44 protein-coding genes and 1 tRNA gene are annotated in these 52,512 nt (G+C 61.7%); 28 read left to right on the plus strand and 17 right to left on the minus strand.

The features are described 5' to 3' along the window. From AC4DF4_RS01460 to AC4DF4_RS01480, 5 genes are all read right to left on the minus strand, one after another. Positions 1 to 483: M48 family metallopeptidase (locus AC4DF4_RS01460; protein ID WP_490046333.1), on the minus strand; the 483-nt coding region annotated here is incomplete at its 3' end. Next, complete coding sequence (locus AC4DF4_RS01465; RefSeq protein WP_490046334.1) at positions 483 to 3,620, minus strand: type I restriction endonuclease subunit R; 3,138 nt, start codon at positions 3,618 to 3,620, stop codon at positions 483 to 485. The genes AC4DF4_RS01465 and AC4DF4_RS01460, both read right to left, overlap by 1 nt. 101 nt (positions 3,621 to 3,721) lie before the next feature. Further along, positions 3,722 to 5,107, minus strand: a complete 1,386-nt coding sequence (locus AC4DF4_RS01470) for an ATP-binding protein (RefSeq protein ID WP_490046335.1) — start codon at positions 5,105 to 5,107, stop codon at positions 3,722 to 3,724. Further along, positions 5,104 to 6,357 carry a restriction endonuclease subunit S gene (locus tag AC4DF4_RS01475; protein WP_490046336.1) on the minus strand — a complete coding sequence of 418 codons (1,254 nt, stop codon included), beginning with the start codon at positions 6,355 to 6,357 and terminating at the stop codon, positions 5,104 to 5,106. Before AC4DF4_RS01475 ends, AC4DF4_RS01470 begins: the two co-directional genes overlap by 4 nt. 226 nt (positions 6,358 to 6,583) lie before the next feature. Then, positions 6,584 to 9,049 carry an N-6 DNA methylase gene (locus tag AC4DF4_RS01480; protein WP_490046337.1) on the minus strand — a complete coding sequence of 822 codons (2,466 nt, stop codon included), beginning with the start codon at positions 9,047 to 9,049 and terminating at the stop codon, positions 6,584 to 6,586. Positions 9,050 to 9,499: 450 nt separating this feature from the next. Here AC4DF4_RS01480 and AC4DF4_RS01485 point away from each other — a divergent pair, with 450 nt between their 5' ends. The 4 genes from AC4DF4_RS01485 (at position 9,500) to mgtE (ending at position 12,240) form a co-directional block, all read left to right on the plus strand. Continuing rightward, complete coding sequence (locus tag AC4DF4_RS01485; RefSeq protein WP_490046338.1) at positions 9,500 to 9,871, plus strand: hypothetical protein; 372 nt, start codon at positions 9,500 to 9,502, stop codon at positions 9,869 to 9,871. An 84-nt stretch (positions 9,872 to 9,955) separates the two neighbouring features. Next, entirely contained in the window at positions 9,956 to 10,207 is a 252-nt protein-coding gene (locus AC4DF4_RS01490) for a type II toxin-antitoxin system Phd/YefM family antitoxin (RefSeq protein WP_490046339.1), read from the plus strand. Beyond that, entirely contained in the window at positions 10,204 to 10,656 is a 453-nt protein-coding gene (locus AC4DF4_RS01495) for a PIN domain-containing protein (RefSeq protein ID WP_490046340.1), read from the plus strand. The genes AC4DF4_RS01490 and AC4DF4_RS01495 overlap by 4 nt, the downstream gene beginning before the upstream one ends. Before the next feature lie 213 nt (positions 10,657 to 10,869). Beyond that, complete coding sequence (mgtE, locus tag AC4DF4_RS01500) at positions 10,870 to 12,240, plus strand: magnesium transporter (protein WP_490046341.1); 1,371 nt, start codon at positions 10,870 to 10,872, stop codon at positions 12,238 to 12,240. An 18-nt stretch (positions 12,241 to 12,258) separates the two neighbouring features. On the opposite strand, the gene AC4DF4_RS01505 is transcribed toward mgtE, so the two are convergent. Beyond that, positions 12,259 to 14,760 carry a protein kinase domain-containing protein gene (locus AC4DF4_RS01505; RefSeq protein ID WP_490046342.1) on the minus strand — a complete coding sequence of 834 codons (2,502 nt, stop codon included), beginning with the start codon at positions 14,758 to 14,760 and terminating at the stop codon, positions 12,259 to 12,261. Between the two features lie 319 nt (positions 14,761 to 15,079). Between AC4DF4_RS01505 and rpsP the strand changes: the two genes are divergently transcribed. Together rpsP and AC4DF4_RS01515 are read left to right on the plus strand one after the other, a co-directional pair. Continuing rightward, positions 15,080 to 15,337 carry a 30S ribosomal protein S16 gene (gene rpsP / locus AC4DF4_RS01510; RefSeq protein ID WP_490046343.1) on the plus strand — a complete coding sequence of 86 codons (258 nt, stop codon included), beginning with the start codon at positions 15,080 to 15,082 and terminating at the stop codon, positions 15,335 to 15,337. Positions 15,338 to 15,438: 101 nt separating this feature from the next. Next, positions 15,439 to 16,371 carry an SAM-dependent methyltransferase gene (locus AC4DF4_RS01515; RefSeq protein ID WP_490046344.1) on the plus strand — a complete coding sequence of 311 codons (933 nt, stop codon included), beginning with the start codon at positions 15,439 to 15,441 and terminating at the stop codon, positions 16,369 to 16,371. Between the two features lie 28 nt (positions 16,372 to 16,399). Here the strand turns inward: AC4DF4_RS01515 and AC4DF4_RS01520 are convergent, their stop codons facing one another. Together AC4DF4_RS01520 and AC4DF4_RS01525 are read right to left on the minus strand one after the other, a co-directional pair. Beyond that, entirely contained in the window at positions 16,400 to 17,563 is a 1,164-nt protein-coding gene (locus tag AC4DF4_RS01520; protein WP_490046345.1) for a hypothetical protein, read from the minus strand. 318 nt (positions 17,564 to 17,881) lie between these two features. After that, entirely contained in the window at positions 17,882 to 20,569 is a 2,688-nt protein-coding gene (locus AC4DF4_RS01525; RefSeq protein ID WP_490046346.1) for a GH116 family glycosyl-hydrolase, read from the minus strand. Positions 20,570 to 20,697: 128 nt separating this feature from the next. Here AC4DF4_RS01525 and AC4DF4_RS01530 point away from each other — a divergent pair, with 128 nt between their 5' ends. From AC4DF4_RS01530 to AC4DF4_RS01545, 4 genes are all read left to right on the plus strand, one after another. Continuing rightward, complete coding sequence (locus tag AC4DF4_RS01530) at positions 20,698 to 21,954, plus strand: DUF6786 family protein (protein WP_490046347.1); 1,257 nt, start codon at positions 20,698 to 20,700, stop codon at positions 21,952 to 21,954. A 168-nt stretch (positions 21,955 to 22,122) separates the two neighbouring features. After that, positions 22,123 to 22,758, plus strand: a complete 636-nt coding sequence (locus tag AC4DF4_RS01535) for a hypothetical protein (RefSeq protein ID WP_490046348.1) — start codon at positions 22,123 to 22,125, stop codon at positions 22,756 to 22,758. Positions 22,759 to 22,778: 20 nt separating this feature from the next. Then, positions 22,779 to 23,099: a hypothetical protein gene (locus tag AC4DF4_RS01540; protein ID WP_490046349.1), complete on the plus strand. Its 321-nt coding sequence runs from the start codon at positions 22,779 to 22,781 to the stop codon at positions 23,097 to 23,099. A gap of 70 nt (positions 23,100 to 23,169) precedes the next feature. After that, entirely contained in the window at positions 23,170 to 24,054 is an 885-nt protein-coding gene (locus AC4DF4_RS01545; RefSeq protein ID WP_490046350.1) for a DUF6268 family outer membrane beta-barrel protein, read from the plus strand. Positions 24,055 to 24,059: 5 nt separating this feature from the next. Here AC4DF4_RS01545 and AC4DF4_RS01550 read toward each other — a convergent pair whose 3' ends face one another. Further along, positions 24,060 to 24,614 carry an SET domain-containing protein gene (locus AC4DF4_RS01550; RefSeq protein WP_490046351.1) on the minus strand — a complete coding sequence of 185 codons (555 nt, stop codon included), beginning with the start codon at positions 24,612 to 24,614 and terminating at the stop codon, positions 24,060 to 24,062. A gap of 10 nt (positions 24,615 to 24,624) precedes the next feature. Further along, positions 24,625 to 25,296, minus strand: a complete 672-nt coding sequence (locus tag AC4DF4_RS01555; RefSeq protein ID WP_490046352.1) for a hypothetical protein — start codon at positions 25,294 to 25,296, stop codon at positions 24,625 to 24,627. Positions 25,297 to 25,396: 100 nt separating this feature from the next. Here AC4DF4_RS01555 and AC4DF4_RS01560 point away from each other — a divergent pair, with 100 nt between their 5' ends. After that, positions 25,397 to 26,299: a ParB/RepB/Spo0J family partition protein gene (locus AC4DF4_RS01560; protein WP_490046353.1), complete on the plus strand. Its 903-nt coding sequence runs from the start codon at positions 25,397 to 25,399 to the stop codon at positions 26,297 to 26,299. Positions 26,300 to 26,506: 207 nt separating this feature from the next. Here the strand turns inward: AC4DF4_RS01560 and AC4DF4_RS01565 are convergent, their stop codons facing one another. The 4 genes from AC4DF4_RS01565 to AC4DF4_RS01580 form a co-directional block, all read right to left on the minus strand. After that, positions 26,507 to 26,764, minus strand: a complete 258-nt coding sequence (locus tag AC4DF4_RS01565) for a hypothetical protein (RefSeq protein ID WP_490046354.1) — start codon at positions 26,762 to 26,764, stop codon at positions 26,507 to 26,509. Continuing rightward, positions 26,761 to 26,982 (minus strand): type II toxin-antitoxin system HicA family toxin, encoded by a 222-nt coding sequence (locus AC4DF4_RS01570; protein WP_490046355.1) that lies wholly within the window; start codon positions 26,980 to 26,982, stop codon positions 26,761 to 26,763. Before AC4DF4_RS01570 ends, AC4DF4_RS01565 begins: the two co-directional genes overlap by 4 nt. Beyond that, the gene (locus AC4DF4_RS01575; protein WP_490046356.1) at positions 26,960 to 27,178 is read right to left on the minus strand and encodes a type II toxin-antitoxin system HicB family antitoxin; all 219 of its coding nucleotides are present in this window, start codon (positions 27,176 to 27,178) and stop codon (positions 26,960 to 26,962) included. The genes AC4DF4_RS01570 and AC4DF4_RS01575 overlap by 23 nt, the downstream gene beginning before the upstream one ends. A gap of 559 nt (positions 27,179 to 27,737) precedes the next feature. Then, on the minus strand, positions 27,738 to 27,992 hold the full coding sequence (locus tag AC4DF4_RS01580) for a PEP-CTERM sorting domain-containing protein (RefSeq protein ID WP_490046357.1): 255 nt from the start codon (positions 27,990 to 27,992) through the stop codon (positions 27,738 to 27,740). Positions 27,993 to 28,138: 146 nt separating this feature from the next. Here AC4DF4_RS01580 and AC4DF4_RS01585 point away from each other — a divergent pair, with 146 nt between their 5' ends. The 17 genes from AC4DF4_RS01585 to trpA all read left to right on the plus strand — a co-directional run bounded on the left by AC4DF4_RS01585 (position 28,139) and on the right by trpA (position 46,995). Then, positions 28,139 to 29,695, plus strand: coding sequence for an ABC transporter permease (locus AC4DF4_RS01585; protein WP_490046358.1), 1,557 nt, complete (start codon positions 28,139 to 28,141; stop codon positions 29,693 to 29,695). A gap of 3 nt (positions 29,696 to 29,698) precedes the next feature. Beyond that, a complete protein-coding gene (locus AC4DF4_RS01590; protein ID WP_490046359.1) occupies positions 29,699 to 30,526 on the plus strand; it encodes an RDD family protein in 828 nt (275 codons plus the stop codon). A 109-nt stretch (positions 30,527 to 30,635) separates the two neighbouring features. Continuing rightward, positions 30,636 to 30,708, plus strand: a tRNA-Lys gene (locus AC4DF4_RS01595). A gap of 195 nt (positions 30,709 to 30,903) precedes the next feature. Then, positions 30,904 to 31,944 carry an agmatine deiminase family protein gene (locus AC4DF4_RS01600; RefSeq protein WP_490046360.1) on the plus strand — a complete coding sequence of 347 codons (1,041 nt, stop codon included), beginning with the start codon at positions 30,904 to 30,906 and terminating at the stop codon, positions 31,942 to 31,944. 129 nt (positions 31,945 to 32,073) lie between these two features. Further along, on the plus strand, positions 32,074 to 32,886 hold the full coding sequence (locus AC4DF4_RS01605) for a thymidylate synthase (RefSeq protein ID WP_490046361.1): 813 nt from the start codon (positions 32,074 to 32,076) through the stop codon (positions 32,884 to 32,886). A gap of 2 nt (positions 32,887 to 32,888) precedes the next feature. Then, positions 32,889 to 33,356: a dihydrofolate reductase gene (locus tag AC4DF4_RS01610; protein WP_490046362.1), complete on the plus strand. Its 468-nt coding sequence runs from the start codon at positions 32,889 to 32,891 to the stop codon at positions 33,354 to 33,356. Between the two features lie 151 nt (positions 33,357 to 33,507). Then, positions 33,508 to 34,794 carry a transcription termination factor NusA gene (nusA, locus tag AC4DF4_RS01615; protein ID WP_490046363.1) on the plus strand — a complete coding sequence of 429 codons (1,287 nt, stop codon included), beginning with the start codon at positions 33,508 to 33,510 and terminating at the stop codon, positions 34,792 to 34,794. Positions 34,795 to 34,850: 56 nt separating this feature from the next. Then, positions 34,851 to 36,983, plus strand: a complete 2,133-nt coding sequence (gene infB, locus AC4DF4_RS01620; protein ID WP_490046364.1) for a translation initiation factor IF-2 — start codon at positions 34,851 to 34,853, stop codon at positions 36,981 to 36,983. 96 nt (positions 36,984 to 37,079) lie between these two features. Next, entirely contained in the window at positions 37,080 to 37,445 is a 366-nt protein-coding gene (rbfA, locus tag AC4DF4_RS01625; RefSeq protein WP_490046365.1) for a 30S ribosome-binding factor RbfA, read from the plus strand. 48 nt (positions 37,446 to 37,493) lie between these two features. Next, positions 37,494 to 38,366 (plus strand): hypothetical protein, encoded by an 873-nt coding sequence (locus AC4DF4_RS01630; protein ID WP_490046366.1) that lies wholly within the window; start codon positions 37,494 to 37,496, stop codon positions 38,364 to 38,366. 69 nt (positions 38,367 to 38,435) lie between these two features. Then, positions 38,436 to 39,761 (plus strand): CCA tRNA nucleotidyltransferase, encoded by a 1,326-nt coding sequence (locus tag AC4DF4_RS01635; RefSeq protein ID WP_490046367.1) that lies wholly within the window; start codon positions 38,436 to 38,438, stop codon positions 39,759 to 39,761. 64 nt (positions 39,762 to 39,825) lie between these two features. Then, positions 39,826 to 40,932 carry an Lrp/AsnC family transcriptional regulator gene (locus AC4DF4_RS01640; RefSeq protein ID WP_490046368.1) on the plus strand — a complete coding sequence of 369 codons (1,107 nt, stop codon included), beginning with the start codon at positions 39,826 to 39,828 and terminating at the stop codon, positions 40,930 to 40,932. Positions 40,933 to 40,992: 60 nt separating this feature from the next. Next, positions 40,993 to 41,898: a DapH/DapD/GlmU-related protein gene (locus tag AC4DF4_RS01645; RefSeq protein ID WP_490046369.1), complete on the plus strand. Its 906-nt coding sequence runs from the start codon at positions 40,993 to 40,995 to the stop codon at positions 41,896 to 41,898. A gap of 61 nt (positions 41,899 to 41,959) precedes the next feature. Then, positions 41,960 to 42,643 (plus strand): response regulator transcription factor, encoded by a 684-nt coding sequence (locus tag AC4DF4_RS01650; RefSeq protein ID WP_490046370.1) that lies wholly within the window; start codon positions 41,960 to 41,962, stop codon positions 42,641 to 42,643. After that, complete coding sequence (locus AC4DF4_RS01655) at positions 42,640 to 43,854, plus strand: sensor histidine kinase (RefSeq protein ID WP_490046371.1); 1,215 nt, start codon at positions 42,640 to 42,642, stop codon at positions 43,852 to 43,854. Before AC4DF4_RS01650 ends, AC4DF4_RS01655 begins: the two co-directional genes overlap by 4 nt. A 124-nt stretch (positions 43,855 to 43,978) precedes the next feature. Further along, positions 43,979 to 46,132 (plus strand): AMP-binding protein, encoded by a 2,154-nt coding sequence (locus AC4DF4_RS01660; protein WP_490046372.1) that lies wholly within the window; start codon positions 43,979 to 43,981, stop codon positions 46,130 to 46,132. A 38-nt stretch (positions 46,133 to 46,170) separates the two neighbouring features. Next, positions 46,171 to 46,995, plus strand: coding sequence for a tryptophan synthase subunit alpha (gene trpA, locus AC4DF4_RS01665; RefSeq protein ID WP_490046373.1), 825 nt, complete (start codon positions 46,171 to 46,173; stop codon positions 46,993 to 46,995). Between the two features lie 81 nt (positions 46,996 to 47,076). Here trpA and AC4DF4_RS01670 read toward each other — a convergent pair whose 3' ends face one another. The 3 genes from AC4DF4_RS01670 to AC4DF4_RS01680 all read right to left on the minus strand — a co-directional run bounded on the left by AC4DF4_RS01670 (position 47,077) and on the right by AC4DF4_RS01680 (position 52,141). Beyond that, a complete protein-coding gene (locus AC4DF4_RS01670; RefSeq protein ID WP_490046374.1) occupies positions 47,077 to 47,427 on the minus strand; it encodes a hypothetical protein in 351 nt (116 codons plus the stop codon). A gap of 306 nt (positions 47,428 to 47,733) precedes the next feature. After that, a complete protein-coding gene (locus tag AC4DF4_RS01675) occupies positions 47,734 to 48,447 on the minus strand; it encodes a hypothetical protein (RefSeq protein ID WP_490046375.1) in 714 nt (237 codons plus the stop codon). A 28-nt stretch (positions 48,448 to 48,475) separates the two neighbouring features. Then, positions 48,476 to 52,141 (minus strand): pilus assembly PilX family protein, encoded by a 3,666-nt coding sequence (locus AC4DF4_RS01680; RefSeq protein ID WP_490046376.1) that lies wholly within the window; start codon positions 52,139 to 52,141, stop codon positions 48,476 to 48,478. Between the last annotated feature and the right edge of the window lie 371 nt (positions 52,142 to 52,512).

Raw genomic sequence — 52,512 nt, forward strand, 5'->3', positions numbered from 1 at the left:
CATGCGCTGAACGAAGATTCTGTTCACCTTAACGCCGAGTCGGGTTTCCCAGCGTTCGACGAGCGGAGCAATGGCTTCGCGGATTTGATGGCGATACCATTCTTCCACAAGCGCCTGGCATTTTTCTTGGCTGGTTCCGGGGCGCACTTGGAGGAGCAAGCGTTTATGGCGGATTTGGATGACGGGCGGAGCGTCCGCCTCGGTGACGTGGAGGAGGTAGCGCTTGCCCCAGATATAGTGGCTTTCGCGTTCGAGGAATTCACGTGGGGCTTCACGTTCTTGTTCCCGCATCTTTTTCTGCTCCTGGCGAATCCAACCGAGCTTGGTGATGGCGAATACACGGATGCTGTCCAGGCTCATGTGCGACGGAGCGGCGATGGTCACGCGGCCGGACGGTGGATGCACGCTGAGATGGACGTTCTTGATGTCCTTGCGAACCACGTCCACGGGCATTTCACCGAGCTGGATTTGCTGGGAGGACATCAGTATTCGGTTTGAGCAATGATCACCGGGAAGATGCGTTCGACTTCGTCTTCGTCAAAGCCGAGCACGGGCAGCAGCGCCTGCTTGATAAGGTTCTCCTTGGCCACGTTGCCGCGCCAGTTGTCGGGGCGCGAGTGCCGGACGGTGTCGTCGAGCGCAATTGCCATCTGGAGCCTTGTGTTCACATCCACGTTTCGCAAAACACTGGATTCTTCAGGTTCCGGCAGATTGCTGTAGAGCGCCCGCTTGGCAGGGGTGTCCAGCTCCGTGGGCGTGTCAGCTCCGGTGCCTTTCTGCACCGGCTTGATGACCTCCTCGGCGATTCGTTTGAGGAATTTCTCGTAGTTGATCCGCTTCGCCTTCAGGTCGTCGAGGATCTCCTTCAGGAGCGCGGACATCTTGTCGTAGAATGCCGGGTCGTTGAGATGCTCCTTGATGATCTTGCTGCGGACGTTGTTGGCGATGGTCTCGGCGACCGCATCCTTGTTCTTCCTCATGGCGCCCGGCAGTTGGGCGATGGCCTCGGCGAGCCCGCTTCGCTCGATCACTTCTATCAGCCCCATGTCGTCGAAGGCGGAAATCTTCTTGGGATCGCGGGCCTCGATGTAGGTGTCGATGAGGTGGCGCATGTCGGCCTCGTAGGCCTTGAGGTCGATAGTTTCGCCACTGGCGAGGCGAATGAGTTCGCGGAGATCCACGGCACTGTTGACGTCTACTTTGATTTTGGCGATCTGTGGCTCCTTGTAGCCCGCCTGCGGCATGTCGTCGGCAATGTTGGCATAGGCGCGCAGCAGGGCCGCCACTGCCTTGTAGAGGGCAAAGCGTTGGTGCTCACGTGCTTTGAGTTCCTCGGGGATTTCCACGTTGCCGCAGAAGTAGTGAATGAATGCCAGTTCGCGGTTGGGTTGGACGGCGGGCGGCTCCACCGGAGCGCAGAGAAGCTCCACGGTTTCCAGCGCTTGATCGAGACGCTCGCGGCCTTTCTTGAGGCGGTCCTGCATGAGGATGTCTGGCGACGCGCCGCCAGCGCTGTCGTCGAGTTCGGCGGAATAAACTTGGAGCGCGCCAGTGCCCTTCTCGTTGACGAGCTTCTTGAAGAGGTCCTTGTAGTCCACGATGTAGCCAAAGGACTTGTCGTCGCCGTCAAGACGGTTGGTGCGGCAGATGGCTTGGAACAGGCCATGATCCTGCATCGACTTGTCGATGTAGAGGTAGGTGCAGCTCGGCGCGTCGAAGCCGGTGAGGAGCTTGTCCACCACGATGAGCAGCTTCATGTTGGCTGGCTGCTTGATGAACAGGCGCTTGGCCTCGTCCTCGTAGGTTTCGGTCTGTGACTTGCCGGGCTTGGGCTTCACGTCCTTAAGGAGAGCGGTGTAGAGATTGTAGAGAAACTGCTTGTCCGTCTCCGTGTTCGCGCCGGTTTCCTCCTTGGTGACATCCTGGGCCTGCGGGTTGTAGGAGGTGACGACGGCACAGCGCCCTTTGAACGGGGTTTTCTGGAAGAGTTCATAGTAGCGGGCCGCCTCGTAGATGCTGGACGCCACGAGCATGGCATTTCCACGCTGGCTGATCAGGCGGGGTTTTACTCCGAAGTCGAAGAGGATGTCCTCGACCACACGCTCCATCCTTGAGCGCGAGCTGAGAACTTTCTGCATGGTCCCCCACTGTTCCCGCAGCGCCGCCTTCTGCCATCCGTTGAGTCCCTTGGTCTTGGACTCGAACCACTGGTCGATCTTGTCCTGCGAGCCGAGCTGTTGCTCGATATCGCGGGCCTCATAAACGAGATCCAGCACGACCTCGTCCGCCACAGCCTCTCCGAACTTGTAGGTGTGGATGTAGGAGCCGAAGACTTCCCGTGTGGTCTCATTGTCCACCTTGAGGAGCGGCGTGCCGGTGAAGCCGACGAACACGGCACCCGGCATCAGGGCCTTCATGGTCTTGTGCAGCTTGCCGCTCTGGGTGCGGTGGCACTCGTCCACGAAGACGAACAGTTCGCCGACGGCGGGGCTGGCCTGCTGCTTTAGTTCCTCGATAAAGGAGTCGAAATCATCCACGCCCTTGCGGCCGAACTTGTGGATCAGCGAGCAGAGCAGGCGCGGCTTGGCTTGGCCGAGTTGCGTCATGAGATCGCGGCCGCTGCTGGTGCGGTGGATTTCCTCGCCGGAGTCCTCGAAGACCCGCTTGATCTGTTTGTCCAGCTCGTCGCGGTCGGTGAGGATGAGCACGCGGGCGTTGGGCATGTTTTCGAGAATCCACTTGGCGAGTAGCACCATGACGATGCTCTTGCCGCTGCCCTGGGTGTGCCAGATGATGCCGCCGAGATATTTGAGGAGTCGTTCCTGAGAGGCCTTGATGCCGAAATACTGGTGCACACGCGGCAGCTTCTTGTAGCCGCCATCGAAGAGGATGAAATCGTGCATCAGCTCGATCAACCGGTCCTTGCGGCACATTTTCACGAGATACTTGTCGAGCTTGTAGCCGGAGTTGTCATCTTCCTCCTCCTTCCAGCGGAGGAACATCTTCTCCTCGGTCTTGATGGTGCCGTATTTGAGTCCCTCCGAATCACTGCCTGCAAAGACGATCTGGACGGTGGTGAAAAACCACTCGTTGAAATCCTTCGACTGATTGGAAAGCAACTGCCGGATGCCCTCGCTCATGGAGACGCTGCTTTTCTTGAGTTCGAGCACCGCCACTGCGATGCCATTGACGTAGAGCACGAGATCCGGCCTGCGCTCGTGGTTGCCGTGCAGTGTGACTTCCTCGACGATGACGAAGTCGTTGTTCTCCGCATGTTCCCAGTCGATGAGACTGACGGTATCCGTCACCTTGCCCGCCTCGGTCTTCACCGGGACGCCATAGCGGAGGAGAGAATACACCGCCTTGTTGTTGTCGTAGAGATTGCGGTTGGGATTCTCCGACTCGACTCGCAGAAGGTGGATGGCGCGACCGATCTGATCCAGCGTGTAGCCGGATTTGACCAAGTGGGCGGCCACAAGCTCCTCGTCGATGTTGCTGTTGTCGGCTCTATCCGAGCGGTTTCCGAGATAGCGATAGTTCAAGGCATCGCGGAAGAGGGCGACTACCCGGTTCTGCGTGTCGCGTTCGGATTTGACGGTTTGGAGGATTGACTTTGGCATTTTCAGATCGTATCGAGGTGGGTGTCCGGTGGTTGAAATTCGGCTCCATGCCGTGTGTTTCGGGTCTTTTTAGCCAGTGAAACCTATACCCACCGGATTTTTCATGGTGTCACCTCCCAATGACCTGACTTACGTGATCCCACTCGTTTCAAATACCCCTCTTGTTGAAGCTTAAGGATGCCACGCTGCACCGCGCTGGCCGATTTTGAAAGTTGACCGGCAAGTTCCGGAACTGTCAGGTTCGGGTGTCTCCCAAGCAAATCCAAGATCTGCACAGGCGTTTTTCCTAGCGTTTTTCCTAGCGTTTTTCCTAGCGTTTTTCCTAGCGCCCCCGCCCGATCCGTCGGGGCACCTGCCGCCGCTTCGCCGGCCTTGGCAACATGCTCAGGGTTCGCGTGGAAAGTGAGCATCAGGCCGGCCATGCCGAAATCGTAAACCGGCGGCTCGATGCCGTGGCCGAGGCATTCCTGGCGGATCTTCTCAATGCCGCGGCCCCAGGATTCGATGTAACCGGCCCGGAAAAACGCGTTCGCCACCAGCGGATTGTAGGGGCAGGATGGATGTTTTCCCAGCAGGCGCTCGATGGTCCAGTCCTGAGGCAGGAGGCCGGAATTCCAAAGGACAATCCTGTTGTGATAGACGCTGATCTGAATCGGGATGCCGCTGCCGTAGTCCTTGTGCACCACGGCGTTGAGGAGGGCCTCGCGCAGGGCGGCGTAAGGAAACAGAAAAGTCTCGCGACGGTGGAGTCCCTCGTAGCTGATGAAGGCCTTGAGATACTTGGTGTGCAGAAGTTCGAGCGTTTTCTCAACCTGCTCGAAGAGGTTGCCATGGATCTCATCCTGATAGCGGAGGTCGTCGTCGGTGACGAAGAAGCCGATCTTGATCCAAGCTCCGCTCACATATTGCTCCGGTCGGTCGGAGAACAGCAGGCAGGCGGCGCGTTTGACATGACGCTTTTCCAACAACTCCAGATTCCCGAGGATCACCGCCCGGCTGTCCCGCAACACAGCGCGATCCATACGGCCGCTCTGGGCGGCGCGCTGTTTGAAGAGCTTGAGCGCTGCGGCGCTGCACGACTCCACCTTGAACGACGGCTCCGGCACACCGTCCCAATGATGGCCGCGCTTCTTCAGGAGAAATCGCTCCAGCGCCGCGCCTTTGAGTTCCTGTTTGGTGCTGCCGCTGCGGTAGTGGTATTCGCCCTTGTAGCTGACCGGACTCGGATAGGCTTCCACCCGGATTTCCATCAGATTCTTACCCTGTTCCTTGACCAGATTCACGGCCACCATGATGCCCAGCACGTCGCGCACCTTGTTGGGCAGGTCCTCCAGCAGCTTTTTCGCGTTGGGAACGCCCACTGCCACCCCCTTGTCGTTCCTGCCGATCACCAGCACGCCGCCATCCGCATTCGCGAAGCCGCAGATCCAGCGCAGGTATTCATCCCGCCAGGTCTCTTTCCATTCGGTGTGTTGGGTTTCACTCACACCAATCTCGTCCTTCCGGTGAGGAGTTCCTGCATCATGCCCTGCTTGAGGGCGCGGGTCTTGTCCCGCCGCTGCTCCAGCGCCGCAAGCTCCAGGTCCATGTCGGAGAGAACCGTGGCGATGGCGGTTTGTTCGGGGAGGGGTGGGAATGGAATCTGTGTCTTCTTTGCCCCTGAAATTGTGTATGTGCCAACGGTTGTGCCAGCCGATCCGTCGGTAATCTGTTTCATCACCACCTTGGTCAGATACAACTGCCGAAGGAACTCGGCGGAGACTGCTCCGCGAATCTTGAACCAGATGATATTTCCGTCCTTGAAGTAGAACTCTTCCTCGTTCCTGACGACGTAAACTTTGCCAAGAGTTCCAACTCCTGTGACGAGCATGTCGCCCACTTCTGGAACGCCATGAGCTGTTCTGAATGAGTCATACAACGATTTGGCAATGAACAATTCGTTGTCCACTTGGCCGGTTTCTCCTAGGACCGCTAACTCTCTTGCTCGGTAGAACGGAACCCCTTCGGACCTCCACTCGCTTTGGAAGACGCGCTTGCTCGACGTTATCTCAAATAAGTCCCCCAGCCGCTTCGTCTCCCACTTTCCCGTGAATCCCGGAAGGCGGGTTTCGCCGGTGAGGAGCTGCTGCATGGCGGCCTGTTTGAGGTCGCGCTGCTTGGCGATGAGCCGGTCTATCGCGTCTAGCAAGGCGTCCACGTCCGATAAGGCGGTGGCGATGGCGCGTTGCTCGGGGAGGGGTGGGACAGGATAAAGGAAATCTACGGCATCGTTGATGTTGAACTGTTTCTGAGCCGTTCCGTATTGAACATGCTCAACCTGAAGTCTTCCATGCCTCGAATTCATTATACAGCAAAGCCAATGCGAGTCGAATGATGCATGCTTTCTAATGATCATCATCGAAGCGCAATTACTCTGATCCAAATCTGGCGGAACGACAGCGGCTACCCCTGGCTCGCCAACCCTTACCATGACAATGTCGCCTGCATTCAGACGTGATGCAGAGAGCACTTCATTACTGGCGGTTGTGATCTTATTTGAAGATGTCGAGTCGATGGAGTTTTCCGATACATTTGATCCAACCAGCATTGGAACTGTGCCATTTTGGTTGAAATATGTGGAAGGATTGATAACCAATCCGACGCTTTGCTTCGGTGATACACGCTTTAGTGGCTTCACCTCCCAATCCACGGGGATCAGTCCAATCTCGGTCTGTTTGTAGCCGGGTTTCGTTTCCATGATCATTTCGACTCTGAAGAACCCTCCTGAAGGCGCTTGAACTGCTTCAGCCATGAGGCAGGTGGCTTGAGGCACATGCCATCGGAGCGGACGAACGCGCATTTTCCGGGCACCGAATGGCTTGCGCAAATGCTAGGATTTGTGTGGCGGCAGCCTTCGGTTTGAGTTGTTGAATCCTTTGGCTTTAGCGGAGCATGAAAAATCCCTTTCTGTCTTTCTCTCGGTGTCATGCCTCCACCCCCATTTTTTTCAGGTGCTTCGCCACCTTGGCGGCGAGTTGTTCGACTTCGTCGGTGAGCTGCGGCAGCGGGCTGGCGTAGCGTTCGGCGAGTTGGCGGATGCGGCCGGTGAGGGTTTGGGAGACGCGGTCGAGTTCGCCCTGCACGGCGGCGGCGAGGGTGGCGAGCCATTTGTCGCTCACGACGAGGGTCTTGATTTCGTCCTCGGTGAGTTTGGGGTATTTGGCGGCGACCTTGGCGGTGAGGGCCTCCTGGGCGGTCTTGAGCTTCGCGCCCGTGTCCGACGCATTTTCCGCAAGTTTCACGTAGGCATGGAGCACCTTGCGTTCGTCGGCGGCGTCCGGGTCTTTCTTGATGTCCTTCAGGCGGGCGGCGGCGGAGGCTTTGGTGAGCTTGTCCTTGTCGTTCTTCGCCTCGGCCAGGAGCCCGTCCTCGCCGCCGTGTTCCTCGGCCATTTCCTCAAGTTCCTGCTCCAGCGCGGCGATCTCCGCTTCCAGCGCCTCGATGGCGGCCTGCTCCTTGGCGTAGTAGCGGGCGATGACGAGGGCGGGCGGGAGGAGTTCGGCGCTGTATTTCTTTTTGCCGATGGCGAAGTCCGGCTTGGCCTTGGTCTTCTTGCTCTTGTCCTCAATGATGAGCTGGGGCTGGGCGGCTTTCACCCAGCCGTCGGCGGCGATGAGGTAACAATCGTCCTGCTTGGTTTCCTCCCAGTAGTCCATGAGGTGCTGATAGACGTCGTAGGGATCGAGCAGGGGGGCTTTGAGGAAGGTTTCCAGCAGGTCCTCGGAAATGGTCTCGATGAGGGCCTTGGGCAGGGAACCGGCTTTCAGGGCGTTGAGCTGGGGCGTGACGGACTTTTTCCAGCGGGCGAAGAGCTTGGTGGCGGATTCGTTGAAGGCGGTGAACTCGCTGTGGCTGAAGATGGTGGCCTTGATGTCCGCCGCCGGGATGCGCAGCTGGCCGTAGCCGCGATGGGCGGTTTTCTTGAACAGGGCCGCACGCACGCCGGGGATGACGTCCCAGTAGGCGTGGAGGGCGTCGAGGTCGCGCTCGGGGATGCCGCCGCGCAGGTGGGCGGTGAGATCCTGAATGTCCTCGGCCTCGGTGCTGTCAATGTAACGGGGCAGGTTGAGGTTGTAGTCGTTTTTCGGATCGGCGATTTCCGAGACGGGAACCATGCGGGCATAGCCGGGCACTTCCATCTGGCGGTTGAAGGTATCGACGATGCGGTGGATGTCCTGCTCGCGGAGGCGGTTCTTGGGGCCGTCCTTGCGGAAGCCCTTGCTGGCATCGACCATGAAGATGCCTTTGCGACCGGGGGCGTGCTGCTTGTCGATAAGGATGATGCAGGCCGGGATGCCGGTGCCGTAGAAGAGATTGGCGGGCAGGCCGATGATGCCCTTGATGAGGCCGCGCTGGATGAGATTGCGGCGGATGACGGACTCGGCATTTCCCCGGAACAGGACGCCGTGGGGAAGGATGCAGGCTCCCTTGCCGGTGGGCTTGAGCGAGCGGATGATATGGAGCAGGTAGGCGTAGTCGCCCTGCTTGTCGGGTGGCACCCCGAATCCTTCGAAGCGCTGGAAGGGATCGTGCTCGGGATCGAGGCCGGTGGACCAGCGCTTGTCGGAGAAGGGCGGATTGGCGGCGGCGAAGTCGAAGGTTTTGAGAGAGTCGCCATCGAGGAAGAGCGGATTGGCGATGGTGTTGCCCTGCTTGATTTCCGCCGTGGGACAATCGTGCAAGATCATGTTCATGCGGGCCAGACCTGCGGTGGAGGAATCCTTTTCCTGACCATAGAGGGTGATCTTCACGCCCTTCGCGTGGAGGGCGAGGCTGGCGAGCTTGAGCAGCAACGAGGCGGAGCCGCAGGTGGGATCGTAGGCGGTGGTGTCCGAACGCAGGTCCGCCTTGTCGATGCCGAGGATGAGGGACATCACGCGGCTGACCTCCGCCGGGGTGAGGAACTGGCCCTTGCTCTTGCCGCTCTCGGTGGCGAAGTGGCGCATCAGGTATTCGTAGGCGTCACCGAGCAGGTCGTCGCCATCGGCGCGGTTTTTCGAGAAATCGAGCGCCGGGTTTTCGAAGATGGCGATGAGATTGGTGAGGCGGTCCACCATTTCCTTGCCGCTGCCGAGCTTGTTGGCGTCGTTGAAATCGGCGAAATCGGCCTGGGAGAGCTGGGGATTGGCCTTGGCGAGCGGGGCGATGATCTTCTTGTTGATGTCATCGCCGATGGAGGGGGTGCCCTTGAGGGCCGCCATGTCGGAGAAGCTCGCGCCGGCGGGGATGGTGATGGGGGCGTATTTCTTGCCGGCGTATTTGTCGCTGATGTATTTCAGGAACAGGAGGACGAGCACGTAATCCTTGTATTGGGAGGCATCCATGCCGCCCCGGAGTTCGTCGCAGGATTGCCAGAGGGAGGAGTAGAGTTCGGATTTCTTGAGGGCCATGAGGATTCGGGGCTGTGGGCGGACGGGAGAAACCCCCGTGCCGTGCTGTGGCGGGATTCCAGCAGGTCCGGTGCCGGGGCGCAAGGGGGAGCTTGGGGGGCGGTCACGATGACAGTTGAGCGTGACGCGGTGCCCGAGTCCTCGTGCGCCGGGTCAAGGCGGTGATGCGTCGGTTTCCGGGAGATGTGCGAGGCGCGGAACCCGTGTTACGTCGCGCACGACGATAAAAAACCCGGGCCAAAGGCGATGGGATCGAGTTTCCGGAGCCCTTACATCGCGCACACGCCATAAAAACCCGGGCCCATGGTAATGGGATCGAGTTTTCGACACTCTTACATCGCGTCATGGCACCGATACATCGTGCACGGGCAGTAAGAACCCGGGCCGGAAGCCTGTGGCCTTGATTATTTCGGCCGGCGTGCGATGAACGGGTAGCCAAAATCAACGACCATGGAAAAACTACGCGGCCCACTCATCCTCGAACGCGGCGAACGCTTTCTCAGGGTTTGGAAACACCAGGCCCCGGAGCAGGAGCGCTTCGCGGGAATCGACTACCAGGAACTCCATGCCGAGGTGGATGCGGCGAAGGGCGCGTGCGAGCGTGTGCGGGCGGCGGAGCTCTGGTTACGGGGCCTGCGACTGGAACGGGATCAGGCGGACCGGAAGCTTGCGAAGAAGCTGATGCGCGTGGCCGCCGGGGTAAGGGGAGAGCCCGCTTATGGCGAGGACTGCGGAGTTTACCGGGCGATGGGATTTGTGCCGCTCAGCGAGAACCGCAGCGGACGGCCACGGAAAAAGAAAGCCGCCAAGGCCCGTGAATGAGATAAGAGCTCTGATGGTGAGGCGGCACTCCAAGCCATGATCGAATCTTGACAATTCGCCGTTTCATCACAAATTTGTGACGTTATGAAGACAGCAACCGTCAGGGATTTACGCTACGATTTCCCGAAAATCGAAGCTTGGCTGGCTGGTGGCGAGGAAATCCTCATCACCAAGCATTCCAAACCCATCGCCCGGATTTCTTCGGAAATATCGGCGGAAAGGCCAATGCCGCCGCTGCCGGATTTTGCAGCCCGAAGGAAAGCCATCTGGGGTGATCGATTCTTCACCCAACAAGAGGTGGATGAAATGCGGGCGTTTGAAACTGGCGAACCATGACTCACTATGCCGACACGAGCTTTCTCTGCTCAATCTATCGAATTCAGGAACATTCCACCGTCGCCGATGTGATCCGTGAGTCCATGGACGAGCCACTGCATTTCACCAGCCTGCTGGAGTTTGAGTTTCTCCAAGCCATTGAACTCCAAATTTGGCTCCACTCGCGGGACAAAACCAAAGGCTACGCGCGGCGCGAGGCCGACCGCATGATCGCGGCTTGGGAAAGGGACATCGCCACCGGGATCAACCGCCTCGTTAGCTTCGACATGGATGCCGTGCTGCGCCACTCCCGCTCGCTCTCCGGCCAAACAGCCGCCAAGGGCGGCCACCGCACGCTCGACATCTTCCACGTGGCCACCGCGGTCCATCTCGGGGCGAGCCGGTTCCTGACATTCGACGCGCGCCAAAGGGCGCTCGCCATCCACGCCGGACTGGAAGTCCCGGAGTGATTCCGGTTAAGAATCCATGACGGATGAAATGGCTCGCACTCCTAACGCTGACCGCCGGGCTGCGAAATTGAAGGGACGGAGTGAGGAAACCGGGCGCCTAGTCAAGAAACGCAAGGTCTCTCGCGTCACGCGATTTCAGCACTCCTTTTCCTTGCCCGCCTCCACCCTGCCGCGCACTCTCCGCGCGTGGCGGACGAACTGGAAGAAAACCCCATGAGTGAACTGCTTCGGGCGCTGAACGCGGCCGATTGCTCGGCCTTGCTTGCCGCCGCCGAGGACATCCACTACGCCGACCTTGCGAATCTTTACGAGAATCTCGACGACGAGAAACGCGACCTGCTCCTGAAAACCATCGGCCCGGAGCTGGCCACCGATCTCGTCGCCGAGCTCCCCTACCCGCTCATCGAGGGCGCGCTGGATCATTTCAAGCCCGCACAGCTTCGCGTGTTGCTCGGAAACCTCTCCGACGACGACCGCGTGGACGTTTTCCAAGTCGTCAGCAAGGAAGCTCAGGTCCGTTTTTTCAGCCTGCTAGGCCCGCGCGACAAGGAGCTCACCCGCAACCTGCTCAAATACGAGGAAGACACCGCCGGCGGCCGGATGACCACCCACGTCGGCCGGATCACCGCCGACATGACGGTGAAACAAGCCATCACCGTGCTCCGCCGCGACCGCGATGACGCGGAGACGCTGGCCCGGATTTTCGTGGTGGACGAGCAAGGTCGCCTCGTCGGAAAAGTCCGCCTCCGCGACCTCGCCTTCAGCACCTGGGACACGCCGGTCCACGACATCATGGAAGCGGCGGACGAGTATGTCCTCGCCTCCGCCGACCAGGAGGAAGCCGCGCGGACCTTGTCGAAATACGACCTCATCGTGCTGCCCGTGGTCGATGAATTCCACCACCTGCTCGGCGTCATCACCTACGACGACGCGTTGGAAATTCTCCAGGAAGAGTCCACCGAGGACATCGAAAAACTCTCCGGTATCGGCGGCGAGCAATCCGACGTTTCCTATCTGAACACCAGCGTCGCCCTGCAATTCCGCCGCCGCGTCTCGTGGCTCGTGGGGCTGGCCTTCGTCTCGATCGGTTCGGGCTACGTGATGTATCGTTTCAGCGAGGTCTTGGAAAAAGCCTTCGTCCTCGCGCTGTTCCTGCCGATGGTCGTCGCCGCCGGCGGCAACTCCGGCGGACAAGCCGCCACCATGGTCATCCGGGCGATGGCGCTCGGAGAAATCAGCACCGGCAACGCGCTGCGGATCGCTTGGAAGGAGGCCCGCACCGGGGTGCTGCTAGGGCTCACGCTCGGCGTCACGATGGCGGCGTTCATCAGCTTCATCCTCCCCCACATGCAGCAGGGAACGGGCGCGGATTTCGATTTCCTCCACCTCGCCTTCGCTGTTTCCGCCGCGCTCACGGTCCAGGTCCTGTCGGCGACCGTGCTCGGCGCGTTGCTACCGATCGCCGCCCGCTCGATCAACCTCGACCCCGCCGTGGTTTCCGCGCCATCGCTCGCTTCCACCGTCGATGTTTCGGGCATGATGATTTACTTCACCATCGTCGGCGCGGTCCTGCGCCTGCATTGAGCGGCGCCTACATACAGGTCATTTCAAATCGCCCAGCCGCTGGCGGCACCACGCGAGCGCCTCGCTGTATTCCTCGCTCTTCGGGCGGGATGCCAGCAGGCTTTCCCACATGCCGACCGCGTCGGAGAATGCGTGAACAGCATCATCCTTGCGGTTGGCGAGTTGCAGCGCGTGACCGAGATCCCCGAGCAGATAGGCGCCGGAGCTCTGCAACTGCTCGGGCCGCGGGGCGGCGGCCGACCTCCCCGCTTCGAGCTTGCCGAGCAAGTCGCGGGCCTTCCGGATCAGCGCGATCTCCTCGTCGAGCCTGCCGGCCATGCCGAGCATCCGGCCCTTTTGCCACCATAACAGCGCCAGCCGATAGGAAACCATCGCGTTGCCGGGGGCGGACGCGCGGATGCCTTCGAGCATCCGGATCCCCTCGTCGTAGTCCGTCATCGCCTCGGCGGAAAATCCCCGGTCGCGCTGGATGCCGGCACGCAACCCGAGCTGGGAGGCTTTCCTTGAAACCGCTTCCGCATTGTCCGGCTGCTCGACCACCAGAAGGTCCAGCAGTTTCATCGCCTCGGTGGAGAGCTGTTCCGCGCCCGCGATGTCGCCGGAAAGCACGGTGGACTCCGCCATCGCCGCGTAGCATCCCGCCAGATCCAGGCGCAGCTGGAAATCACCGGGCTTTTCCTTCAGCAGTTTCGCCAACTCCACCGTGGCGAGCGACCGCACTTCACGCGCGTCTCCCAGACTTCCCATGCCTTCGAGGATCGTCGCGGATGACAAATAACAGGCGGCGAGCTCGGACCGCAGGATCGCCGCGTCAGGCCGCTGGTCGGCGATCCGGTTGAGGGTCTGCGTCGCCCGCATGAGTTGTTCCAACGCTTTCGCATCCTCGCCCCGCGCGGCCAATAATTTCGCCTCGTTGAAATCGAGGATGGCCAGCAGCTGGTCCAGACGCTCCGCATCCACCTCGGTCCGGGAAACCGCGGCGAGCGCCTTGCGCGCGGCGACGAACGAAGGCCCGGCCTCGGCGTCGCCGTTCGCCTGCCGGAGCAAGGCGAGAAGCAGCGAGTTCGTCGCCATGCGGAATTTCAAATCGGCATCCATCGGCAGGGCGGCCCACGCCGCGAGCGCTTCTCCCAGCCGCTTGCTGGCGAGAGGGGCATCGCCCGCAGCCAGTGAGATTTCCGAGAGTTGCAGCCGGGCCCGCGCCCGCTCGTCGGCCAAGGCGGAAATGTCCGCGGTGCGGGTGAGGAAATCCTGGAAATAGCGCTCCAGCCGTTTCAACCGCAGCTCGCGGCCGTCGAGCGGCGGCAGGCGGCGGTTGCCCTTTTCCATCGCCCATGCGAACAGGCGATCGCCGATCAAGCGCGACGCCTCCAGCCGCGCCATGGAAAGTTCCTGCTCGTAGCGGAGCGCCTGCTGCGCCTCGGCCATTTTCGCCTCGGCCTCCGACTGCGCGGCCTCGGCGGAATCCCGCGCCACGGTGAGCGCCTTCGCATCGTCTTTTCGCTCGCGGCGTTCCTTGATCAACTGCGAACCGGCCAACTGCCACAATCCGCCGAGCACCACGGCCGTGGCGGTGGCGGTTCCCGCGAAAAACAAGGTCCGCCAGGCGCGCCGTACCGCCCGGCGGCGCTGGTCCGTCAGCACCTCGCGCTCGGCGGCGAGCGTCGCCTTGTTTTCGATCGCGTCAAACCCCGCCGCCACTTCCATCATCGTCGCCGGGCGCTTCGCCGGGTCGAGCGGCAGGCAGCGGTCGATCCATTCGCGGAATCCCGCTTCCAGCGCGTTTTGTGCGGCATCCGGCCAGCTCACTTCCGGTTGGGAGTCGAGATTTCTGGCGATTTTCAAAAGGTCCGCCTGGATTCCGTCCTTGCGGATCACCCCCGCCGCCGGTGCGACGAAATCGAAGGTCTCGTGACATCTCGGAAAACGGCCGGTGAGGATGCGATAGGCCAGCACCCCGAACGAGAAAACGTCCCAGCGGTAGCCCGCCTCATCCAGATAGCCGGATGGATCGCGGAGCTGCTCCGGAGCCTGATAGAGCACCGCGTCCGTGAACTGGAAATCCTTCACGCCCGGCATGTTGCCCATCGTCCAGTCGCTCAGCAGGGCTTCGGCATCGTCGGTGAGAAAGACATTCCCCGGCTTCAAATTGCCGTGAGCCACGCGCCGCTGGTGCATCCCGGCGAGCGCGCGGGCCAGCGACCTCACCAATTTCCACGAGCCCATTCCGGGATGGTCGCCGAGCCGCATTTGCAAACTCCGAGGAGCCTCATCCGCCATTTGCGGCGTGAGCCAAAACGGCTGCTTCGCCTCGAAATTTCTCGAAATCACCGGTATCACTCCGGCCGGCCACCCGTCGGTTTCAAGCCGCCCGGTCATTTTTTCCAGAAGCTGCCGGGAGATCGCGCGGTCATCGAAAACCTTCGCCACCCGCTCCTCCTCCACCTCATAAACACGCCCGCAACCGCCGTAGCCGACCAGCTCCCCCAGTTCCAATCCATCGACTTTCGAAGCTTCCATCGGCAGCCCTTCTAAGTCACAAACCCCTCCGCGCCAATTCCGAAGGTGGAATTTTTGCCATCCCCTCAAACCCGCCGCAAGGACTCCCAAAGACCCGGGCAATCCACTTGAGCGCCACTCGTCCCACCGGAAAAAGCTCAGCCAGAACGCGAAAGAAGCCGGGCGTCCTTTGCCGGGCTAGCTGTTCATCTCTCAGTTCGTTTGATCCGGCACCCTCCGGAAATCCGAAATTCATCAAGATTCTGCTTGGCAAGCCGTGGCGGATCTTGCAATTTCCGCGCCCGCCCGCTTCCCGGGCACTCCAAAGAGCTTTAATACCATGGCCGTATCCATCCGACTCAACCGCAAGGGCACCAAAGACCGCCCTTACTATAAAATCGTTGCCGTTGACAGCCGCAAGCGTCGCGACGGCCGTTTCATCGAGCAACTCGGCACCTACGATCCACTTCTTGAAGGCGTGAATTACACCATCGACCTCGCGATCGCCGACAAATGGCTCGCCGTCGGTGCCAAGCCTTCCGAAACCGTGAACAGCATGATCCGCAAGGCTCGCACTGCTGCCGCCGCTCAGGCTTGATCCGCTGATTTTCTGAATTCTCAAAAACCGTGTCCCTGCCAAGGAACACGGTTTTTTGTTGGGTTGTTATCTTCCCTTCAAAGTTCGATGTTGAGCGTTCGATGTTCGATGTCCCCTCCCCCATTTGCTTCGAGCAGTTCATGGCGAAAGCCCTGCACGACCCCGAAACCGGCTACTACGCGAGGCGGATTTCCGGCGTCGGCCGGAACGGGGATTTCACCACCGCGCCGATGCTCTCGGATGCTCCGGCGCAAGCCATCGGCGCGTGGGCGGCACGGGCGATGCGTGAATCCGGCTGCCGGAACTTGATCGAAATCGGCCCCGGCGAAGGACGCCTCGCCGCCGGAGTCCTCAAAAACCTGCCGTGGCATCTGCGTTGGAAAACCCGGCTGCATCTGGTGGAAACCTCGGTCCCGCTCGCCGAGCGCCAGCGGAAACTGCTCGGAAATCGCGCCACCTGGCATCGCACCATGCGCGACGCCATCGCCGCCTGCGGAGGAAACGCCGTCATATTCTCCAACGAACTGGTGGACGCCTTCCCGGTCCGCAGATTTCAGAAAACCGCCGAAGGCTGGCAGGAACTCGCCGTCAGTTTCGACGAGCAGCGCCGCGCGCATGAATCGCTGCTCCCGCCCGCGCCGTTGCCGGACTCATCCGGATTTCTCGAAAGCCATCCGCCCGGCCAATGCATCGAAGTCCACGATTCCTACCGCCGCTATCTGGCGGAGTGGCTGCCGCTTTGGAAATCCGGGCGCATGCTCACCATCGACTACGGTGCCGCGGCGGAAACGCTCTATCACCGACGGCCCCGCGGAACCGTCCGCGCCTATCTTCTCCAACAGCGCCTCGAAGGCCCCGCGATCTATCAAAACCCCGGCCGCCAGGATCTCACCGCGGATGTCAATTTCACCGACCTCCAGAACTGGAGCCGACCGTGGATCAGCACGCAGCAAGTCATGAGCTTCGGCGAATTTCTCCAAGACGCGCCGGCTGAGTGCGGGCTGGCGTTTCTGGTGCTGGATCAAACGCGGTGAATCCGGCTGAGACAGCCGGGACAGATTCTCAATTCCGACCGCCCCGTCCCCTGCCACCGCCCCACATGCCGCGACCTTCGACGATGTTTTTCTTGGCCTCGTCCGATAGGGCGGTGGAAGCCTCCACATATGCCTTGGCCGCCACGGGATCCTCGCGCATCCAGCGCATCGCCGCCACTCCGACGGTGCGGTTGCGGTCGGCCTCGTCAGTGATGGTTGTGGCCACCTCGATCAACTCGGCAGGCGCGCCGGTGTTGTTACTCCAGACGTAGGATTGCACGGCGCTGTCGCGGACCGGACCGGGTTGGTAGGAATTGACGAACGCAAGCGCGGCAATCGGATTCTTGCCGATCATGGCCGGCATCAGCTGCCGCATCGCGTCGCGCTGGGCTTGTTCGCTGTCTTGTTCCTTGAGGAAATCCGCAGCCGCTTGGGGGTCCTTCCGCGCGAGATCCTCGACCACGTCGGAGATCAAGCGGTCCTTGGCATCGCCGGCTTCCATCGACGCCACCTGCTTGGCCGCCGCGGCCGGATCGTTGTTGGAAAGTCCGCCAATCGCGGAGGCGAGCGCCGCTGCTTGCTCGTCGGCCGGCAACGTGCGAATCCAAGTTTGGGCTTCGCCGAAATCAAGAGCGCCATACTGGGCGGCCACCGAGGCATAAGCTCCAGCCCTGTCAGCGGGATCCATTTTCCCAAGCATCTCCGCCGCCTTGCGGGGATCGGTCTTGGCGACTTCCCCGACAACGGCGGACATCGCGGCGGCCTTGCCCGTGGTGAGGGAATCGGCCCAAGCCAGCGCGGCGGCAGGGTCCTGACGCGCCCACTCGCTGGCGATGATCGACGACGCGCCCTGCCCACCCATCGGTCCGCGGCCGCCGCCCATCATGTCCATCATGGCGAACTCGCGCGGGTTTGCGGCGAAATATTTGGCGGCGTTGACCGGGTCCACGCTGGCCCAGCTTTGGAGAATGGTCGGACGGACAAAACCGCCCGCCATGCCCATGGTGCTGGAAAACGCCATGGCCGCCGTGGGATCGACTTCCGCCCACCGGCCGAACAACAGGAACGAGGCCAACATCCGCTCGTTCATCGGAAGACTTTCGAGTTTAGCCGCCTCTTCCGCGAGCTGCTCGGGAGTGAGGCCGGCATAGAAATCCAGAAGCGCCTGGGTGCGGTTCGAATTGCCAGGCATCCGGGCGATTTCGCCAACGCTGCCACCGGAATGGCTTTTTCTGGCATTCTCACCCGCGGAGGAACCGGCCGAGCGAGTGGACGCGCGCGTCCGCTGCGCCGGGTTCTCGATCGAAGAATCGTTCCCCGAGGCCGGACTTTTACCGGAAATATAACCGCCGGCAGCACCCACCACCAACGCCACAACAGGAACAACCCAGGATTTATTCATAAATGTAGGCGTTTGAACCATCCGGAATGCCGATGGTTGCGGTTTTCTTCAAAAAAAACCCGGCGCGGCGGCATTTGATTCATGTTCGTATTTCCGAAGTCGCAGGGTTCAATCTTTGCCTGTGAAAACCAACGCCGGACCGTCGGCTTTCAAGGTGACGGTGGATGCGAATCGCGCGATGCCCTCGGCAACTTTCGCCTGGATTTCATCCGCGCCAAGCGTGATGCGGACTCCTTCCGACAACCAGGAAAGTTTGACTTCGTTCAGCACGAGCTTGCCTTGGGCCAGCGTGAGCCGCGCGGACCAGGGTTTTCCCGACGGCTTTTTCTGCTCGAAACTCCCCCACCCTTCAGCGGCGGTGAATGGTGCTTTGAAATCGTCCGGGCCGACTTTCGGATCGAAGCCGATGACGCCCGCCGGACCGTTGTAGGAAAATCCGCAGGCGGCAAGGAACAGCGAGTAGCTGGCGTTGGCGCGGGCGTAGTGGTCGGAGCACTCGATCTCGTTGTAGGGATTCCGCTTCGAAGCCGAGTAGCGGTCATGGACGGAGCGGCCGATGGCGAGGCCGCGTACGGTAAGCGAGCGGGGGTCGGCGGGATTTTCCAGCAAGCCGCCGACGTCGTTGAATTCGGTGCTGCCTATCGCCGCGCCTTCCTGGACCATGTGCGCGGCGACCTGCCACTCGAAGCCGCTCATGCACTCGTTGAAATAGGCGTATTGCCAGTGTTTTTTGAAATCATCGCGCAGTCCGCCCTTGGGCCACGTGCACATGACAAGTCCGGCTTCGCTAGGCATGGCATAGAAACGGCCCAACGCGAAGGCCCGGCGGAAGCTGCCGATCTCGGGAACGAAGTTGTAGCGCCACAGGCTGTGCAACGCGGTGCGGATGTTCGCGGCGTCGTAGATGCGGCCGAGCCCGACCTGGGACGCCCACCATTGCCCGATGACCTGGTCGATATAACAGCCTTGGCCGACTCCGATCGCCGTAGCATGGGCGGGATCCTCGTCCTGGATGTAGAACTCGCCGTTGAAGAGCGTGGCGATTTTTTCCGCACCCATCGCGTGGACCTTTTCACACTTGCCAGCGAAGTCCTTGTCGCCCATTTCCAAGGCCATGCCACGGCCAGCTAACAGCGAAGCAAGATAAAGCGAACAGAGGCAGTGGACCTTGCCATACCACTCGGCGTCGAGCGTGTTGTGCTGTTTCCCGTCGAGCAGTCCATCGAGTCCGCCGCGCCCCTCCTCATCGAAGCGGACGAGCCACTCCAGCGCGCGCTTGGCGCCGGGCCAGACGCGTTTCAGGAACTCGCTATCCGCCGAGCCGAGATGCTCGCGCCAGGTGCGGAGGATGATGCCGGTCTGCGAGTCGATGGCGACGGTGTTCGCCGCCTCCGCGCGGAAACGGATGCTGCCATCCGGGTTGATGGCGACCCCGAAATCGGTGACCTCGCGCAGGTTCCTCTCGATGTCGGGAAACAAGCGCGCGACGCCCTGCGCGTAGTGCCAGACGTGCGCGCAGGTGCCCGGGCAGCAGCCGACGCCTTCCCACGCCCAGAAGCGGCGGTCGGCGAAGACGTGGCAGTTGGTGGTTTGAAGGGTGTTGGTCGTTAGGATGGAGCGATCGAGCAACCATTGCGGAAGCGTGGAGTCGTTCCAGGTGGCGACCCAGCGCATCGTGGCGGCGCGCAGCTCGTCGAAACGATCCGCCACATGCCGGGCAACGGCTGCGGCATCGGCGAAACGGGTGGTGTGGTGAGGCACTTGCTTGCCAGCTCCGGGCAGCGCCTTCATGTTGGGGAAATGCCAGGTGAGGAGAAAACGGAACGTGGTCTTTTCGCCGGGCTGGAGCTGAAATCCGGCGCTGAGTTGATCGGTGGAGTTGGTTTCCGTTTTCGAAGCATCGCCTAGCAGGGTGAGCGCGGCGGTGCCGAAGTCACCGGCGCTGGCGCTGGTGCCGGCGTCTTCAGGCGGTTCGTGGAGCAGGATGGTCCGTCCGTTTTCCCTGAGGACCCGCGAGGTGGGCTTGGGGCCGGATGGCTGGCGCGAGTGGATCAGCACGGGGTTTTCCCACAGCCCGGCGAGGCGTCCCTTGACAGGCTTGTCGCTGCGGTTTTCCACCGTGTATTCCATGAGGGTGACTGGCAGGGACGAGTCGTCGGTGGCGAGCGGGATGAAGGGCGTCCACGATTCCAGCTTCACGCTAACAGGTGAAGACGGGTCCGAGTAATCCACCATACCGATCGGCCAGCGCCCGGTGAAGGCAACCTTCTCCCAGCCGGTTAGATCGAGCGGCCGGGATTGTGGATCGCCGTCGAGGGTGAGCGTGAAGCCTTGTTTGAAAGGGTTTGGCTGGTTGTCGGCGGTCGGCGGGCTGATGTAGTTCGAGCCGTCGCGCTCCCGCACGCCTTTTCCCGCCCTTTCGATGTTTTCGAGTCCTTGCGGGACCTTCGTCTTGTTGGGAACGACTCCTTCGTGGGGCCGGTGGAAAATGTCCCACACGTAGAGCCGGCCATCTCCGGATAGATAGACCGTGCCACAGCCGATGCCGCCGACGGTCATGCCGATGTTCGGCAAATGGGATTTCTCGCTCGTCCGGATGCCGGCGTCCTCCGCCACGCCGCGCTTCGCCAGCGACAAGGCCCAGGCGGCGGCGAGCTCCTTTCGCGCGGGGACGATTCTCAAATAGATCGAGCTGATCGACTCTGCGGAGCGTCCGAACGACGGAGAAAACGCCCCGGAAAACGCGGTGGCGGCGGTGAGCTTGAGGAACTGGCGGCGCTGGGTGAGGTCGGTCATGGGGAAAGATGGTTTTCGGCGGATCAATCGCGACCCATGGAACGCAGGGAATACGCCGTATATTTCCGCAAATCTGTGGAAATCGCCGGGAAAAATAGTCGCAACGCCGGAGAATCCATCTGACACTCATGCCAATTCCCACCATGAACAAAACCCTGATGCGCCTATCAACCGTCGTTTCCCTCGGGACCGGCATCGCCCAATCCGCGTCCACTTACGAGGAGGATGTCGCGTTTCTCAAAAAACACACGCCGATCATCGAGCTTTCCGCCGGAGGCTCGCGGGTCGCCATCGCCCCGGCGTATCAAGGCCGCGTGATGACCTCCGCAGCGGCCGGGCCGGAGAGTCCCGCCTTCGGATGGATGAATCCGGAAGTCATCGCGACCGGCATCAAGCCGGAGGCCGAACGCGCCGACTTGGCGAAACATATCCACGTCTTCGGCGGCGAGGAACGCCTGTGGTTCGGGCCGGAAGGCGGGCCGTTCGCGTTGTTTTTTCCGCCGAAGGTCGAGCAGGTTTTCGCCAACTGGAAGACGCCGCCGGTGATGGACACGGAAGTTTTCGAGGTGGTCGGGAAGCCATCGCCGACGGAGGCGACGTTTTCGAAATCCTTCCAACTGCCGAATCGCGCGGGCAGCGTTTTTTCGATGGACGTCCGGAGAACCATCACCCTCGCCTCCGGCGCCGAGCTCGCGCAAACCCTCGGCAAGCCGCTGCCGGAGGGCGTCCAGGCCGTCGCCTACACCACCGCGAATGCCGTGAAAAACTCCGGGGAAAATGCATGGACCCGCGAAACAGGCGCTCCCTCGATCTGGCTGCTCGGCATGTTCAAGCCTACGCCTCGGACGACAATTGTCATCCCATTCAAGCCCGGCGACGCCTCCGAACTGGGACCTCGGGCGAACACCGAATACTTCGGAAAAATCCCGGACAGCCGCATCGCTTATGGAGAATCGACGGTTTTCTTCAAAGGCGACGGCACCGAGCGCGGCAAACTCGGCATTCCGCCAAAGCGCTCGAAGGCCGTCGCCGGCAGTTGGCAGGCGGATACCGGCACGCTGACGATTGTGGTGATCCAACCCTCGAAAAACACCGCCAGCGAGTCGTGGCCCTACGTCGATTCCCAATGGAAAGAAGACGTGGATCCCTTCGGCGGCGATCTGATCAACTCTTACAACGACGGCCCGCCCGAGCCCGGAGCCAAGCCGCTGGGGCCGTTTTACGAATTGGAATCATCGAGTCCCGCGCTGCTGCTCAAGCCCGGCGAGTCCCACACCCACACCCAGACGACCGTCCACCTAACCGGGAATCGCGAGACGCTCGACGCCATCGCCGTCAGCGCGCTGGGAGTCGGTTTGGACGCCATCGAAAGAGCCTTGCCCTGAGGACCTTGGGAGACGCTTTCTCTCACTGGAACTGGCCGAGGGGATTGCGTGGAGCCCCCCAACGTCACTCCCAGCTGCCCGAACTTTATTAATAAGGCTGAAATATTTCGCTGGATGCGGAAAATGATTTCAGTTAAGGGACTTGCATCTGTTTCACCCTCTCAACATATGGCAGCACCTGGCGAACACACCCACCACATCAAGATCCGCTCGACCCAAATGGAAATGTCGTCCGCGGGCAGCTCCAGCCGCGACGAGGATTACGACCGCAAACTCAAGGACGCGCAGGACGAACTCGACCGGATCCAGCTCCAGCGCGAGGAACTCGAGCGCAAGAAAAGCGAGCTCGAGGAGCTCACCACCCGCAAGCGCGGTTTCCTTTCCCAGCAAGTCGAACTCACCGAAAAGCTCACTTCCTCGCTCACTCTAATCGACCGCGAGTTGTTTGAAATGCGCCAGGAGGCGGAGGACCTGGAACAATGCCGGACCTGCTTCGCCGCGCACCTCGACAAGATCCAGAAATTCAATCCCGAGAGCTGGAGCCGCGACTACCTTTCCGAGAAGCTCGAAAAAGCCTCGATGACCATCGACATCGCGGCGGATGAATACGACCAGGCCGCGGCGCATTTCGAAGGCAGCCGCAGCGGCGCGATTTTCGGCCGGGCCTCGAAACGCGGCCGCTCCGCAGGCAGCCGCCGCGCGGGGAGCTCGGAGTTCGTGGCGAACCTGCGCAACGGCTTCGCCTTCAACCTTCCACTCGTCGTCCTCGGCGGATTGGCGCTTCTCGTTTACCTCGCCAAATAGTCCAACCCACCCCGCACACCATGAGCCGCAGCACCCTTCTCAAAGAAGATCTGGAACTGAGCCAACTCCGTGAAGCGGAGCAACGGCTTCTCCTCCTCCAGAAGGAATGCGCGGAAATCCCCAGGAAGCTTGCCCAGGAGCAAATGGACCGGGCGTGCACGATGCCGCCACTCGCGGACATCGCGGACCGCATCCGGATGAAGGCGCACGGTGACCTCGTCTCCCGCGGAGAAGCGACTAACATCCTGCGCGATCAAAGCCGCAGCCTCATGCTCCTGGTGCTCCTGCTGGCAGCCACCGGCACCTTGATCTGGTGGGGCATCAGGTTGATGCAGGGCTGAGCGCCCTGACAAGCCGGTGATTTCGAAATTCACGGGCTTGCGCCGCGCGGCATCCGGGACAAGATGCGGCATGTCTCAAATCCCCGCATCCGTCGCCGCAGTCTCCTTGAGCTGCCTGCTCTCAGTTTTCGCCCAGCCAGCCGTGCCGGGATTCGACGCTGCCCGCGCCACCTTCTCCCATGATGGGGAAATGGACTTCGACGACAGCCCGGGGAGCCTATCAGTTTCGCGCTTCGAGCTCCGCTCGGTCTTGTCCAAGCCGATTGCGCCGGCGGACGGCCTGACGATTCTGCCGTTTTTCGAATACGAAGCGACGGATCTCGACTTCAACGACACGCCCGCCGCCTTCCCCATCGGCGACGAGGATCTACATTCCCTCAATCTCAGCGCCTTCGCCATCTCGATGCGCGAAGGCTCGCCTTGGATCTATGGCGGCTGGGCGCGGGCCGAGCTCGCCACGGATTTCCAAGACGTCGGGGAAGATGACTTTACCTTCGATCTCGGTGGTGGTGCCGGCTACCGCTTCAATGAGAAATTCACCCTCGGCTTCGGTGCCGTGGTGCTCAATCTCAACGGCGACACCCAGTTCTATCCGGGCATCGGCTTCGACTGGATGGTCAACGACCAGGTCCGCGTCGGCCTCTATGGCCCGACGTTCATCGCCGCTTTTTCCTTCGATGAAAACTGGCTCTTCAGCCTGCGCGGCGATGCCGGCGGCGGCATCTGGAACATCCGCGACGAGGGCGGCCAATCCCATTCCATCGACCTTTCATCCTACCGCCTCGGCGTCTATGCAAGCCGCCGCCTGTCAGGAAATTTCTGGCTCACCGCCGGAGCGGGTGCCACAGTCGGCAACGACATCCGCCTGACCGAGCCTGACGGCGACCGGCTTTTCAAACAAGACATGGACGCCGGGCTGTTCGCCCAAATCGCCCTGCGGATGAAGGCGTGGTGACCGGATCAAGCCTTCGCATTCAAGCGCGCTTCCAGCTCCGCCCACTGCGCCTGGCCGACGATATAACCGATGCAGCCCTCCTTGCCGCAGAGGCAGGGATGGTCTTCATAACAGTCCACATCGAAGCCATAGTCGAATGTCAACTCCTCGCCCGCGTTGATGTCGCAGAGCGAGTGAATGAAGATTTTCCGCCCCACGATCCACGCCTCGCAATTCGGCGCGCAGGAATGGTTGATCAGCCGCGCGGTATTCCACGGCACGTTGCCGTCGATGTCGTAATTTTTTGAAAGCGTGAAAATATAGACCGCAGCATCCCCCGTTTGGAGGGATTTGGCGTGCTGCGAATTCCCGCGGGTCTCGCTTTCCTGCTTGTCGATCAACTCGCCGACATACTCGATGATCTTCGTTTCCTTCGGGATGAACGTCGTCGCGTAAACGCCGCGGCCGTGGATTTCCGAGCCGCGGACCTCGCAGTATTTGCTCTGCCCCCGGTTCCACAAAGCGACGAGCTTGCGGTGCAACACCTTCTCCTCCGAAACAATCTTCTTCTTTGATGCCATGGCCGTGATACTAACGAGATTCGCGTTTTTCCAAAGGAGGAAGTTGGAGATCCTGCGGCAAGGTGCCGAACAAGCCGCGCAGGTCATTCACCGTCAGCCCGGAGCCGTCGATAAAAGTCCACTCGTTCCGGTCCTTGTCCGAGATCGCGATCTGGAAGCCGATGCTCTCGATCACCAGCGGCTTCGTCTCCCCTTTGCGGATAATCCGGAACTTCGTCACCGTCGGCACCAACACCAGCCACTTGGTGAAAATCAGGCTTTCGACCTCCACACCGTTGACCTTTTCCACCTTCTTGCCGGGCCCGACCTCATACGACCGCGGCTGGCCCTGGGGCTTGAAGGAAATCATGCTGATCCCCTGCTGCACCATCTGGCGGGCCACGCCGGCGAGTTGTTCTTCGAGTTTTTTCATGCCGCCCATCCGGTTGGCGGTGCGCTCCTTCCACAGCGGATTCATGCGCTCCACCGCCACCTGATAGCGGCCCATCACCACTTCGTCGCCCAGGTTCGCGACCGCGGCCGAGGCCGAGGCCACCACATCCGCCGGCGCGGCGGAGACGGGTGCGGAAGGAATTTCCTCCTTCGAAATCTTGGGCAACGGAGCCAGCGGCGGCGGGCCGCCCTGCGCGGATACATGGCCGGCGGCCAGCGCCATGACCGCCATACTAGGAACGAAAAACATCAATTTCACGCCGCATGGATGGCCGCTGTCCCGCCTCCCGTCAAGCTTGGCTGAATTCCGCTTGGATTTCCCGGCGGCTTTGCGTAATGCTCCCGCCCCCATGGCGAAACAGGCACTCGGAAAAGGACTCGGAGCACTCATTAAAAAAAGTGTCGCTCCATCGGCAACCGACGCCTTGATCGCGCCGGACGACTTCAAACGCGTCCGCGATGTCCCTCTCGACCACGTCGTTCCCAGCCCGCTGCAACCGCGCCTCCAGTTCGTCGAATCGCCCCTCGACGACCTGATGGAGTCGATCCGCCAGCACGGCATCATCCAGCCGCTCATCGTCCGGATGGTCGAAGGAAAATTCGAACTCATCGCCGGCGAACGCCGCTGGCGGGCCTCGAAAAAACTCGGCCTAACCACCGTGCCCGTCATCGAGCGCGAGGCCTCCGACCGCGACGTGCTGGAAATGGCGCTCATCGAGAACCTCCAGCGCGAGGACCTCAACCCGATGGAAGAAGCCGCCGGCTATGTCCGCCTCGCTGAGGAGTTTTCCCTCAAGCAGGATGAAATCGCCACCCGCGTCGGCAAGTCCCGCGCCAGCGTCGCCAACGCCATGCGCCTGCTCGGCCTGCACCTCGACGTGCAAATGCTCGTCGCCCAGGCCCGCCTAACCGTCGGCCACGCCAAGGCGATTCTCGCGATCAAGGACCACGACACCCAGCTGCTCGCCGCCGACCAGATCATCCGCCGCCAGCTCACCGTCCGGGCCACCGAAAAACTCGCCCAATCCTACCTCAACGGCGATTCCCACGAGCCCGGCGAGGCGAGAAAAGGCCCGGTCACCCGCGAGGTGGACATCCACGTCCGCGCCATCACCAACCGCCTCCGCGAGCACCTCGCCACCCACGTCGCCATCCAGCATTCCTCGAAAAAGGGCAAAATCGAAATCGAGTATTACGGCGACGACGACCTGCAGCGCCTCATCGAGCTGCTCGGCCTGCCGGGCGGCGATTGATTTCCCGCGTCACTCACACTTGCCCCCGGCATCTCCGCTTCTTTTCCTCCGCATGAAGGCCCTCTGACCGGAGACGGCCTTCGCTTGCGCTACCAGCCGCCTCCGGCGTTTTTCCTATTCGACCGATGCGCGTTTCCGGCACCGCTCGCGACATCCTGCTGGTCCCTGAACCCGGCACCGCATGGCGACGGTCAAGCCACCATGATCTCACCGATGGGAAGGCAACGCACCCTCAAGGGCCTGGCGACTCGGAACCCCACGTCGTCCTAACAAGTAGGTGTGTTTTCCTGGCTGCCAAGTGCCTGCGGTGAGCTCCTCATGCAGGCGCACGGCGTGCATTTCCCAGCGGGCGTGGAAGCGGGCGGCGGCGTGGCCGCTCATTTTCCCCTGCATCGCGGCGCGGGCGGCAGCCATTACGTTTTCCAGCGAGCAGACTTGCGGATGGAGGTTGTTGTTGGATTTCACCTTCCCAGCGCCTCGATGAATTCCTCCACGCTCACGCCCGCCTGTTTCAGGATGCCGGAAAGCGTGCCGATTTTGATCTCGGCATGCATGGGCACCACGCAACCGGCCTCATCCCGCTTCATCACCACACGGCTGCCGCGTTGGCGGGCTTCCTCAAAGCCGAGCTTCCCGAACGCCTTGCTGCATTCCCTCACTCTAACAACCGGCAACTTGGGCATGGGAAACTTCAAAACAGGTTAAGACCGCAGGTGCCTTCGACTTCATGGGGAAAACCTCCAGATACAGCTCAGTGGCCTCGCGCAGATTGCTTACGGCCTCATCAAAGGTCTCGCCCTGCGTGGTGGTTCCCGTTTCGGGATTGAAGGCCACGTAGCCGCCTTCTTCGGCTTCGGTAATGACGGCACTGAAAATCATGGGGGGAATGTGAATCAGCATGGAGGATTTGTCGAGGTCCGGCTTTTCAACCAGCCGCCGACCATCCGGCCGCATTCGTTGAGCTGGAGGGCGCTGAACTCGAATTGCAAGAGGTAGGGCGGATCCGGCCCGGTCCGCCCACTTTTCCGCCGAATGGCGGTGCCAATGAATCGCGGGCGAAGAGCGAAAGAAATGCTCTAATCCATGGCCTTTGCGGGCGCATTTCACCCTCGGGGGCAGTCAGGGCGGGGCGAGGCCGCCCGGCCCTACCACGCGTTCCAGAACCCACTTGGCGTAGGCATACCACTTGACGAGGACCAGTGGCGCGTCATTGGCAGGTTGTTTCATTTTTCAGGAAAAAATTTCGTCCGCCTGCGGCGGAAGGGTTTGTAGCGGCGTCTCTATGAGCGTCGCAGCCAATGATAAAGAGCGAAGGCGCTCTTCATGCGCAATCGACGGTCACAGACCGCCGCTACAAAGCACCTCATTGGCTTGGTGGACAGGAGTGTCCACCCTCCTCATTCAAAAGGACAAAGGGACAAAGGATCAAAGGGGAGAACTAACGCTTTCGGCGGGCGAACATCACCACGCTGGTCAACATCGACAGGAGCATCGACGTTGGTTCAGGGACACTGGCGACACGGAACCCGATGCTGCCGAACTCGCCCGTGGGGTCGCCGTAGTTGCGAAACGAGGAGAGCAAGTCTTTAGGGTCCCCGCAGTAGAACAAATGCGCCTTCCTTGATGGAAAAATGTTACGCTGCGAGGGTTGACCCCAGAAACTGACCCCAGAAACAGGGGGCTGATGCGCCAATTTCGTGCGGGATCAGCACCGGGCGACAAGAGGATTCTTTCGTCACTCGCGCTTGCCCCCAAGCCCGTCACGGTTTAGCAAACGGCATCAAACGACGTTCCTTCAGCCTTCTCCTCGCCCGGCGGTATCTCAATCCCCGCCGCTCCATGCTGTCCTCGTTCAGCCTGATCTCGCTGCTCGGCGTGATGCTCGGCGTGCTGGTGCTGGTGGTCGTCATGGCCGTTTACTCCGGCTTGGAGCGCAACGTCAAGGAACGCCTGCTAGGCTTCACCCCCCACGTCCTGCTGAACCAAACCGGCAACTCGCCGGATGGCCGGATGACCGATTGGGCGGCCGCCGCCGCGAAAGCGAAGACACTTCCCCACGTCGAATCCGCCACCGCCTACGTCTCGGACAACGTCATCGTCGACGTCCAGTCCTGGCAGCGTCCGGTCCTGTTCCGCGGCATCGACACCTCGGACCCCGCTCAAGTCGCGGGCATCGCCAAGATGCTCGATCTCGAAAACCATCCCGCCTCCACGGCCGATCTCGGGATCGACGACCGCGTGATCATTTCCTCGATCCTCGCCGAGCAGCTCCAGCTCAGCGTGGGCGACAAGCTCCGGCTCTACTCCACCCGCAATTTCGAGGAAGTCATGCGCGCCTACAAAGCCACGGAAAACCCGCCCGTGCGCGAGGCCTTCGCCGAGGCGTGGAAAACCAACACCACCACCCTCGCCAGCGCGTGGCAGTCCGACGGCGAGAAATTCACACTCCCCTTCGGTGCCTACCGCGAGACCTACGCCGCGTTCGAAACCATCCTCGCCGAAGACATCCGCGAACCCGAGCACGAGCTCCTCGCCAGCATTCTCATCGCCATGGATTCCTCGGAAAAGGACGACACCGCCCAGATCTTCCGCTTCACCGCCGAGGCCAAATCCGAAATCGAAAAAGCCATCGCCGACCTCAACACCACCGACGCCGGGAAGATGGACGGCGAGACGCTCAAAGGCCTCAAAAGCGTGGTCCTGCCGAAAGAAGCCGAAGTCACCGGTGTCTATCAAGCCTCGCAGATGGCCGTGACGCCCGACCTTTTCGTCCCCCTCCCCCTCGCCCAGGATCTCGCAGGACTCGGCCAGGCCGTGCAAGGAATCGCGCTGCGTCTCGACGATCCCTACAACGCGGAAACCTTCGCCGCCGAGGCCCGCCAGACGCTCGGAGACGACTGGTCGCTCCTCACCTGGGGCCAGCAATACCAGTCCTTTTTTTCCCTCATCGAGCAACAGCGCGGCATGATGTATTTCATGCTCTCCTTCATCATTCTCATCTCCGCCTTCTCGATGATGGCCGTCATGTTCACCGTCACCATCCAGAAGCGGAGGGAAATCGGCGTCATGAAAGCCCTCGGCGCGGCACCCGGCCAGATCGTCCGCGTCTTCCTCTATCAGGGGATGATCCTCGGCACGCTCGGCGCCATCCTCGGCGTCGGACTCGGCCGCGTGGTCATCCATTTCCGCGGGGAAATCCAAGCCGTCCTCCGCGGCATCGGCTTCGATCCCTTCGCCGCCTCGTTCACCGGCTTCACCATCCTGCCTGCCCATAACAACCCGCTCGAGCAGGCTGTTTTCGCCCTCATGGCCTTCATCCTCTGCTCGCTCGCCGCGCTCGTTCCCGCCTTCTTTGCCGCCCGCAGCGACGCGGCCAAATCCCTGCGCAACCTCTAACTCATGGACATCTGGATCATTCGCAACGGCGAGAAAGCCGGCCCCATCCACGATTTCGAAATCCGCCGGAAAATCGAAACCGGCGAGTTGCCCGCCACCACGCCCGCCTGGCACGAAGGGCTCGACGCATGGAAGCCTCTTATTGAAATCGACCTCTTCACCCGCGAATTCGAACTGGCCGCCATTCCCAGCCCCCCCGAAAACCCTCCGGGTCAAATCCTCCCGCCGCCGCTGCCCCGAAAAGCCGTCTATGGCAGGCGTTTCTGGGCCCGCTGGTTCGATCTCTATCTCTACTCCGGTTTTTGGTGGCTCGCCATGTGGGCCGTCGGCCAGGACATCGAAGCCGCCCTTCTCAATCCGTGGGTGATGTTCTTCCAGTGCGTGCCGTGGTTCGCCCTCGAAGCCCTGCTCATCCACAAATTCGGCACCACTCCGGGGAAATGGCTGCTCGGCCTCCAAGTCACTAACAAAGACGGCACGCCGCTTGATCTCGCCGCCGCCATCCGCCGCTCCCTGCGCGTCATGTTCAGCGGCGTCGGCTTCGGCTGGGGCCTGCTCGCGGTCTTTTGCCAGGCCCTCAGCCTGTTCACCGCCAAACGCCTCGGAGCGCCCCTCTGGGATCACAGCGGCGGCCACCAGGTCATCGCCAGCCCGCTGAGCCCCTTCCGCCTCGTCGCGCTCGTCGTCCTGTTCGCCGGCGCGCTCCAGTTGCAGATGATCGTCGTTTCACCCTACCTGTTCGAAATGGCCGGGAAATCGTTCCCCTCCCTCAAGGAGCAATACGAGAAAAACCCGCCCTGGCATCTGCCGGAGCGGTCCAAGGAGCCCTAACCGCTCCCCGCCCCGCAAGCTCCATAAAAGTGCCGGTCTTTCCAAAAATCAGCTTGCCAACCCCGCCATCCGCTTTTATTCGTCCCGCCCCCGCATGCGGGAAATGAAGGCGAGGATAGCTCAGTTGGTAGAGCAGTTGGCTTTTAATCAATTGGTCCTGGGTTCGAGTCCCAGTCCTCGTACTTCCTTCATCACACGCTTGCGACTTCAAGCCGTTCCAGCTTCACCTCACATTTGAGGAATGCCGTGTGTGAATCAAACCGTGCGTTGCTTCCCGCGTTTGCGCGCGGAGACCATGCCAAACCGCCGCTCGCTTTTGCCGGGTTGGCAGGAATGAAAGCTGGATTCCACCGCCAAACTCCGTGCATCTTCCACGCATGACCGCTGCCGCCGCTGGATTTTCGATGCCCCCCGAATGGTCGCCCCAGGAAGCGGTGTGGCTTTCCTGGCCGGTGGAGGATCCGCGCCATTGGGGCGGGGCCAAGCGGGAAATGATCCGGGCGAAATTCGCCGAGATCGCCGCCGCCATTTCGCGCTTCGAACCGGTGCGGATCAACGCGCCGGGCGCGGACCACGCCGCCATCGCCGCCGCCTGCAACCGGGCGAAAGCCGTGCCGGAGCGGGTGCAGCTTTTCGACCACCCCCACAACGACGTCTGGTGCCGCGACCACGGGCCGATTTTCGTGAAGCACGCCGAGACGGGCGAGGTGGCGGTGACGGACTGGGGGTTCAACGCCTGGGGCGGGAAATTCCCGCCGTGGGATCAGGACAACGCCATCCCCGGCCGCATCGCCGCATCGCTCGGCAAGCGCTGTTTCAAGGGCGGCATGATCCTCGAAGGCGGGGCCATTGAAATCAACGGTGCCGGCCAGCTCCTCACCACCGAGGCGGTGTTGCTCAATCCCAACCGGAACCCCAACCTCAGCCGCGAGCAGATCGAACAACGCCTCCGCGACGGCCTCGGCGTTTCGGAAATCCTCTGGCTCAAACAAGGCATCGAGGGCGACGACACCGACGGCCACATCGACGACCTCGCCAGATTCGTCGATCCACAAACCCTCCTCGCCTGCATCGACCCCGGCGGGGCTAACCAACAAATCCTCGGCGAAAACCTCAGCCGCCTGCGCGCCTTCACCGGGCCAAACGGACGCGCCTTCGACGTCCTGGAAATCCCCCTGCCCGAGGCCTGCGAAGTCGCCGGCTGGCGGCTCCCCGTGCTGCCCGCGTCCTACGTGAATTTCCTCATCGTCAACGGCGGCGTGTTAGTCCCCACCTTCCGCCAACTCAAAAACGACGACCGCGCGCTCGGCATGATCCGCGAGTTGTTCCCGGACCGCGAGATCACCGGCATCGACTGCCTCGACCTCGTGGAAGAAGGCGGCACGCTGCACTGCATTTCGCAGCAGCAACCCGCCTGATGACCGACTCGTCCTCTTCAAACATAGCCCAACCGAAGCCTTGGACTACGTTGGCGCATCCGCGGGTATCTTTCGGCGGAATCCCTTCGTCCTTGCGTGACGAGCTCAGTCCGTGGCTTGATCGGTGGCATGAAGGCTTACCTTGATTTGATGCGCGACGTGCTGGAGAACGGCGAGGAGCGCTCCGACCGGACGGGCACGGGGACGATTTCGGTTTTCGGACGGCAGGCGCGCTATGATCTGCGCCAGGGATTTCCCTGCGTGACGACGAAGAAGCTGCACCTGCGCTCGATCATCCACGAGCTGTTATGGTTCCTCCGCGGGGAAACCAACACCCGCTATCTGAAGGAAAACGGCGTGACGATCTGGGACGAATGGGCGGACGCCGAGGGCGAGCTCGGCCCGGTTTACGGCAAACAATGGCGCGCCTGGCCCACGCCGGAGGGCCGGACGATCGACCAGATCCACCTGCTGATCGACGGCTTGCTGGGAAATCCGCACTCGCGGCGGCACATCGTGTCCGCCTGGAACGTCGGGCAAATCCATCAGATGGCGCTGCCGCCCTGCCACTTGCTGTTTCAATTTTATGTCCACGAACCGACTGACGGCGGCCGCCCCGGCCTCTCGTGCCAGCTCTATCAACGCAGCGCGGATTTGTTTCTCGGAGTCCCCTTCAACATCGCGTCCTACGCCTTGCTGACGAAAATGGTCGCCCACGTCTGCAACTACGAGGCGCGGGATTTCGTCCACACCTTCGGCGATCTCCACCTTTATTCGAATCACCTGGTGCAGACTGAACTCCAGCTCTCCCGCGAGCCGCGCGCCTTGCCGAGCTTGTGGCTGAACCCGGACGTGAGGGACATCGACGCGTTCACCATCGACGACATCCGTTTGGAGAATTACGATCCGCACCCGCACATCAAGGCCCCTGTCGCCATTTGAAAATGAGCATCCGCCTGACCGCCATCGTCGCGATGACCCCGGATCGCGTGATCGGCCGGGCCGGAACGCTGCCTTGGCATTTGCCGGAGGATCTCGCGTTTTTCAAACGGACCACCTCCGGCCACCCGATCGTGATGGGCCGGAAAACCTACGAATCCATCGGCCGCCCGCTGCCGAAGCGCCGGAACATCGTGCTGACCCGCGATCCAAACTGGTCGGCCGAGGGCGTGGAGGTGATCCACCGGCCCGAGGAACTCGAAACGCTGCCGGGAATCGAGGGCCAGGTCTTCATCATCGGCGGCTCGGAAATCTACGCGGCGTTTCTGCCGCTGCTGGATGATCTGCTGGTCAGTCACGTTTTCGAAAGCCACCCGGGCGACACCCGCCTGCCGGAATTTGAATCCGGATTCCCACAGTCGGAGATTTTGGAAACGCACGCCGCGTTCGAGGTGCGGCGGCACTTCCGCTGAGCCGGGCTTTGCTGCCGAGTTTCGGCTTGCAACTCAAATTCCTCTGCATTAATAGTCCCGGCACAGCTTCTGACGAAAGAAAGGAGTGGGTCTCGCACCCACTCTTTTGCGTCTCCGGACATCAGCAGCGCGATCGCAGACAACGCCAGTTATGACCAACGATATCGTCGCCCTCATTGAGTATTACGAAAAGGAAAAAGGCATCGACCGAGACAAGGTCGTCGCCGCGCTGGAGTTCGCCTTCATTTCCGCCTACCGCAAGATGGTTCCCGGCGCCGATGCCATCGAAACGCTGCGTGCCGAGGTGAACACCAAGAAGGGCGAAACCCGGATTTTTGCCTTGCTCACCGTGGTGGCCGATGAGGACTACTCGGACAAATTCAACGAAGTCCCCCTTTCCACAGCGATCAAGAAAAACCCTGAAGCCCAGGTCGGCGAGATCCAGGAATTCAACGTCACGCCCAAGGATTTCGGCCGCATCGCCGTGCAGACCGCCAAGCAGACGATGATGCAGCGCCTCCGCCAGGCGGAGAAGGAAATGATTTACGAGGAATTCAAGGACCGCGCCGGCGACGTGGTTTCCGGCACCGTCCGCCGCTTCGAGCGCAACGACGTGATGATCGACCTCGGCAAGTTCGAGGGCATCATGCCGAACCGCGAACGCGTGCAGGGCGAGGACTACAACATCGGCGACCGCATCCGTTGCTACGTGCTCGCCGTCGAAAACGAAGGCCGCGGCCCGGAAATCATCCTTTCCCGCAGCCACCCGAACTTCGTCCGCCGTCTGTTCGAAGCCGAGGTGAACGAAATTTCCGACCACACCGTGGAAATCCGCGGCATCGCCCGCGAAGCCGGATTCCGCACCAAAGTCGCCGTCTGGAGCAGCGACCCGAAGGTCGATCCTGTCGGTGCCTGCGTCGGCATGCGCGGCGCCCGCGTCAAAAACATCGTCCGCGAACTCAACAACGAGAAGGTCGACATCATCCGCTGGAGCGAGGACCCGAAGGAATTCGTCCGCGAGGCGCTCAAGCCTGCGGAACTCCGCTCGATCACCGTGGACGAGGCAAACCACGTGGTTCACGTCACCGTCGATGAGGCCGACCTCAGCAAAGCCATCGGCCGCAAGGGCCAGAACGCCCGCCTCTCCTCCCGCCTGATGGGCTGGGACGTCCAAGTCCGCCGCGACGAGTCGAAGGAAGAACAATTCAAAGAAAAAATCGGTGGCGCCGCCCACACGCTCGCCGACCAACTTGGCATCACCGACGAACTGGCAGGCAAGCTCACCCTTGCCGGCGGTTTCAACCCCGAGATGGTGATCGACATGCCGGCCGACTACATCGCCGCCGCGCTTGAGATCACCGAGGAAGCCGCCGAGGCGATCCTCGTTCGCGCTCACGGCATCGTCAGCGGCACCGCCGCCGCCGCCTCTAACGACTGATTTCCCACCTGCCCATTATTCCCACTTCAACTCTTCCACGAACTCTGCAAAGCCGGATGCCCGAAAATAGCGACAGCTCTCCCAAGAAAACCAAGGTTCTCGATCTTCTCGAAGCAACCAAGAAACCTTCGCGCCGCGAGCGCCAGCGCAAGGAGGCAGAAGTCGTCCCGCCAGCTCCGAGCGTCCTCGACGCCCAAAAAGCCAACGCGCTCGATCTCTTCGCCGAGGAGAAAAAGCCGAAAGTCCGCAAGAGCACCCGCACCGGCAAGGCCGTCCTCGGAACGATTTCCAAAATCCTCGACGCCGAGGAACCAACCGTCGCCAAGGAAGCGGAGGTCGTCGCGGCTCCCGCCCCGGTCGCAGTTGAAGCCGTCGCTCACAGCACTGCCGAAGAAGTTTCCGACGATCCGAAGCTGATCGTCATCAAGCCCCCGATCCTGGTTCCAGCCTTGGCCGCCCGCCTCGGGCTGAAGCCGTTCAACATCATGGCGGACCTGATCAAGATCGGCGTCTTCCCGGCTCCGAACCAGCCGCTTGAGCCTGAGATCGCCGCCAAGATTTGTGAAATCCACGGCTTCGTTTTCGAACGCGAAAAGCGCGACAAGGACAAGGGCGTCCACAAGGAAGTCGTCGTCATCAAAGAGCCGGAAATCGTCGTCGAGGAACCCGTCGATTTGCTCAAATACCGCCCGCCCATCGTCACGATCATGGGCCACGTGGACCACGGCAAAACCTCGATCCTCGACTTCTTCCGCAAGTCCAAGGTCGTCTCCGGCGAAGCGGGTGGCATCACCCAGCACATCGGAGCCTATCAGGTCATCCACAACGACCAGGAAATCACCTTCCTCGACACTCCCGGCCACGCCATTTTCTCCGACATGCGGGCTCGCGGCGCGGACATCACCGACATCGTCGTGCTGGTTGTCGCCGCCAATGACGGGATCATGCCGCAAACGATCGAGGCGATCAAACACGCCAAGAAAGCGAAGAAGACCATCATTGTCGCCATCAACAAGTGCGACCTTCCGTCTGCCAACGTGGACCGGGTGAAATCCCAACTCGCCGAGAACGGCCTGCAAACCACCGACTTTGGTGGCGACACCGAGTTCGCCGAGGTTTCCGCAGTGACCGGCAAGGGCATGGAAACGCTGCTGGAACTCATCGCGCTCCAAGCCGAAGTGCTCGAGCTCAAGGCCAATCCAAAAGCCACCGCCCGCGCCGCTGTCATCGAGGCCCGCGTGGTTCCCGGCCGCGGCACCACCGCCACGGTCATCGTCGAGTCCGGCACGCTCAAGGTCGGCACTCCCTTCATCTGCGGCCCCTACGCCGGCAAGGTTCGCTCGCTCATTAACGACAGAGGCGTGGCCATCAAGTCCGCCCACCCCGGCATGCCGGTGGAGGTCATCGGCTTTGAAGAACTTCCCAACGTCGGCGACCATCTCACCGAGATGAAAACCGAGCGCGAGGCGAAAGCCCTCGCCAACGAACGCCAGGAAGCGCAGCGACTCGTCCGCCTCAAACCGCAGCACCGCAACCGGATGGAGGACCTCTACTCGATGGTCCGCGACGGCGGCGGCAAGGCCCAGCTCAAGCTGATCCTCAAATGCGACGTGCAAGGCTCCGTCGAGGCAATCAGGAAGGCCGTGCTCGACATCAAGTCCGACAAGGTCGAGACCTCGTTCATCACCGCCGCCGCCGGCCCGATCACCGAGTCGGACATTTCCTACGCCGCCTCCACCGATGCGATCATCCTCGGCTTCAACGTCAAGGTGGAAGCTAAGGCAGTGAAATCCGCCAAGGCCGCCAACGTCGACATCAAACTCTACTCGGTCGTTTACGAACTCATCGACCAGGTCCGCGAGGCCATGCTCGGTCTGTTGGAACCGCTCACCCGCGAGACCGTCATCGGCCACGCCGAAGTCCGCCAGATTTTCAAACTCAACCGCGGCCGCGTCGCTGGCTCGTTCGTCACCGACGGCCGCATCCACCGCAAGGCCCACGCCCGCGTCATCCGCGGCGGCATCCCGGTTTTCGACGGCCGGATGTCCACGCTCCGCCGCTTCAAAGACGAGGTCGAGGAAGTCCGCACCAACTTCGAATGCGGCATCCGTCTCGGCGAGTTCAACGAGTATCAGGAAGGCGACATCATCGAGTGCTACAAACTCGAGAAATACGCACAAACGCTCTAAGAAGTGCCGAGTGATCAGTGAACAGTGATCAGGAAACATCCCTGATTCATTGCTCTTCATCTGATCACTGATCACTGATCACTTTAACTTATCCCCATGTCCCGCCGTCTTGATCGAGTCAACGAACTCCTCCGCCGCGAAATCGGCAACGTCATTCAGAAAGACTACGAATGGCACAACCGCCTGGTGACCGTTAGCGATGTCGAGGTCACGCAGGATTTGAAAGAGGGCAAAGTCTGGATCGGCGTGCTCGGCGGCGAGGCCAACTCCGTGATTACGAAATTGAACAAGGACCACGGTGCCATCCAGTCCAAGGTCATGAAGCGCGTGGTCCTCAAATCCACGCCGGTTCTCCGCTTCCACCACGATGCCTCCGCGGTCCGCGGCGTGGAAATCGTCAACCTCCTCGAAGAGGTGGACAAGATTCCGAAGGCCCCGGAAGAAGACGTCCAGCAGGCCTGACCCCCGGTTGCGAAAGATTCCGGCAGCGGGCTCCGTATCCCGTGCAGGATGAAACGACCTGAATTCCAGCTGGCAACGGCCGTGCTCGTGATCGCCTGCAACCTGCCGGCCACCGTGCGCGCCCAGATTCCTCTCAAGACGCCGGCCGGCGAGATGCTGCTGTTCAAATCCAGCGCCGCCTCGCGGGTGGTGGAGAAAGTCCGCTCCGAGGCGCAGGGCGTGATGGTTGAAATCTCCGTCAAGGTCGGCGACCCCGTCGGAAAAGGCCAAGTGCTCGGCCATCTGGAACTGGACGCCACCAAGCTCCAACTCGACCTTGCAAGACACGCCATGGAATCCAAAAGCAACGTCGAAGCCGCCCGCCATCAGGCCGAGGCGTGGGCGGTGACCCGCGAGGAAACCGAGGAGGCGGTGCACAAGCGCGAAATGAAGGAATCCCGCCTGAACTGGGCATCCGCCATGGAGCAGATGCACCAAGGCAACCACGAAATCCAGTTAGACATCGAGAAGACGCAAGTGATCCAGTACGAATATTGGAAACGCCAATACGAGAAGCGCTTCCTGCGGGCTCCGGTGGCCGGCATCGTCTCCGAGGTGGTCGTGGAACCCGGCAAGGCGGTCAACTTCGCGACCCATGTTTTCACGATCAGCAATGACGACGACTACATGATCTCAGTCCCCGTCCCCGCACTGCTCGCCGCGGCCGCCGTGACCGAGACCACGCTCCCCGTGCGCTCCGAGGACGGGAAGTCCGTCAGCCGCGCGAAGGTGGACAGCGTGACCGACGACCCCCGCACGACGGGTGGGAAAACCCTTCGCTTGTTAGTCCATGCCGCCGATTTCCCCGCGCTGATCCGGGCGAAACTCAAGGGCATGAAATTCGACGTCCTGCTGCCCGAAGTGGCGGAGTATGGCGAGTGATTCCGGCGCGGCTTGGGCGCGTTCTCGTTCCGCCTTGAATGCGCCGCCGGGAAAACCAATGCTCCGGACATGCCTGCCCGCGAAGCCGCCCTTGAACTCGCCCGCCGCCTGACCGCGGCCGGGCACCAGGCGTTGTTCGCCGGCGGCTGCGTGCGCGACAAACTGCTAGGACTGGAGCCGAAGGACTACGACATCGCCACCTCCGCGACACCTGCGGAAGTGCTGGGGATTTTCCCCGGCGCGAACGAGGTGGGCGCGCATTTCGGCGTGGTCATCGCCAAGCACAAGGGCCATCACGTCGAGATCGCGACGTTCCGCACCGACGGCAGCTACAAGGACGGGCGGCGGCCGGAAACCGTCACTTTCTCAACCCCGCAGGAAGACGCCCAGCGCCGGGATTTCACCCTCAACGGGCTGTTCGAACGACCCGAGGCCGGCGAGGTGATCGACTACGTCGGCGGCATGGCGGACCTCCGCGCCGGCGTGCTGCGGGCCATCGGCGATCCGGTGGCCCGCTTCACCGAGGACGGGCTGCGACTGCTGCGGGCGGTGCGGTTTTCGACGACGATGGGGTTTGAAATCGAGCCGCAAACGCTGGCGGCGATCCACGAGTGCGCGCCGCTGCTAGACCGGATTTCGCCCGAGCGGATCCGCGACGAGTTCTCGAAGATCCTGACCTGCCCGCGCCGCCGCAAGGGCGTGGAGATGCTGGTGGAAACCGGGCTGATGCTCCACATCGTGCCGGATTTTTTGAAAACCATCGGCTGCGAACAACCGCCGGAATGGCATCCGGAGGGCGACGTTTACACCCACACCTGCATCATGTTGGAGATGCTCGAAGCGGACGCGCCGCTGGAGCTTTGCCTCGCCGTGCTGCTGCACGACATCGCCAAGCCGCCGTGCCAGACCTTCGACGACGAGGCCGGGCGAATCCGCTTCAACGGCCACGACGCGATGGGCGCGGAAATGGCCGACGCGATCCTCCGCCGCCTGCGCTATCCGAACGACCTCATCGCCGCCGTCGTCCCCATGGTGGCACGGCACATGCAGTTCATGAACGTCCAGAAAATGCGGACGGCGAAACTGAAGCGCTTCATGGCCGAGCCGACCTTTCAGCAGGAAATGGAGCTGCACCGGGTGGATTGCGGGTCGTCGAACGGGTTCACCGACAACTACGAATTCCTGCAGGCGAAGGCGCAGGAGTTCGCGTCCGAGCCGCTGATTCCGCCGCCGCTCGTTACTGGCAAGGATCTCATCAAACTCGGCCTGCAACCCGGCCCGCGCTTCAAGGAAATCCTCGAAGCCATCCAAACCGAGCAACTCGAAGGACGAATCCTTGATCGCGAGCCCGCTCTGGATTACCTCAAGGCGCTCGCCGCCGAAACTTCCGCATGATCCGCGAGACATCCGGTAAAATCAGCGCAGCACGCCACCACCCGCCCCATCACTTTTCCCACTCATGAATCCCACCATCCCCGTCGAACATTCCGATCCCGTCAACGCCTCGATCCTCGCGATCTCCGAAGACCTGATCGCCGGATTCCAACGCCAGCCGTTTCACCTGATCGCCGAGAAATCCGGGGTGCCGCTGGAGACGGTGCTCGAGCGCATCCGCGCGATGGTCGAGGCCGGCGTGGTCCGCCGGGTCCGCCAGACGCTGCTTTCCACCAAGCTCGCGCACGGCGCCTTGGTCGCGTGGAAACTGCCGGAGGAAAAGCTCAATGCCGCGTTTGATTTCATGGCCAAGGAAGATCCGTTTTCCGGCCACGTGGTCATCCGCTCGACGGATGGCGAGGTTTCCGGCTCGGGCTACCGCCTCTGGACGACGCTCAAAGTGCCCGTCGGCGAATCGCTCGATTTCCACGCCACCGCCCTGCTCCGCCTGACCGGCGCCACCGAATACCTGCTGATGCCGGCCAACGGCGTGTTCGCCCTCGGCGTCGGCCACACCCGCCGCAAAACCCTCGAACCCGGCGACAAAACCGAGGAGCAGGCGGTCATGATGACCACCACCGCCGTCGACCTGACCGCGGAGGAATGGAACGTGCTGCTGGCGCTCAAGGAAGAGCTCACGCTCGATGAGATTTCAGAAAACCCGTGGGACAAGCGCGCGGAAATCGCCGGCGTCTCGCTCGACCGCTTTTGTGAAGTCGCCGAAACACTGAACGCGAAAAAGGTCATCGGCCGCTTCTCCACCTTCCTCGAACACGTCAAACCGTCCGCCACCGGCGAGCGCGTCACCCGCTTCAACGGGCTGTTCCATTGGGCGGTGCCGAAAGGCCGCGAAATCGAAGGCGGCGCGGAAGTCGGCCGCCATTTCTGCATGACCCACTGCTACTGGCGCGAGGGCGGCCCGCAGTTCGGCGACGTCAACATCATGGGCGTCGTCCACGGCACCGAAAAATCCCGCGTGCTGGAGCACAAGGCCGCCATCGACCGCCACCTCGAAGCTGTCGGCATCCCCGTTTCCTACACCAACGTCTTCTGGGGCGGCCGCTCGGAAATCAAACCCTCCGAAATCTCGCCGAAGGTTTACCACGAGTGGCACGCGAAGCACGCGGAGTGAGCAAATTCCCAAGATTTTCGTTTGATCCCTGCGGGGATCATGATGCAATTTCGTAAACCCATGCAGGCAACAATCCTACCCCCGCGAAATCCCGCCCTCTGCGCCCCGATCACGTCCAACCGAGATCTTGGCGCGTGTCTCATCGCCAACCTTCCCATGAAGGATCTGCTCGAAGCGGACCTCCGGGCGGCGGGTCTGCAACTCGTAGAACCCCGGGATGTCGGCGAACACACCCTCAGAATCCCGATTGATAACTGGCTCGATGTGAACGCACTGATGACTTTGGGCAGCAACCAGCTCAGTGCGCGCCTCATCGATGTCGATGGCAACATTCTCGCTTGGAAAGGCACCGAACGCCCCGAAAACTGCGCCGATAAAATCGTCACCGAAGCGAATTGTTTTGCCGTCCTCTATCCATGGGATCTGCTGCGGATGAACGAGGAAGTGCTCGCCCTGATGGAAGAAACCTCGCTGCTCGGCGACGTCAGCCCGCTCGCAAGCCTGAGCGGCTGCATCCGCCTCGCCAACGGCTCGCGCATCCTCCCCGGCACGGTCATCGAAGGCCCCGTCGTCATCGGCCCGAACAGCCAGATCGGGCCGAACGCCTACATCCGCGGCGCCACCAGCATCGGCGCGAACTGCTACGTCGGAAACGGCGCCGAGGTGAAGAACTCGATCATTTATAACAACACCTACATCTCCCGGCAGTGCTACGTCGGCGACTCCATCATCGGCACCCACGTGACCCTCGGCGCGGGAACCTGCACCGAGAACCACCGCCACGACGGCCGCCACCACGTCTCGATGATTCAGGGGAAACCCGTCGACACCGGCCGCCTCAAGCTCGGCGCGATCCTCGGCGACGGCGTCCGCACCGGGGTCAACACCTCCCTCGAAGCCGGCGTGAAAATCGGCATCGCCCGCACCACGCAGGCCGGCAGTTACATCAGCAAGGATCTTTTGTGACCAAATCGTCACAATCGATGGGTTCGTGACCTCGCCGCCAGCACGCTAGTTTATTCCTGCAATGCATCGAATTCTAATCGTTGAGGACGAACGCGACATCGCCGACCTGATCGGCTTCAACCTCCAGCGCGCAGGCTATGAAATTCTCAAGGCCCATGACGGCATCGAAGGAACTGAGCTAGCCCTCCGCGAGCGGCCGGATTTGATCCTCCTCGACCTCATGCTGCCCGGCCGCGATGGCTACGCGGTTTTCCGCGAACTCCGCCGCGACCCGCGCACCGCCAACACCCCGGTCATCATGCTCACCGCGCGGGCGCAGACCGAGGACCGCATCCAGGGACTCGAAGCCGGCGCCGACGACTACCTGACCAAACCCTTCAGCCCGAAGGAACTCATGCTGCGCGTCCAAGCCATCCTCAAACGTGTGGACGCCCCCCCCGGCTCGGTGGATTTCAGCTACGGCCCGTTTCGCTTCGACAAAAACTCGTTGAAATTCTATCTGGAAAACGAGCCCGCCGAGCTGACTTCCACCGAGTTCAAACTGCTGTTATTTCTCTGCGAGCGCCCCGGCAAGGCGCAGGACCGCAACGACCTCCTCCGCAGCGTCTGGGGCTACAGCGACGCGGCCCACAGCCGCACACTCGACACCCACATGAAGCGGCTCCGCCAAAAACTCGGTCCTCACGGGGCTTGGGTTGAAACCGTGCGCGGTATCGGCTATTGCGTGGCGAAAGCCATCGCATGATCACTGAAATCTCCATCTTCGCCACGGTAGCGGCGCTCGCCGCGCTGGCCATCCTCGCCCTGCGCCACCGCAGTTCGCGCAGGCAGTCCGAAGCGGAAGTCAACGACTGGAAGCTCCGCCTCGAACTCGATCTCCAACAAGCACGCGATGAACGCAACCGCCTCCTCGACGCCCTCGGCGACGCCTTCGTGCTCGTCGATTCGGATGCCAACATCCGCTTCGCCAACGAAGCCGCGCGCGCCCTTTTCGGCGCCCGCGAGCTCCTCAACCGCCCCGTTAGCGAGGCTTTCCTCGACCCCCGCCTCGCCGATGCCCTGCTCCGTTGCCTTGCCACCGGCGAGCCCGTCCAATCCCGCGTCGTCCTTCCCCAACAGACCTCCCCGCGCGGCGACCTCGAAAACCGCGGCGTCAACGCCTGGATCATCGACGCCGCCCAACTCTCCAACCCGCCCGGCGGTTCCCCAACCACCCGTGTCATCATCCGCGACGTGACTGCCGAACACCAACTCGAACAAGTCCGCAAGGATTTCGTCGCCAACGCCTCCCACGAGCTCCGCACGCCGCTGGCCATCATCAACGGTTATCTGGAAAACCTGCTCGACGACGACATGATCGAAGAGCCCGAAATGGCCCGCCGGTTTCTAACGATCATGCGCAAACACGCGGACCGCATCTCGCACATCGTCGAGGACATGCTGGTCATTTCACGCCTCGAGTCCGGCGAGGCGAACGCGCTTAAAATCGAACCATTCCGTTTCGGCTCCTGCATCAAGGACGTCCTCGAGCGCCTCGAATCCGTCATTCAAAATCAAAACGCCGCGATCACGGTCACCTTGCCGGATCCGGAACTCGTCATCCACGGCGACCGCTTTTATTGGACGCAGGTGCTTTTCAACCTCGTCGAAAACGCGCTCAAACAAAATCCCCACAGCGGACTGCGCGTCGAAGTCGGTTGCGAACCGGCCGGCGACGCCATCGACATCTGGGTTTCCGACAACGGCGTCGGCATTCCCAGCGCGGATCTGCCACACATTTTCCGGCGCTTCTTCCGGGTGGAAAAACATCACTCGCAGCAGGAAATCAAAGGCACCGGCCTCGGCCTCTCCATCGTCAAGCGCGCCATCGAGGCCCACGGCGGCACCATCGGCGTCACCTCGGTGCCCGGCAGCGAGACCAAATTCCTCATCACCGTGCCCAAGGCGCGGGGTTAGAGACGCGATCCAATCGGGTCGGCCCGCGTGATTTTCGGAAATTTGCCGTGCGACCGCCGGAAAAATCCGCGTAAATCCTCGCGGACGCGGGCTTTGAGCCTGTCCACCCCACCCCATTTCCCAAATGTCTTCCGCTTCCATCCAGATCATTCATAAGGAGCGCCTTCCCGCGACGGGCATTCTGGTCATTCCCGGCCGGCTTGATTTCGAGCTCCTGCTCTCTTTCGAGAAACTCTTCGCCGGGCGCAAAATCACCTGGCTCGTCGAGGAAACCGCCCACTACGACCCCGCCCTCCGCAGCCACCTGCAGAAATCCGGCTCCGGCGCGATGTTCGCCGCCGACGACGCCGCGCCCCAAGCCGCCGGAACCCAGCTCAAACCGTACCTCGCCGACGGCGGCGTCCTGATATTCGTCCCCGGCCGCGCCACCACCCGCAACGCCACCGCCTGCCACATCCCGGCAGCCCACTTGCAGGCCCTCTGCGCGTTCGGCCTGCCGATCCTGCCGGTCGCCATCGACTTCCCGCGCGAGTCCGGCCTTTGCATCGAGCGCAAGTCGTCGCTCCCGTCCGCGGTCGTCGCCATCGGAAAGCCCGTCGCCGCCGAGAGCGCGGGCATCGCCGCCTATCAACAAGCGCTGTTGGAAGCGGGCGAGGAAGCCTACAGCAGCCGCTCGCTCTTCAAAGGCTCGCTGGCGATGGCGCTCCTCGAAGGGCTCAAAAAACACGGCTCCAAACACCGGATTCTCGATGGCTCGGACGACTCGGAAGTTAGATTCGACAAGGTCCTCGCCGCCGCCATCGCCCTTTCGAAATTCATCCGCAAGGAAACCGACAAGCCGCGCGTCGCCATCGTCCTGCCTCCCGGCAAGGGCGGACTCGTCGCCAACCTCGCCGTCCTCTTCGCCGGAAAAATCCCGGTGAACCTCAATTTCACCGCCGGCCACGAAGCCATCAAGTCCTGCATCCGTCAGGCCGATGTCGATCGCTTCATCACCGCCGACCCGTTCGTCCGCAAGGTCTCGTCATTTCCATGGCCGCCTAACCGCGACCTGATATTCATCGAGCGCGTCCTTCCCACGCTCAAGAAGAAGATCGTCACCTGGGCCTTCGTTTCCAAAATCCTGCCCGCCAAAGTCCTCGGCCTGCTGCTTGGCCTGAACCAGCGCCGCGGGGACGACGAGGCCACGCTGCTGTTCACCTCCGGGTCCTCCGGCGAGCCCAAGGGCGTCGCCCTGAGCCACCGCAACATCCTGGCCAATGTCTGCCAGTTCGGCACTCGCCTCGACCTCCCGAAAAACTCCGCCATCCTCGGCTGCCTGCCGTTGTTCCACTCGTTCGGCTGCACCGTCACCCTCTGGTTCCCCGTCATCGAGGGCGTCAACCTCGTCACCTATCCGAGCCCGCTGGAAACCAAGCGCCTCGCCGAGCTCATCGCCCTCCATCAGGTCAACATCTTCCTCTCCACCCCCACTTTCCTGCGCGGCTACATGAAGCGCATCGACCCCGCCCAGCTCTCCTCCCTCAAGCTCGTCGTCACCGGCGCGGAGAAACTCCCGCAGTCGCTCGCCGCCGCCTTCGAGGAGAAATTCGGCATCCGCCCGCAGGAAGGCTACGGCCTGACGGAGACATCCCCGGCCACCAACGTCAACCTGCCAGATCCCCTGCCGCAGCGCGATTCCACCGCCCTCCCCTCCTCCCTCAACGGCTCCGTCGGCCAGATGCTGCCGGGCCTCGCCATCAAAATCACCGACCCGATCACCGACCGGGAAATCCCTGTCAACCGCCAGGGCATCATCTGGTTCAAAGGCGCTAACGTGTTCTCGGGTTATCTCGGCGACCCGAAAAAAACCGCCGAGGTCCTCACGCCCGACGGCTGGTTCCGCACCGGCGACGTCGGCCGCGTCGATGACGACGGGTTCCTCCACATCGAGGGCCGCATCTCCCGTTTCTCCAAGATCGCCGGTGAAATGGTCCCCCACGAAACCGTCGAAGCCGCCGTCAACAAAGTCCTCGGCCTCGACTCCGAAGCCGAGCGACGCATCGCCGTCGTCGGCGTGCCCGACGAACAGAAAGGCGAGGCCATCCTGCTCCTCTCCACCATCGCCGGGCCCGCGCTCGAACAGGAATGCATCGACCTCCGCTACAAGCTCCTCGACGAGGGTCTCTCCTCGCTCTGGTGCCCCAAGCGCATCATCCCCGTCACCGAAATCCCCGTCCTCGCCTCCGGCAAACTCGACATCAAATCCTGCGAGAACCTCGCGAAACAGCATGCTTGAAACGGCTGCCCCTCCTTTTTCATCGATCAAAATTCTTCATGCAAAACCGCATCGACTCCACCTTCGCCCGCCTCCGCGATACCCAACAGAAAGCCTTCGTCGCCTACGTCGCCGCCGGTGACCCGGACTTCGAGACCTCGCTTGAAATCATCAAGTCCCTCGCCGACGCCGGTGCCGACATCATCGAGCTCGGCCTGCCGTTCTCAGATCCGTTAGCAGACGGCATCGTCAACCAGATGGCCGCCGAGCGCGCGCTCAAGTCCGGCATGAGCACCGCCCGCTCCATCGAGCTGATCCGCCGCTTCCGCGAGACGCACCAGACGCCCATCGTCCTCTTCACCTATCTGAATCCCATTTTCACCTACGGCTTCGAAGCCTTCCACCACGACGCCGCCGCCGCCGGGGCAGACGGCATTCTCCTGCTCGACCTCCCGCCCGACGAGGCCGCGCTCAACAAGGACCTCGCCATCGGCGCGGGCCTCAAGCACATCCGCCTGATCGCCCCGACCACCCCGCCGCAGCGCGTGAAGATCCTCGCGCAGTCGTCGGAAGGCTTCATCTATCTTCTATCACGCACCGGCGTCACCGGCTCCCACGGCGCGCCCTCCGCCAACATCGGCGCGCAGGTCGCCGCCATCCGCGAGTTCACCGACACCCCGGTCTGCGTCGGCTTCGGCATCACCACTCCGGAGCAAGCCGCGGAAGTCGCGAAAGCCGCCGACGGCGTGATCGTAGGCTCCGCCATCGTCAAACAAGTCGAGCTCCATCCCGACAACGCCGCGCAGGCCGTCCGCGATTTCACCGCCCCGCTCATCGCCGCCGCCAAAGGTGTTGAGGCCGTCTCAGCCGGATCCCCCGACTGAGACAGTCGGGGGACGTTGCAAGATCCTTCTGGCAGTCCGCGCGGCCTGTTAGCCACGGGCACGGAGCGACGCGACAGAAGATCAGTTCTCCACGCCCTGGACGCGGAAGAACAGCTTGCAGCCGCTGGCCGTGGTGGTCACCAGCGCGCCGTTGCCGGCGGTGGGCGAGGTTCCGAAGAGGAACTCGTGGAGGTTGGTGAAGCCGTCGCCATCCGCGTCGTCGGTGCCGAGGTTGATTTTCGCGGTGCTGGTGACGTCGAGGGTGCCCGCGGTGTCGGTGAAGGTGGCGGCATCGAGGGTGGCGACGCCACCGGGCTTGGCCTCGATGTAATTGCGGGCGATGGCTCCGCGGATGGGGTGAGTGACCTTGCCCTCGACGGTCAGAGGCTTGTCGCAGATGCTGAGCACGCCAGCGGAAGCTGAGGATTTCATAACGCCTGCCGAAGCGTGTGTTGATGGGTTGGGTGGGAGCGGCCCACGGCGGGTCGGCGGCATCCAGATATTCGGGAACGCGCTGGACGACCGCCTCGCACCACACGGTCACCTTGGTCCCGTTAGCGGACCCGGCTTCGCCGCAGGCGCGGATGCGGAAGGTGTCGCCACGCGCGGTCAGGGCCGTAGTCTCTTCAGCGCTGACCGGAGTGCTAAATCCAAGCATGTTCACGCCGACCAAGGCCGCCACCATCGTGCTATTTATTTTTTCATCAAGCTCTTTTCGAGTTAGGCCTCAACGGGCCGCTACTTCACGGGGAAGAGGATCTTGTGATTTCTGATGTTCCCGGGGCGGGTGCCGGTATTGAATACGCAAATCTCCCGGCGGGTCGGCCTCAGCACAACGGTCGAGGCCGTCAGCATTTTCCATTCCTTCCGCACGGGGTGGTAGAACTCGTACATGACCGGCATGTTCTGCGGCGCGGGCAGCTTCGGGCACTCGTAGATGTTCGCCTGCCCCGGCGCGACGGGCACGGTCGTCTTGCCCAGCCGGACGCGGATGTTCGTGTCGCTGAGGTTGATGTAGAGCCGGTCTCCGCCTTTGAAGTTCGCCAAATCCTGCACCTTGGCGCGGAAGAGCAGGTCGCCCTCGGGCTTGGGCAAGGGATCGAGGATCACCAGCGCCTCGCGGACGCTTTCGGGAATTTTCACCTCGGCGAGAATGAGGTATTTCGTCTTCGCGGGATCCTCCGGAGCGGGGATGGGGCGGACGATGCGGAGGATGCCATCGGCGGGGATCTTCACCGCCTCGCTCGCCATGAATTCAGGCAGCTCAAGCTCGGTGATCTCGCCTCCCGCCAGGATCTTGAGGGGATCCTCAAGCCCTTCCGGCTTGGCGAGGCATGCGAACCACGCGGAGCGACCCGCAGCTTTGCGTTTTTCCGCATCGGAATCGGATTGCGCCGTGAGAGGCAGGCTACCGGCGAGCAGGAAGCACAGGGGTAAGAGAAATTTTCGCATGGAGAATGGCATGGAGAAAAGGAGGCGGTCAGATCTCGGAACCGCTCAGCCAACGGAAGCTCTCGATCCGGAATTTCCTGCCGAAGCGGCGGTTGACGGCGGACATTTCGCTGTTGTCGTCGAACTTCCCCTGCTCGCTCATCAGGCGCGCGGGGATTTCCGGCGCGTTGCTCTCGTCGGAATACTCAGGCATCCGTTGGACGATCGCCTCGCACCACGCGCGGGCAACCACCTTGCCGCTAGCGTCGAGCGAATCGCCGTAGGCGCGGATGCGGAAAGTATCATCACGCACGGAGAGGGTGTTCGCGATGGGATTGAGAAGGTCGGACTGGATCACGTATCCTGGAATACCGGCAAAGCGGGAGCCCACCGCAGCTTCGGGGGTGGAGAAGTAGTTGGTCCCTAGATCACTGGCCTTGAGCATGAAATCGGAATTGCTCTTGAAATCGTAGTTGATGGAGCCGGCCTGCGGACTCGAATCGTCGTAGTCGATCGCGGATTGCAAGGCCCCCATGGTGCCCAGGTCGTCGTCGGAGAGGCGGCGGTTGATGAATTCGGAAAAGTTCAGGAACGGGCCGCGGCGCTTGACCTGTTTCACGCATTCCTCGGCGAGCTTGCGCAGCTGCGCGTCGTCCAGAAACCGCACGCCGGACCACGCCTGCATCCCGTCGTCGCGCGTGACGCCGAATTCGGGATCGTTCCCCTCCTGGTCGGTAGTCGCGGTGTTGAAGCGGGAGATCGCGATGCGTTTGCCGGAAGGGATCGCCACCGGTTTCAGCGTGCCGTTCTTGTCCCGATACATCACCTGCCGCTCGCGGATCCCGGCGAAGAGCGCGTGCCATGCGTCCACCGAGGTGCTGTTCACGTTGAACATCCCGTCCACCATCAGGTGTGACGCCGCCTTGAGGTAGCCGTCGGTGGCTTGCAGATCCGCCTTGATCTCCGCGGGCGTGGAGCCGCCGAAATACGGCATGTAGCGGGAATTCGCCAACTCCTGGCCACCCGCAAGCTTCTGCAGGTTTTCGGCGAGGCTCGCGCTCACGGATGCCCCGGGGCGCGTCTGATCCGCGAGGGAGGACACGAAGTAGTCGTCCCAAAGGGCGTCGTTGAGCAGCAGGACATGATCCCAGTAATCGCAGTAAGCTTTCGTGTCGGTCTTGGTATAACCGGCGTTCACATCCAGGACGTTTTTCATGTCCATGCTGATCGAATTGTTGAGGTAACGATAGACATCGGTTCGGGGGATCATGGGATGAAGGAACGAGTTGCCGATACCGGGTCCGGTGACACCGCTTTGGTATGCCGTCGCCTTCGATTCCGCCCGATAAAGCGAGTTGCCCGAGCTGTCATTGTTAGGGGCTGGGGCGCTTCCTAATTTCCAATTGGGGTTCAGGACGGCCACGTTCACCCAGCCCGGATTGATTCGCATCGCTCCAAAACCGGCGAGACAGCCAATCGGAGCGGTGGGCAACTCAAGGCTGGGAGCGGCCGTAATCTTTTCACCCAGTCCAAGCAAAGCACTGCGTCCCACGTGTTGGATGATATCATCCACATCCTTGCCCGCTCCGCCCAAAGGGCCGAATCGCATTTCGTAAGGGCTATCGATCCGCTGGGTGTTGCCGATCGTGGGATCTTCCGACATGTAGAGGCCTTTCCCCAGAAAAAAGGGCGGAGCTTGAATCCAGTTCCGGCAGCGCCAGTCCCGCTCCCAGCCGATGCTCGGATAGTCGTGATCATGGATTCCCTTGATTGCCAACTGGAAATAACCGACCGGGCGAAGCTGGCCGTCAAAAACCCAGGGATCCGGGTTATTTGGCGGAGAGATGGACGTGTATAATTGCGATGTGTTGAACCAGTCGACGTGGTGATTGAACGTCGGAATTGTGTAGTTACCGCCATTATTGTCACCGATGGGGGACCAATACTGCAAAAAAACGAATGAGGCGGGGGTATTGCCAGATCGGAAATTGTGCTTCCAACCGTCGATTTTGTTACTGAAGCGCATCTGGAACTTGGGGCTTTCCGCCGGCGTGAAAGCACCAACCCCAGAGTATAGCCCGCCAAACGATTGGGGGTCAAACCCGGGCATCATGTCCAACTTGGCGCCCCCCACAAGACTGGAGCCCACGGGAGAGAAGATCCGGAACTCCCCGGGATTGAAGACAATGTCCTGACCGTTGCCCGACATCATCCGCGCGTAGTCGTCATCAAACCGCAACGCGACTTCCCCATTGAAAGCGCCGCCGAGGAAGAACTGCCCATCCATGGTATGCACCTGTCCCAGATAAGACCTCATCGCCAGTTTCTTGTCGGGCACACGCATCTCCACGTTGTAGGGATTCCAATACACGCAGACAGGAGAGGCGACGTAATTCAGGTCATATTTCCCACCGCTGGCCAAATATTCGGTTTTCAGGCTCACGATGTAGGTGATGCTGGTGAGAACCGGAAATCTCTCATAGGTATCCTGGCCGCGCCACGAGGCGGCATGGGTGCTGATATTGCAGTCCGTATATGGCTTGAAACCTTCCCATTTTAATCCAGCCGTTCCATCTGTTCCACCACTGGCGTATGTCCGCGCTTCCGCATCGCTGTCCTGGCGGTACATCCGGTAGAAATGCCGCATGCGGGTCCATGGGGCGAAATGCCGCTCATAGAGCACGGCTTTGCCCGAGATTTCCGGGCTCATGGGCCGGATCGAGGGTTCACGGACATCGCCCGGCTCGAAGCGGTAAGGATCGGGCAGGTCAGCCTTGGGTTTCTCGAAAAGCAGACTCAGATCCTTCTTGAGATGTCCGGTGCGCACGCTGGCCAGCACGCCCCGGCTGGCTGCGGTCAAGTCGAAGAAATGCTTCCCCACAATTCCGACATCCACCCCGGCGAGACGGAGGGAGGGCAGGGTAAAGAGTTTGTCGCCGAGAGCAGCGTTTGCATCGAGAGTGCCGAGCCCTGGCAGAGCTCCCACGCCGACTTCGGCGGTGCTGCCTTGGGCGGATTCCCACTCATCGTTGCCCAGCGGGCGTGGCTGTTTGGCCATGTCGATGCGACCCTTGTGGTTCTCCGGGCCGATCCACCACGCGCTGCGGCCGGTGTCACCGACCTTGTTCAGATAGGCGCGGGTGACTTGTTCCGGACTTGTTTGGGCGCTGGCACCCAGACTGCCCTCGCCGACCAGGACCACGGAATTGCTGTCGTCCCAGCCGCTGATATTGACCGGAGCGCTGACATTTCCGCTCACACTGTCCGGCAGGGACAACAACCAGCGCCGGAACATTTTTTCCCGCTGCGGAGTGTAGGTGGCGGCGATAGTAAGCGGGCCACTCGCAGAATCCGGTGGACTGTAGCTTCCGTTGAGCCAGCCGCCCCAGGAATTATAGCTCGCGAGCCAATGCGGCTGGTGAACGCCCTCGATCTTTTCGGTCGTCTTGTCGGTATCGAAAATCGCCGCTTCGGCGCTGACCCGCATGTCCGGTCCCATTTCCTTTTGGAGTTCGCCGATGGCGATCATGAGCGCCAGACGGGCGTTGGCCAGCGCCTCGGCCTGGGCCGCGCCCAGGGACGACACACGCAGCGACACCACCGAGAGGCTCAGCAAGCCCACCGCAATCACCGTGAGCAGAATCATCAGCGCAAGTGTGACGACCAGGGCGAAGCCTTGGGTTGTCGGTGGGAAACGCTGGATCTGAGGTTTCATGCGATTCTGAAGTCACTCGTTTGTGTTTGTGGCCGGAGACTGGGGGAAATTGGGGGTGGAGAAGTGGTCCTCCTGGCGGAGCCAGGGCCGGGCGGAGCCAAGGCCGGGCGGAAATTACCCTTGGTGGCTTCCAAGGCAACACGCGCCTTGAACTCCGCACTGTGTGTCCGGCTTTTCGTTTCATGGTTAAGGTGGTATTTTCGTAACCTCGGCCAATCTCTGTCAGTTCGGAACGATTGGCAGTTTGCCCAGCTTCTGATGGAAGATCTCGTAGGGATTCATGTGACTCGGTGCGGGCTGGATCGCGGCGGCTTGCCGTGCCGCCTTGGCCTCGTCCTCCCGGCCCAGTTTCTCCAGGATCAGCGCCCGCG

The sequence above is a fragment of the Luteolibacter sp. genome, from assembly GCF_058122085.1.

What these genes read in the sequence shown, in the direction of transcription:
- AC4DF4_RS01525 (WP_490046346.1), bottom strand. Translation starts at nt 20,569, where the DNA reads ATGACCGACCTCACCCAGCGCCGCCAGTTCCTCAAGCTCACCGCCGCC.
- AC4DF4_RS01670 (WP_490046374.1), bottom strand. Translation starts at nt 47,427, where the DNA reads ATGAAATCCTCAGCTTCCGCTGGCGTGCTCAGCATCTGCGACAAGCCT.
- AC4DF4_RS01575 (WP_490046356.1), bottom strand. Translation starts at nt 27,178, where the DNA reads ATGATTTTCAGTGCCGTCATTACCGAAGCCGAAGAAGGCGGCTACGTG.
- rpsP (WP_490046343.1), top strand. Translation starts at nt 15,080, where the DNA reads ATGGCCGTATCCATCCGACTCAACCGCAAGGGCACCAAAGACCGCCCT.
- AC4DF4_RS01475 (WP_490046336.1), bottom strand. Translation starts at nt 6,357, where the DNA reads ATGGAAACGAAACCCGGCTACAAACAGACCGAGATTGGACTGATCCCC.
- rbfA (WP_490046365.1), top strand. Translation starts at nt 37,080, where the DNA reads ATGTCCCGCCGTCTTGATCGAGTCAACGAACTCCTCCGCCGCGAAATC.
- AC4DF4_RS01465 (WP_490046334.1), bottom strand. Translation starts at nt 3,620, where the DNA reads ATGCCAAAGTCAATCCTCCAAACCGTCAAATCCGAACGCGACACGCAG.
- AC4DF4_RS01550 (WP_490046351.1), bottom strand. Translation starts at nt 24,614, where the DNA reads ATGGCATCAAAGAAGAAGATTGTTTCGGAGGAGAAGGTGTTGCACCGC.
- AC4DF4_RS01650 (WP_490046370.1), top strand. Translation starts at nt 41,960, where the DNA reads ATGCATCGAATTCTAATCGTTGAGGACGAACGCGACATCGCCGACCTG.
- AC4DF4_RS01585 (WP_490046358.1), top strand. Translation starts at nt 28,139, where the DNA reads ATGCTGTCCTCGTTCAGCCTGATCTCGCTGCTCGGCGTGATGCTCGGC.
- AC4DF4_RS01495 (WP_490046340.1), top strand. Translation starts at nt 10,204, where the DNA reads ATGACTCACTATGCCGACACGAGCTTTCTCTGCTCAATCTATCGAATT.
- mgtE (WP_490046341.1), top strand. Translation starts at nt 10,870, where the DNA reads ATGAGTGAACTGCTTCGGGCGCTGAACGCGGCCGATTGCTCGGCCTTG.
- infB (WP_490046364.1), top strand. Translation starts at nt 34,851, where the DNA reads ATGCCCGAAAATAGCGACAGCTCTCCCAAGAAAACCAAGGTTCTCGAT.
- AC4DF4_RS01505 (WP_490046342.1), bottom strand. Translation starts at nt 14,760, where the DNA reads ATGGAAGCTTCGAAAGTCGATGGATTGGAACTGGGGGAGCTGGTCGGC.
- AC4DF4_RS01515 (WP_490046344.1), top strand. Translation starts at nt 15,439, where the DNA reads ATGTTCGATGTCCCCTCCCCCATTTGCTTCGAGCAGTTCATGGCGAAA.
- AC4DF4_RS01545 (WP_490046350.1), top strand. Translation starts at nt 23,170, where the DNA reads ATGTCTCAAATCCCCGCATCCGTCGCCGCAGTCTCCTTGAGCTGCCTG.
- AC4DF4_RS01480 (WP_490046337.1), bottom strand. Translation starts at nt 9,049, where the DNA reads ATGGCCCTCAAGAAATCCGAACTCTACTCCTCCCTCTGGCAATCCTGC.
- AC4DF4_RS01630 (WP_490046366.1), top strand. Translation starts at nt 37,494, where the DNA reads ATGAAACGACCTGAATTCCAGCTGGCAACGGCCGTGCTCGTGATCGCC.
- AC4DF4_RS01605 (WP_490046361.1), top strand. Translation starts at nt 32,074, where the DNA reads ATGAAGGCTTACCTTGATTTGATGCGCGACGTGCTGGAGAACGGCGAG.
- AC4DF4_RS01520 (WP_490046345.1), bottom strand. Translation starts at nt 17,563, where the DNA reads ATGCCTGGCAATTCGAACCGCACCCAGGCGCTTCTGGATTTCTATGCC.
- nusA (WP_490046363.1), top strand. Translation starts at nt 33,508, where the DNA reads ATGACCAACGATATCGTCGCCCTCATTGAGTATTACGAAAAGGAAAAA.
- AC4DF4_RS01640 (WP_490046368.1), top strand. Translation starts at nt 39,826, where the DNA reads ATGAATCCCACCATCCCCGTCGAACATTCCGATCCCGTCAACGCCTCG.
- AC4DF4_RS01645 (WP_490046369.1), top strand. Translation starts at nt 40,993, where the DNA reads ATGCAGGCAACAATCCTACCCCCGCGAAATCCCGCCCTCTGCGCCCCG.
- AC4DF4_RS01560 (WP_490046353.1), top strand. Translation starts at nt 25,397, where the DNA reads ATGGCGAAACAGGCACTCGGAAAAGGACTCGGAGCACTCATTAAAAAA.
- AC4DF4_RS01570 (WP_490046355.1), bottom strand. Translation starts at nt 26,982, where the DNA reads ATGCCCAAGTTGCCGGTTGTTAGAGTGAGGGAATGCAGCAAGGCGTTC.
- AC4DF4_RS01655 (WP_490046371.1), top strand. Translation starts at nt 42,640, where the DNA reads ATGATCACTGAAATCTCCATCTTCGCCACGGTAGCGGCGCTCGCCGCG.
- AC4DF4_RS01530 (WP_490046347.1), top strand. Translation starts at nt 20,698, where the DNA reads ATGCCAATTCCCACCATGAACAAAACCCTGATGCGCCTATCAACCGTC.
- AC4DF4_RS01535 (WP_490046348.1), top strand. Translation starts at nt 22,123, where the DNA reads ATGGCAGCACCTGGCGAACACACCCACCACATCAAGATCCGCTCGACC.
- AC4DF4_RS01635 (WP_490046367.1), top strand. Translation starts at nt 38,436, where the DNA reads ATGCCTGCCCGCGAAGCCGCCCTTGAACTCGCCCGCCGCCTGACCGCG.
- AC4DF4_RS01600 (WP_490046360.1), top strand. Translation starts at nt 30,904, where the DNA reads ATGACCGCTGCCGCCGCTGGATTTTCGATGCCCCCCGAATGGTCGCCC.
- AC4DF4_RS01490 (WP_490046339.1), top strand. Translation starts at nt 9,956, where the DNA reads ATGAAGACAGCAACCGTCAGGGATTTACGCTACGATTTCCCGAAAATC.
- AC4DF4_RS01675 (WP_490046375.1), bottom strand. Translation starts at nt 48,447, where the DNA reads ATGCGAAAATTTCTCTTACCCCTGTGCTTCCTGCTCGCCGGTAGCCTG.
- AC4DF4_RS01540 (WP_490046349.1), top strand. Translation starts at nt 22,779, where the DNA reads ATGAGCCGCAGCACCCTTCTCAAAGAAGATCTGGAACTGAGCCAACTC.
- AC4DF4_RS01555 (WP_490046352.1), bottom strand. Translation starts at nt 25,296, where the DNA reads ATGTTTTTCGTTCCTAGTATGGCGGTCATGGCGCTGGCCGCCGGCCAT.
- AC4DF4_RS01610 (WP_490046362.1), top strand. Translation starts at nt 32,889, where the DNA reads ATGAGCATCCGCCTGACCGCCATCGTCGCGATGACCCCGGATCGCGTG.
- trpA (WP_490046373.1), top strand. Translation starts at nt 46,171, where the DNA reads ATGCAAAACCGCATCGACTCCACCTTCGCCCGCCTCCGCGATACCCAA.
- AC4DF4_RS01590 (WP_490046359.1), top strand. Translation starts at nt 29,699, where the DNA reads ATGGACATCTGGATCATTCGCAACGGCGAGAAAGCCGGCCCCATCCAC.
- AC4DF4_RS01485 (WP_490046338.1), top strand. Translation starts at nt 9,500, where the DNA reads ATGGAAAAACTACGCGGCCCACTCATCCTCGAACGCGGCGAACGCTTT.
- AC4DF4_RS01680 (WP_490046376.1), bottom strand. Translation starts at nt 52,141, where the DNA reads ATGAAACCTCAGATCCAGCGTTTCCCACCGACAACCCAAGGCTTCGCC.
- AC4DF4_RS01660 (WP_490046372.1), top strand. Translation starts at nt 43,979, where the DNA reads ATGTCTTCCGCTTCCATCCAGATCATTCATAAGGAGCGCCTTCCCGCG.